This is a genomic window from Halomicrobium zhouii (assembly GCF_900114435.1).
GTDB classification, from domain to species: domain Archaea; phylum Halobacteriota; class Halobacteria; order Halobacteriales; family Haloarculaceae; genus Halomicrobium; species Halomicrobium zhouii.
The window spans coordinates 162,826-219,564 of sequence record NZ_FOZK01000003.1; the positions used below are offsets into that span (position 1 = coordinate 162,826).

The 56,739-nt window shown below is 63.9% G+C and carries 56 protein-coding genes (2 of these 56 cut by a window edge); 31 read left to right on the forward strand and 25 right to left on the reverse strand.

Annotated elements, in window-relative coordinates; translation table 11 throughout:
- Positions 1-710, reverse strand: the 5' portion of a protein-coding gene (locus BM337_RS14565; RefSeq protein WP_089817375.1) for a DNA topoisomerase VI subunit B. 1,714 nt of this gene lie to the left of the window's left edge; the window shows 710 of its 2,424 coding nt (coding positions 1-710); it begins with the start codon at positions 708-710; the stop codon falls past the left edge of the window.
- Between the two features lie 248 nt (positions 711-958).
- On the opposite strand from BM337_RS14565, the gene gyrB reads away from it, so the two are divergent.
- From gyrB to BM337_RS20710, 4 genes are all read left to right on the forward strand, one after another.
- Positions 959-2,887, forward strand: coding sequence for a DNA topoisomerase (ATP-hydrolyzing) subunit B (gene gyrB / locus BM337_RS14570; protein WP_089817376.1), 1,929 nt, complete (start codon positions 959-961; stop codon positions 2,885-2,887).
- The gene (gyrA, locus tag BM337_RS14575) at positions 2,884-5,409 is read left to right on the forward strand and encodes a DNA gyrase subunit A (protein ID WP_089817377.1); all 2,526 of its coding nucleotides are present in this window, start codon (positions 2,884-2,886) and stop codon (positions 5,407-5,409) included. The genes gyrB and gyrA overlap by 4 nt, the downstream gene beginning before the upstream one ends.
- A 135-nt stretch (positions 5,410-5,544) precedes the next feature.
- Positions 5,545-5,799, forward strand: coding sequence for a hypothetical protein (locus BM337_RS14580; protein WP_177227548.1), 255 nt, complete (start codon positions 5,545-5,547; stop codon positions 5,797-5,799).
- A 2-nt stretch (positions 5,800-5,801) separates the two neighbouring features.
- On the forward strand, positions 5,802-6,143 hold the full coding sequence (locus BM337_RS20710; RefSeq protein WP_143117727.1) for a hypothetical protein: 342 nt from the start codon (positions 5,802-5,804) through the stop codon (positions 6,141-6,143).
- Between the two features lie 26 nt (positions 6,144-6,169).
- Here BM337_RS20710 and rocF read toward each other — a convergent pair whose 3' ends face one another.
- Positions 6,170-7,081: an arginase gene (rocF, locus tag BM337_RS14585; protein ID WP_089817379.1), complete on the reverse strand. Its 912-nt coding sequence runs from the start codon at positions 7,079-7,081 to the stop codon at positions 6,170-6,172.
- Between the two features lie 84 nt (positions 7,082-7,165).
- The gene (locus BM337_RS14590; protein WP_089817380.1) at positions 7,166-8,083 is read right to left on the reverse strand and encodes an NAD-dependent epimerase/dehydratase family protein; all 918 of its coding nucleotides are present in this window, start codon (positions 8,081-8,083) and stop codon (positions 7,166-7,168) included.
- Between the two features lie 133 nt (positions 8,084-8,216).
- Here BM337_RS14590 and BM337_RS14595 point away from each other — a divergent pair, with 133 nt between their 5' ends.
- Complete coding sequence (locus BM337_RS14595) at positions 8,217-8,750, forward strand: HTH domain-containing protein (protein WP_089817381.1); 534 nt, start codon at positions 8,217-8,219, stop codon at positions 8,748-8,750.
- Between the two features lie 222 nt (positions 8,751-8,972).
- Positions 8,973-10,148: an NAD(P)/FAD-dependent oxidoreductase gene (locus BM337_RS14600; protein ID WP_089817382.1), complete on the forward strand. Its 1,176-nt coding sequence runs from the start codon at positions 8,973-8,975 to the stop codon at positions 10,146-10,148.
- 147 nt (positions 10,149-10,295) lie between these two features.
- On the opposite strand, the gene BM337_RS14605 is transcribed toward BM337_RS14600, so the two are convergent.
- The 5 genes from BM337_RS14605 to BM337_RS20715 form a co-directional block, all read right to left on the reverse strand.
- Positions 10,296-11,117, reverse strand: a complete 822-nt coding sequence (locus BM337_RS14605) for a nucleoside phosphorylase (protein ID WP_089818157.1) — start codon at positions 11,115-11,117, stop codon at positions 10,296-10,298.
- A gap of 38 nt (positions 11,118-11,155) precedes the next feature.
- Positions 11,156-11,545 carry a cytidine deaminase gene (cdd, locus tag BM337_RS14610; RefSeq protein WP_089817383.1) on the reverse strand — a complete coding sequence of 130 codons (390 nt, stop codon included), beginning with the start codon at positions 11,543-11,545 and terminating at the stop codon, positions 11,156-11,158.
- A 90-nt stretch (positions 11,546-11,635) separates the two neighbouring features.
- Complete coding sequence (locus BM337_RS14615) at positions 11,636-12,973, reverse strand: phosphopentomutase/phosphoglucosamine mutase (protein WP_089817384.1); 1,338 nt, start codon at positions 12,971-12,973, stop codon at positions 11,636-11,638.
- Positions 12,974-13,109: 136 nt separating this feature from the next.
- On the reverse strand, positions 13,110-13,835 hold the full coding sequence (gene psmB / locus BM337_RS14620; protein ID WP_089817385.1) for an archaeal proteasome endopeptidase complex subunit beta: 726 nt from the start codon (positions 13,833-13,835) through the stop codon (positions 13,110-13,112).
- Between the two features lie 90 nt (positions 13,836-13,925).
- A complete protein-coding gene (locus BM337_RS20715) occupies positions 13,926-14,129 on the reverse strand; it encodes a hypothetical protein (RefSeq protein WP_143117728.1) in 204 nt (67 codons plus the stop codon).
- 243 nt (positions 14,130-14,372) lie between these two features.
- Between BM337_RS20715 and BM337_RS14625 the strand changes: the two genes are divergently transcribed.
- The 3 genes from BM337_RS14625 (at position 14,373) to BM337_RS21225 (ending at position 15,590) form a co-directional block, all read left to right on the forward strand.
- Positions 14,373-14,744 (forward strand): DUF555 domain-containing protein, encoded by a 372-nt coding sequence (locus BM337_RS14625; protein ID WP_089817386.1) that lies wholly within the window; start codon positions 14,373-14,375, stop codon positions 14,742-14,744.
- A 91-nt stretch (positions 14,745-14,835) separates the two neighbouring features.
- Entirely contained in the window at positions 14,836-15,378 is a 543-nt protein-coding gene (locus tag BM337_RS14630; protein WP_089817387.1) for a CBS domain-containing protein, read from the forward strand.
- Positions 15,379-15,437: 59 nt separating this feature from the next.
- Complete coding sequence (locus tag BM337_RS21225; RefSeq protein ID WP_177227550.1) at positions 15,438-15,590, forward strand: hypothetical protein; 153 nt, start codon at positions 15,438-15,440, stop codon at positions 15,588-15,590.
- Between the two features lie 14 nt (positions 15,591-15,604).
- Here the strand turns inward: BM337_RS21225 and purM are convergent, their stop codons facing one another.
- The 4 genes from purM to BM337_RS14650 are packed head-to-tail and all read right to left on the reverse strand — an operon-like array spanning position 15,605 to position 20,061.
- Positions 15,605-16,600: a phosphoribosylformylglycinamidine cyclo-ligase gene (gene purM, locus BM337_RS14635; RefSeq protein WP_089817388.1), complete on the reverse strand. Its 996-nt coding sequence runs from the start codon at positions 16,598-16,600 to the stop codon at positions 15,605-15,607.
- Between the two features lie 42 nt (positions 16,601-16,642).
- Complete coding sequence (locus BM337_RS14640; RefSeq protein ID WP_089817389.1) at positions 16,643-17,848, reverse strand: GNAT family N-acetyltransferase; 1,206 nt, start codon at positions 17,846-17,848, stop codon at positions 16,643-16,645.
- 51 nt (positions 17,849-17,899) lie between these two features.
- Positions 17,900-18,517, reverse strand: a complete 618-nt coding sequence (locus tag BM337_RS14645; RefSeq protein ID WP_089817390.1) for a zinc metalloprotease — start codon at positions 18,515-18,517, stop codon at positions 17,900-17,902.
- Positions 18,514-20,061 carry a TraB/GumN family protein gene (locus tag BM337_RS14650; protein ID WP_089817391.1) on the reverse strand — a complete coding sequence of 516 codons (1,548 nt, stop codon included), beginning with the start codon at positions 20,059-20,061 and terminating at the stop codon, positions 18,514-18,516. Before BM337_RS14650 ends, BM337_RS14645 begins: the two co-directional genes overlap by 4 nt.
- 238 nt (positions 20,062-20,299) lie before the next feature.
- On the opposite strand from BM337_RS14650, the gene BM337_RS14655 reads away from it, so the two are divergent.
- The 5 genes from BM337_RS14655 (at position 20,300) to cutA (ending at position 22,283) form a co-directional block, all read left to right on the forward strand.
- Positions 20,300-20,575 (forward strand): PadR family transcriptional regulator, encoded by a 276-nt coding sequence (locus BM337_RS14655; protein WP_089817392.1) that lies wholly within the window; start codon positions 20,300-20,302, stop codon positions 20,573-20,575.
- Positions 20,576-20,663: 88 nt separating this feature from the next.
- Positions 20,664-21,107, forward strand: a complete 444-nt coding sequence (locus BM337_RS14660; RefSeq protein WP_089817393.1) for an acyl-CoA thioesterase — start codon at positions 20,664-20,666, stop codon at positions 21,105-21,107.
- Positions 21,108-21,188: 81 nt separating this feature from the next.
- Positions 21,189-21,647 (forward strand): DUF7992 family protein, encoded by a 459-nt coding sequence (locus tag BM337_RS14665; RefSeq protein ID WP_089817394.1) that lies wholly within the window; start codon positions 21,189-21,191, stop codon positions 21,645-21,647.
- Between the two features lie 51 nt (positions 21,648-21,698).
- Positions 21,699-21,878, forward strand: coding sequence for an HEWD family protein (locus BM337_RS14670; protein ID WP_089817395.1), 180 nt, complete (start codon positions 21,699-21,701; stop codon positions 21,876-21,878).
- Between the two features lie 96 nt (positions 21,879-21,974).
- A complete protein-coding gene (gene cutA / locus BM337_RS14675; RefSeq protein WP_089817396.1) occupies positions 21,975-22,283 on the forward strand; it encodes a divalent-cation tolerance protein CutA in 309 nt (102 codons plus the stop codon).
- A 50-nt stretch (positions 22,284-22,333) separates the two neighbouring features.
- Here cutA and BM337_RS14680 read toward each other — a convergent pair whose 3' ends face one another.
- Positions 22,334-25,438: an oligosaccharyl transferase, archaeosortase A system-associated gene (locus tag BM337_RS14680; protein ID WP_089817397.1), complete on the reverse strand. Its 3,105-nt coding sequence runs from the start codon at positions 25,436-25,438 to the stop codon at positions 22,334-22,336.
- A 177-nt stretch (positions 25,439-25,615) separates the two neighbouring features.
- Here BM337_RS14680 and aglG point away from each other — a divergent pair, with 177 nt between their 5' ends.
- Genes aglG through BM337_RS14705 form a run of 5 tightly spaced genes read left to right on the forward strand, consistent with a single transcriptional unit; the run spans position 25,616 to position 31,556 of the window.
- Positions 25,616-26,554, forward strand: coding sequence for a glucosyl-dolichyl phosphate glucuronosyltransferase (gene aglG / locus BM337_RS14685; RefSeq protein WP_089817398.1), 939 nt, complete (start codon positions 25,616-25,618; stop codon positions 26,552-26,554).
- Positions 26,555-26,612: 58 nt separating this feature from the next.
- Positions 26,613-27,809: a glycosyltransferase gene (locus BM337_RS14690; protein WP_089818159.1), complete on the forward strand. Its 1,197-nt coding sequence runs from the start codon at positions 26,613-26,615 to the stop codon at positions 27,807-27,809.
- A 3-nt stretch (positions 27,810-27,812) separates the two neighbouring features.
- A complete protein-coding gene (locus BM337_RS14695; protein WP_089817399.1) occupies positions 27,813-29,327 on the forward strand; it encodes an alkaline phosphatase family protein in 1,515 nt (504 codons plus the stop codon).
- A gap of 29 nt (positions 29,328-29,356) precedes the next feature.
- Positions 29,357-30,121 carry a polysaccharide deacetylase family protein gene (locus BM337_RS14700; RefSeq protein WP_218155574.1) on the forward strand — a complete coding sequence of 255 codons (765 nt, stop codon included), beginning with the start codon at positions 29,357-29,359 and terminating at the stop codon, positions 30,119-30,121.
- Positions 30,122-30,173: 52 nt separating this feature from the next.
- A complete protein-coding gene (locus BM337_RS14705; protein WP_089817401.1) occupies positions 30,174-31,556 on the forward strand; it encodes a sulfatase family protein in 1,383 nt (460 codons plus the stop codon).
- Positions 31,557-31,576: 20 nt separating this feature from the next.
- On the opposite strand, the gene BM337_RS14710 is transcribed toward BM337_RS14705, so the two are convergent.
- The gene (locus BM337_RS14710) at positions 31,577-33,028 is read right to left on the reverse strand and encodes a sulfatase (RefSeq protein ID WP_089817402.1); all 1,452 of its coding nucleotides are present in this window, start codon (positions 33,026-33,028) and stop codon (positions 31,577-31,579) included.
- Positions 33,029-33,165: 137 nt separating this feature from the next.
- Between BM337_RS14710 and BM337_RS14715 the strand changes: the two genes are divergently transcribed.
- Complete coding sequence (locus BM337_RS14715) at positions 33,166-34,524, forward strand: sulfatase (protein WP_089817403.1); 1,359 nt, start codon at positions 33,166-33,168, stop codon at positions 34,522-34,524.
- Between the two features lie 13 nt (positions 34,525-34,537).
- On the opposite strand, the gene BM337_RS14720 is transcribed toward BM337_RS14715, so the two are convergent.
- The 4 genes from BM337_RS14720 to BM337_RS14735 are packed head-to-tail and all read right to left on the reverse strand — an operon-like array spanning position 34,538 to position 38,999.
- Positions 34,538-35,398 (reverse strand): hypothetical protein, encoded by an 861-nt coding sequence (locus tag BM337_RS14720; protein WP_143117729.1) that lies wholly within the window; start codon positions 35,396-35,398, stop codon positions 34,538-34,540.
- Between the two features lie 58 nt (positions 35,399-35,456).
- Positions 35,457-36,992, reverse strand: coding sequence for an oligosaccharide flippase family protein (locus BM337_RS14725; RefSeq protein ID WP_089817405.1), 1,536 nt, complete (start codon positions 36,990-36,992; stop codon positions 35,457-35,459).
- Positions 36,993-36,995: 3 nt separating this feature from the next.
- Positions 36,996-38,105 (reverse strand): glycosyltransferase family 4 protein, encoded by a 1,110-nt coding sequence (locus BM337_RS14730; RefSeq protein ID WP_089817406.1) that lies wholly within the window; start codon positions 38,103-38,105, stop codon positions 36,996-36,998.
- Between the two features lie 48 nt (positions 38,106-38,153).
- Positions 38,154-38,999: a TrmB family transcriptional regulator gene (locus tag BM337_RS14735; RefSeq protein ID WP_089817407.1), complete on the reverse strand. Its 846-nt coding sequence runs from the start codon at positions 38,997-38,999 to the stop codon at positions 38,154-38,156.
- An 85-nt stretch (positions 39,000-39,084) separates the two neighbouring features.
- Between BM337_RS14735 and BM337_RS21230 the strand changes: the two genes are divergently transcribed.
- Both BM337_RS21230 and aglJ read left to right on the forward strand, forming a co-directional pair.
- On the forward strand, positions 39,085-39,249 hold the full coding sequence (locus BM337_RS21230) for a hypothetical protein (protein ID WP_177227553.1): 165 nt from the start codon (positions 39,085-39,087) through the stop codon (positions 39,247-39,249).
- Positions 39,250-39,371: 122 nt separating this feature from the next.
- The gene (gene aglJ / locus BM337_RS14740; protein ID WP_089817408.1) at positions 39,372-40,403 is read left to right on the forward strand and encodes an S-layer glycoprotein N-glycosyltransferase AglJ; all 1,032 of its coding nucleotides are present in this window, start codon (positions 39,372-39,374) and stop codon (positions 40,401-40,403) included.
- Here the strand turns inward: aglJ and BM337_RS14745 are convergent.
- Positions 40,400-40,729 carry a DUF5789 family protein gene (locus tag BM337_RS14745; protein WP_089817409.1) on the reverse strand — a complete coding sequence of 110 codons (330 nt, stop codon included), beginning with the start codon at positions 40,727-40,729 and terminating at the stop codon, positions 40,400-40,402. The two genes, aglJ and BM337_RS14745, sit on opposite strands and share 4 nt — an antisense overlap.
- 121 nt (positions 40,730-40,850) lie before the next feature.
- On the opposite strand from BM337_RS14745, the gene BM337_RS14750 reads away from it, so the two are divergent.
- The gene (locus BM337_RS14750) at positions 40,851-42,470 is read left to right on the forward strand and encodes a rhomboid family intramembrane serine protease (RefSeq protein ID WP_245778680.1); all 1,620 of its coding nucleotides are present in this window, start codon (positions 40,851-40,853) and stop codon (positions 42,468-42,470) included.
- Positions 42,471-42,476: 6 nt separating this feature from the next.
- Here the strand turns inward: BM337_RS14750 and BM337_RS14755 are convergent, their stop codons facing one another.
- From BM337_RS14755 to BM337_RS21770, 3 genes are all read right to left on the reverse strand, one after another.
- On the reverse strand, positions 42,477-43,112 hold the full coding sequence (locus BM337_RS14755) for an METTL5 family protein (protein WP_089817411.1): 636 nt from the start codon (positions 43,110-43,112) through the stop codon (positions 42,477-42,479).
- Between the two features lie 79 nt (positions 43,113-43,191).
- Positions 43,192-44,238, reverse strand: a complete 1,047-nt coding sequence (gene dph2 / locus BM337_RS14760; RefSeq protein ID WP_089817412.1) for a diphthamide biosynthesis enzyme Dph2 — start codon at positions 44,236-44,238, stop codon at positions 43,192-43,194.
- Between the two features lie 65 nt (positions 44,239-44,303).
- The gene (locus BM337_RS21770) at positions 44,304-44,438 is read right to left on the reverse strand and encodes a hypothetical protein (protein WP_281244906.1); all 135 of its coding nucleotides are present in this window, start codon (positions 44,436-44,438) and stop codon (positions 44,304-44,306) included.
- Between the two features lie 106 nt (positions 44,439-44,544).
- On the opposite strand from BM337_RS21770, the gene BM337_RS14765 reads away from it, so the two are divergent.
- From BM337_RS14765 to BM337_RS14800, 8 genes are all read left to right on the forward strand, one after another.
- Positions 44,545-44,943: a YlbF/YmcA family competence regulator gene (locus BM337_RS14765; protein ID WP_089817413.1), complete on the forward strand. Its 399-nt coding sequence runs from the start codon at positions 44,545-44,547 to the stop codon at positions 44,941-44,943.
- 91 nt (positions 44,944-45,034) lie between these two features.
- Positions 45,035-45,865: an MBL fold metallo-hydrolase gene (locus tag BM337_RS14770; protein ID WP_089817414.1), complete on the forward strand. Its 831-nt coding sequence runs from the start codon at positions 45,035-45,037 to the stop codon at positions 45,863-45,865.
- 78 nt (positions 45,866-45,943) lie between these two features.
- A complete protein-coding gene (locus BM337_RS14775) occupies positions 45,944-47,134 on the forward strand; it encodes a hypothetical protein (RefSeq protein WP_089817415.1) in 1,191 nt (396 codons plus the stop codon).
- Between the two features lie 42 nt (positions 47,135-47,176).
- Positions 47,177-48,073, forward strand: coding sequence for a phosphoribosyltransferase HisG-related protein (locus tag BM337_RS14780; protein ID WP_089817416.1), 897 nt, complete (start codon positions 47,177-47,179; stop codon positions 48,071-48,073).
- A 98-nt stretch (positions 48,074-48,171) separates the two neighbouring features.
- Positions 48,172-49,293, forward strand: coding sequence for a thiamine ABC transporter substrate-binding protein (locus BM337_RS14785; protein WP_089817417.1), 1,122 nt, complete (start codon positions 48,172-48,174; stop codon positions 49,291-49,293).
- Between the two features lie 2 nt (positions 49,294-49,295).
- On the forward strand, positions 49,296-51,143 hold the full coding sequence (locus BM337_RS14790) for an ABC transporter permease (protein WP_177227598.1): 1,848 nt from the start codon (positions 49,296-49,298) through the stop codon (positions 51,141-51,143).
- Positions 51,131-52,195, forward strand: coding sequence for an ABC transporter ATP-binding protein (locus BM337_RS14795; protein ID WP_089817418.1), 1,065 nt, complete (start codon positions 51,131-51,133; stop codon positions 52,193-52,195). The genes BM337_RS14790 and BM337_RS14795 overlap by 13 nt, the downstream gene beginning before the upstream one ends.
- Positions 52,196-52,235: 40 nt before the next feature.
- On the forward strand, positions 52,236-53,243 hold the full coding sequence (locus tag BM337_RS14800) for an AIR synthase family protein (protein ID WP_089817419.1): 1,008 nt from the start codon (positions 52,236-52,238) through the stop codon (positions 53,241-53,243).
- 132 nt (positions 53,244-53,375) lie between these two features.
- Here BM337_RS14800 and BM337_RS14805 read toward each other — a convergent pair whose 3' ends face one another.
- The 3 genes from BM337_RS14805 to BM337_RS14820 all read right to left on the reverse strand — a co-directional run.
- Positions 53,376-54,413, reverse strand: coding sequence for a tyrosine-type recombinase/integrase (locus BM337_RS14805; protein ID WP_089817420.1), 1,038 nt, complete (start codon positions 54,411-54,413; stop codon positions 53,376-53,378).
- On the reverse strand, positions 54,410-54,826 hold the full coding sequence (locus tag BM337_RS14810) for a DUF5805 domain-containing protein (protein ID WP_089817421.1): 417 nt from the start codon (positions 54,824-54,826) through the stop codon (positions 54,410-54,412). Before BM337_RS14810 ends, BM337_RS14805 begins: the two co-directional genes overlap by 4 nt.
- Before the next feature lie 1,838 nt (positions 54,827-56,664).
- A protein-coding gene (locus BM337_RS14820; RefSeq protein WP_089817423.1) for a PDC sensor domain-containing protein crosses the window boundary here: on the reverse strand, positions 56,665-56,739 show its 3' portion. It continues 1,809 nt past the right edge of the window; 75 of the gene's 1,884 nt are visible here — the last part of the coding sequence; its start codon lies beyond the right edge, outside the window — the gene reads right to left on this strand; the stop codon is at positions 56,665-56,667.

Sequence of the window (56,739 nt, forward strand, 5' to 3'; positions counted from 1 at the left end):
TCGGTCTCGGCGGGGAGCTGGTCGGTCGCCCGCTCGTACTTGAAGTGGTCGTTGGGCTCGCGGAGTTCGATGCGGGCGTGGGGGTTGACGACGGCGGTGTGCTTGATGTAATCGTGGAGCTGCTGGCGGGCCCGCATGTTGGCCTCCATCTCCATCTCGATGCGGGTCCCGTGTGGTCGCTCCCACGTCGTCGTCTCCTCGACGTCGATCTCCGGTTCGTTCTGGTCCGTGTCGATGATGAGCTCGAAGTACTCCGCCTCGTCACCACCCTGCGTCCGGCTGGTGATCTCGGCGGGTTTCCCGCTGGTGAGCTGGGAGTACAGCACCGCGGCGGAGATACCGATACCCTGCTGGCCGCGGTTCTGCTCGCGCTTGTGGAACCGGGAGCCGTAGAGCAGTTTCCCGAAGATTTTGGGAATCTGCTCTTTGGTGATCCCCGGTCCGTTGTCCTCGACTATCAGGCGGTAGTAGTCGCCCTGCTCCTGGATTTCGACGTAGATGTCCGGCGGAATGCCGGCCTCCTCGCAGGCGTCGAGCGCGTTGTCCACGGCCTCCTTGACGGCAGTGACGAGTCCCCGGGCTCCCGAGTCGAACCCGAGCATGTGCTTGTTCTTCTCGAAGAACTCGGCGATGGAGATGGCGCGCTGGCTCTCTGCCAGTTCCTCCGCGATCCCCTCCTCTTCCCCGAGTTCCGACTGTAGCGAGGTCATTCGTGGCCGCCTCTACCAGTTGCGGGATTAAAAGGTGTTCGGCACCGCGGTGAAAGTGATCCTCGCGCGTTTAGTCCCGGGTTCGAGCGGGTCAAACCCGCTTCGACGGGGGTGAACCCTTCCAGCTGTCGACAGTTGCGGGCGGGAAAAGAAGCAAGGCCTTCCGCCTTCCAGCGGTATCCAACTCACACGCGCGTGCGCGGGCGGGGGATTTATCACCCCCGGCCATCTACGGGTACCTACATTCTATGTCACAGGACAGGGAGTACGGTGCGAGCCAGATTCAGGTCCTGGAGGGGTTGCAGGCCGTCCAGAAACGGCCGGCGATGTACATCGGTTCGACCGACTCCAGGGGTTTGCACCATCTCGTCTACGAAGTAGTCGACAACTCGATCGACGAGGCGCTGGCGGGCTATTGCGACACCATCGAAGTCACGATCCACGACGACGACTCGGTGTCCGTCTCGGACGACGGCCGCGGGATTCCCGTGGACACCCACTCGGAGTACGACCGGCCCGCGCTCGAGGTCATCATGACCGTCCTCCACGCCGGTGGGAAGTTCGACAACAAATCCTACCAGGTCTCCGGGGGACTGCACGGGGTGGGCGTCTCCGTCGTCAACGCGCTCTCCGAGGAACTCGAGGTCGAGGTCAAGCGAGACGGCGCTCTCTGGCGCCAGTCGTTCGACCACGGCGAACCCGTCGGTAATCTCGAACGCGTCCGTGACCTCGAACCCGACGAGGACAACGGCACGTCGATGCGGTTCTGGCCGGACGACGAGATATTCGAGACGACCGAGTACGCGTACTCGACGCTCGAATCACGTCTCCGCGAACTGGCCTTCCTCAACTCCGGCGTCGAGATAACACTCCGCGACGAGCGCGAGGAGGACAAGTCGGACACATTCCGCTACGAGGGCGGTATCCGGGAGTTCGTCGAGTACCTCAACGAGACCAAGGAGCCGCTCCACCGCGACGTCATCTACTTCGAGGACGACGAGGAGATCGAGGACGGCGTGGTCCAGGTCGAGATCGCACTGCAGGGGACCAGGGACCTGCAGGGCTCGATCCACGCCTTCGCGAACAACATCAACACTCGCGAGGGCGGGACCCACATGACGGGGTTCAAGACGGCGCTCACACGCGTCGTCAACGACTACGCGACGGACAACGGCCTCCTCGACGACCTCGAAGAGAACCTCACGGGAGAGGACATCCGCGAGGGGCTGACCGCGGTCATCTCCGTCAAACACCCCGACCCGCAGTTCGAGGGGCAAACCAAGACCAAGCTCGGCAACAGCGAGGTCCGCGGCGTCGTGGAGTCCGCGATGCACTCGGGGCTCGCGACGTTCTTCGAGGAGAACCCCGACACGGCACAGGCCATCGTGATGAAGGCCGTCGAGGCCGCCAAGGCCCGCAAGGCCGCCAAGAAGGCCGAGGAGCTCACCCGACGGAAGTCCGCGCTCGACTCCACGGCGCTGCCCGGGAAACTCGCCGACTGCCAGTCCAAGGACCCCGGCGACGCCGAACTGTTCATCGTCGAGGGCGACTCCGCGGGCGGCAGCGCGAAGCAGGGCCGGAATCCCGACATCCAGGCCATCCTTCCCCTGGGCGGGAAGATCATGAACGTCGAGAAACACCGTCTCGACCGCATCCTCGAACACGACGAGATCCGTCACATGATCACCGCCATCGGGACGGGCATCGGTGACGAGTTCGACATCGACGACGCCCGCTACGAGAAGATCATCATGATGACGGACGCCGACGTCGACGGGGCCCACATCCGGACGCTCCTGTTGACGTTCTTCTACCGGCACATGCGGCCGCTGCTCGAAGCCGGCTACGTCTACGCCGCCCAGCCACCACTGTACCGCATCCGGTACAAGGGCGAGACGTACGACGCGATGACCGAGGCCGAGCGCGAACAGATCGTCGAGGAGAAAGCGAACGGCAATCCCGAGCAGGTCCAGCGGTTCAAGGGCCTCGGGGAGATGAATCCCCAGCAGCTCTGGGACACGACGATGAACCCCGAGACGCGCATCCTCAAGCAGATCACCATCGAGGACGCGGCGGCCGCCGACAAGATGTTCAACGTCCTCATGGGTGACGCCGTCCAGCCGCGTAAGCAGTTCATCAAGGAACACTCCCCCGAAGCGGAATGGGTGGACATATGAGCTCTGAGGCACCGGACGACATCCCTGACGTGGCCCAGCGCGTCAAGAACGTCCGCATCGAGGACGAGATGGAGCAGAGCTACATCGACTACGCGATGTCCGTCATCGCGGGTCGCGCCCTGCCGGACGTCCGTGACGGTCTCAAGCCTGTCCACCGGCGCATCCTCTACGCGATGCACGAGATGGGCGTCACGTCGAACACGTCCCACCGCAAGTCCTCGTCCATCGTGGGCGAGACCATGGGTGACTACCACCCCCACGGTGACGGTCCCATCTACGACACGCTCGTCCGGATGGCCCAGCCGTTCTCGATGCGCTACCCCCTCGTCGACGGCCAGGGGAACTTTGGCTCGATGGACGGGGACCCCGCCGCGGCGATGCGGTACACGGAGGCCCGGATGGCCCCCATCGCCGAGGAGATGCTGGAGGACATCGAGAAGGACACCGTCGACTTCTCCGCGAACTACGACGACCGGCTGACTGAGCCGGACGTCCTCCCCGCCGCCGTCCCGAACCTCCTCCTCAACGGGTCCTCGGGTATCGCCGTCGGGATGTCGACGAACATCCCGCCGCACAACCTCGGCGAGATAATCGACGCGACGACTCACCTCATCGAGAACCCCGACGCCGCCGTCGAGGACCTGATGCAACACGTCAAGGGACCCGATTTCCCGACTGGCGCGAACATCGTCGGCAAGGACAGCATCTACTCGGCCTACTCCACCGGTCGCGGTCGACTCCGCGTCCGTGCCGAATACGAGGTCGACCGCGAGGAGAACCGCATCGTCATCACGGAGATTCCGTTCCAGGAGAACAAGTCCCGGATGGTCGAGCGGATTGCCGACGACGTCAACGAGGGCACCCTCGAGGGCATCTCCGACCTCCGCGACGAGTCCGACCGGAACGGCGTCCGCGTCGTCATCGAACTCAAGCGCGGCGCGAACGTCGACGTCGTGGAGAATCGCCTGCTGGAGAGCCACCTCGAGTCCACCTTCGGCGTCATCAACCTCGCGCTGGTCGACGGCCAGCCGAAGGTGCTGACGCTCAAGGAGACACTCCAGCACTACGTCGAGCACCGCCGCGAGGTCGTCCGCCGGCGCTCCGAGTACGACCTGGCCGAGGCCGAGGACCGCGCGCACATCCTCGAAGGTCGCCTCAGAGCACTGGACATCGTCGACGACGTCGTCGCGGTCATCAGGAATAGCGAGGACCGCAACGAGGCGAAGGAGGCGCTGCGAGGCGAAATCGACCCGGACGAACTGGACGGTGACCACGAGGTCGATCCGAACGTCACCCTCGGTTTCTCCCAGGCCCAGGCCGACCACATCGTCCGGATGCAACTCGGCTCGCTCACCTCGATGGAGTCCCAGGAGATCGAGGAGGAGTACGAGGGCGTCCAGGCCGAGATCGAACGTCTGGAGACGATTCTGGGCTCCGCGGAGGAACTCGACGCCGTCATCAAAGACGAACTCCAGGCGATCAAGGAGGAGTACGACGACGACCGCCGGACCTCGATCCTCGAAGCGGAGGGCGAGGTCACCCACGAGGACCTCATCCCCGAGGAGGACAACATCGTCGTCATCACCGAGGACGACTACATCAAGCGGATGCCCGTCGAGAACTTCGACCCCCAGGGCCGGGGCGGCAAGGGCATCATCGGCGCCGACCCCAAGGAGGGTGATCGGGTTTCCAAGGTCTTCAGAGCGAACAGCCACGACTACCTGCTCTGTTTCACCAACCAGGGCCAGGTCTACCGGCTGAAGACCTACGAGATTCCGGAGATGTCCCGGACTGCCCGGGGCAAGTCCGCCATCAACCTCATCGACCTGGACGAGGGCGAGGAGATAACCGCCGTCGTCGACACCGACGAGTTCGAGGACGAGGAGTCCATCACGATGGTGACCCGCGACGGCTACGTCAAGCGCACCGCGGCGGCGGAGTTCGAGAACATCCTCTCGACCGGTATCATCGCCGCGAAACTCGAAGACGACGACGCCCTCGTCGACGTCGAGGTCACGGACGGGACGAAGGACCTCGTCATCGCCACGGAGGACGGCATGACCATCCGGTTCGACGAGGACGAGGTCCGGAAGATGGGCCGGAACGCCCGCGGCGTCCGCGGTATCGACCTCCAGGACGACGACAAGGTCGCCGCGATGGTCGCCACCGACGACGCCGACGACCGCGCACTGTTCACCGTCACCCGCAACGGGTACGGCAAGCGCACGCTGCTGGGCGAGTACCGCGCCCAGTCCCGCTACGGCATGGGACTGATCGACATCAAGACCAACGAGCGAAACGGCCCGGTCGCCTCGGCGAAGGCGGTCACCGAGGACGACCAGCTCGTCATCATGTCCGAGCGAGGCCAGATCATGCGTATCCGCGCCGGCGAGGTCTCACAGGTCGGCCGGAACACGATGGGCGTGACCATCATGGAGTTGGAGGGTGACGACCAGGTCGCCAGCGTCACTGTGGTGCCGGCGGACGCCGGTGCGGACCAGGACGACGCAGACGAGGAGTAATCCGGAGATACTTTTTTGCGGGCAGGGGCTGAAACCTGGGATTAGACTATGGGAAGCGTCCACTACGCGCCCGCTCGGAGTCCGTTCGCCGCGTACGGCGTTCTGGTTGCTCGGGTCGGCTTCGCGATCGTGTTGATGGCATTTCTGTCGTGGACGCTCCCGCCGACTGCGCGACACAGTTGCCCGGCGTACGTCACGTGCGACTTCTCCGGCACGTACTGGGGCGTCGACATGATAGACAGTGCTCTCGTCGGCGCCGTTCCGGCGTTCTTCGTCTCCCGGATCACGTCCCCCATCGTGTTCGTCCCGGTGATCGTGGCCGGCGTCGTCGCGCTCGCGCTCGAATATCGCAGGGGTCGGTTCGATTCCGTACTGGAGCGAGGGGGCTGACGATGTCCCGTAAACGATACGAACATCGCGTGGACCGCCGCCCGGTAGCGCAGCCACCGCTCGCCGCGTATCGGAGCCTGCTCGTCCGTATCGCCGGCGCGGTGCTGGTCGGTGGCCTCTTGACCTGGCTCGTCCCGAAATCCCCGTGGTTTTACCGACTACCGATGGACCCTCCTGTGTCGAGTGAGGAGGTCTGGGGCGTCGAGGTGGTTCAGCCCATCTTCGTTTTCCTCTTCGACTTCTTCGTCTCCCGGGTGACGTCGCCCTTCGTCCTCGGTCCGGTCGTCGTCGCCGGCGTACTCGCGCTGGCGTTCGAGTATCGCCGGCGCCGGTCGGCGAGATAGTCTAGACACCGTGTTCCGGGCGACACTCAGAGAATTCGCTTGCCGAACGCGCTCGCGACGAGTTCACACCCCAGTTCGGCGGTCTGGTTGTGCTGGTCGAGGATGGGGTTCACCTCGACGAGTTCGAACGACCGCAACTGGTCGCCGACGTCCGCCACGTACTCCATCGCGACGTGGGCCTCCCGGTAGGAGACGCCGCCGCGGACCGGCGTGCCGACGCCGGGGGCCTCCGTCGGATCGAGCCAGTCCATATCGAGGCTGACGTGGACGCCGTCGGTGCCCTCCGTCGCGACGGAGAGCGCGTCGTCGACGACGTCGGTGACGCCCCGGTCGTCGACGTCGCTCATCGTGTAGGCGGTGACGTCGGACTCCCGGATCAGTCGCTTCTCCTCGTCGTCGAGGTCACGGAGTCCAACGAGGGCGACGTTCGCCGGGTCGATCTCGGGCGTCACGGCCCAGGGCTCGTCTTCGAAGGGGCCGATGCCGAGGATCGCGGCCAGGGACATCCCGTGGACGTTGCCACTCGGCGTCGTCTGGGGCGTGTTGAAGTCGCCGTGGGCGTCGAACCAGAGGATACCGAGGTCGTCGGCGTCGGCCGCGCCCGCAACCGACCCGATGGCGATGGAGTGGTCGCCGCCGAGGACGAGCGGCAGCTGACCGTCGGAGACGGCATCGCTCACCGCGTCAGCGACCCGGTCGGTGACGGTCTCGGTTTCAGCGAGATACTTGGCCTGGCCGTCCGTCGGCTGGGCGGCGTCGGGGTCCCGTTCCTCCGGTCGCGGTACCGCGACGTCGCCGTCGTCGATGCAGGTCAGCCCGGTCGCCTCCAGCTGGTCGGCCAGCCCGGCGTACCGGATGGCCGACGGCCCCATGTCGACGCCGCGCCGGTCGGCTCCGAGGTCCATCGGCACCCCGACGATACGGACGGTTCTCGTCATCGACAGGAGGTCAGTCGCGCACGGGCTAAAAAGCGCCGCTGGCGTAGCGGGAGCTGCTCCGGTAACTGCCGCGGTTCGGAGTCGCTACTTGTACTGTGCGCAGACCCGCCGGATGCCCTCTTCGAAGGACATCTGGGGCTCCCAGCCGGTTGCCTCGCGCATCTTCTCGGCGTCTGCGCAGGTGTCGTGGACGTAGACGTCGTCGGGGATCGGATTCTCGACGTACTCCGGTTCGACGTCGGTGCCGAGTTCGGCGTTGATCATCTCCACGACTTCGTTGAAGTCGTAGGCGTCGCCGGTGCCGAGGTTGTAGATGCCGTCGAGTTCGTGCTCGGCGGCCTGTTCCAGCCCGCGGACGATGTCGTCGACGTGGGTGAAGTCGCGGGTCTGGTTCCCGTCGCCGTAGAGGACGGGGGCCTCGCCGCTGGCGACGTCGTCAGCGAACTGGGCGATGACGTTCGCGTACTCGCCCTTGTGTTCCTCCGCACCGCCGTAGCCCTGGTAGACCGAGAAGAAGCGCATGCCTGCCAGCGAGAGGTCGTAGTGGTTGTGGAAGTACTCGGCGTACGTCTCGCGGGCCATCTTGGACGCCTCGTACCCGGTGTTGACCGTCACGTCCATCGACTCGGGGGAAGGGTCCGTTCGACTGCCGTAGATGGAGGAGGTCGAGGCGTAGACGACGGTGTCACAGCCGTCCTGGCGGGCCTGGTGGACGGTGTTGACGAACCCCTCGACGTTCACCCGGGCGCCCTTCGTCGGGTTCTCCTCGTGCATGGCGTACGAGGACAGCGCCGCGAGGTGGAACACCACGTCGACGTCCGTCGGCAGGTCGTCGTCCGTAACGCTCGCGTCGACGAACTCGACGGCGTCGTCGAGGTTCTCCGGGGTGCCCAGATACTGGTCGTCGAGTGCGATCACGTCGTTGTCAGCAGCCAGGTGGTTCGCGAGATTCGATCCGATGAAACCGGCGCCGCCGGTGACGAGCACGCGTTGGCCGTTCATGTACCAATCACCTCCACCGACTGACAAAGGAGTATCGCTTTGGCCGATTCGAGGGCCAGCGCGCCATCCTGTCGAGGAGGCCCCCGCCCGGTCCACCGTCGGGTTTAAGGAACGGTGTACCGAACCTTCCGTTATGTCATCGATCGAATTGACGCCCAGTCAAAAGAACATTCTCCAGGAGCTCGTAAACCTCTACAAGGAGAGCGAGAGCGCGGTCAAGGGGGAGGACATCGCCGACAAGGTCGACCGGAATCCCGGGACGATCCGCAACCAGATGCAGAGCCTGAAGGCCCTCCAGCTCGTCGAGGGCGTCCCCGGCCCGAAGGGTGGCTACAAGCCGACCGCCAACGCCTACGACGCGCTACAGATTCAGGACATGGACGACGCGGCCCACGTCCCCCTCCAGCACAACGGCGAGACCCAGCCCGACGCCACCGTCGAGGAGATTGACCTGACGAGCGTCCACCACCCCGAGCAGTGCCGCGCAGAGATCCAGCTCCAGGGGTCCATCGCGGACTACCACGAGGGCGACACCATCACCGTCGGTCCCACGCCGCTCTCGAAACTCCAGATCATCGGGACGCTCGCCGGCAAGGACGACACGAGCAACAAACTCGTGCTCACCATCGACGACATGCGTGCCCCGGCCGGCGAGCCAGAGCACTAGCTGGACCGTTCTTCTCTTCGTCTCTCCGTTCGATTCGTTCTTCTCCGACCTCTCAGTCATCGCCGCCCCCTCGACTGTCTCCGGCCGCTCTCGTCTCGATGGGTTTCGCGAGTTCCGACGACGAACGCCGGGCGGGCATTCGTTATGAATAATCGAGATAAACGGCGGCACGCACGGCTCTTTCAAAGCATTTGTATCCTTTCAATTCCCAGCTAGCGGTGTATGACTGAGAAGGTCGTCGTCCTCGGCGCAGGGTATGCCGGCGCGGGCGCTATCAAGAGCCTCGAGGCACAACTGGACGGGGAAGCCGACGTCACCTGGATCTCTGACACCGACTACCATCTAGTTCTCCACGAATCGCACCGCTGTATCCGTGATCCGTCCGTCGAGGAACACGTGACCGTCCCCGTGGAGGCGATCAAGTCCCCCGGGACGACGTTCCGGCAGGGTGAGGTCGTCGACGTCGACGCCGACGATCGCGTGGTCGAACTGGCCGACGACTCCACCGTCGAGTTCGACTACCTCCTCGTCGCCATCGGCTCCCGGACGGCCTTCTTCGGTATCGAGGGGCTCGAAGAGTACGCCCACACGCTCAAGAGCCTCGACGACGCCCTCGGCATCCACGACGCCGTCGCCGACGCGGCCCGCGACGCGACCCAGGGCGACCCTGCCCAGGTCGTCGTCGGTGGCGCCGGCCTCTCCGGAATCCAGACGGCCGGCGAGATCGCCAGGTACCGCGACGAACACCGCGCCCCGATAGAAATTCACCTCGTCGAGGGTCTGGACGAGGTCATGCCCAACGGCGACCCGGAGCTCCAGGGCGCCATCCGCAAGCGCCTCCTCGAGCGCGACGTCGAGATCATGTGCGGCGAGTTCATCGGCGAAGTCGACGAGGACACCGTCTACGTCGGCGACGAGGAGGAACTCGCCTACGACGAACTGATCTGGACCGGCGGCATCACCGGCCGCGAGGCCGCTCGCGAACTCGAGGTCGACAAGGACGAGCGCTCCCACCGCATCAACGCCGAGCAGGACTTCCAGACGACGAACGAGCGCATCTTCGCCATCGGCGACTGCGCGCTCGTCGACCAGCCGGGCGACGACCCCGCGCCGCCGACGGCACAGGCCGCCTGGCAGGCCGCCGAGGTCGCCGGCGAGAACCTCGCCCGCGCCATTCGCGGCCGCCCGCTCCGGACCTGGACCCACGAGGACATGGGGACGGTCGTCTCCGTCGGCGACACCGCCGTCGCTCACGACGTCTCCTTCATGGGCGTCGGCGCGCCCATCGGCACCTTCGGCGGCTTCATGGCCGAATCGCTGAAGAAGGCTATCGCTGCCAAGTGGATCAACTCCATCACCGGCCCGCGCCGCGCCGTGAAGGCGTGGCCGGAGATGTAGAACCACCTTTTTCTTCGTCGCCTTTCCTCGCGTGCTCTTCGAGCACGTTGCGGGAAGGCTCCTCGAAAAACGTGGGCGAAAAAGGCGGGACGCGGCTCCGCCGCGTCCCGTGAAACCGCGCTCCCTCTGGTCGCGCGGTATGCTCTCCTACCGCTCGATGGACAGTCCCGCGTGCCACCGACTGGCGTCTGCGTCTTCGACGGCACCGTCCATCTCGGCCAGGTACTTCACCGCCAGGCTCGCGGTCTTCGCGGCCTTCCTCTCGCCCTCGGTCCGGAACTCTCCGGTCACTCGATTGGCGTAGACGGTGCAAACCGCGCCGGCGCGGAGGCCGTAGATGGAGGCCAGCGTCAATATCGCGGCGGCCTCCATCTCGAAGTTGAGCACGCCGGCCTGGCGGAGTTCGTCGATCTTCTCGTCGCTGTCGCGGGCTTCGAAGCCGTCGAAGCCGGGCCGGGACTGGCCGGCGTAGAAGCTGTCCGTACTGCAGGTGACGCCGAGGTGGTAGTCGTAGCCGAGCTCTTCCGCCGCGGCGACGAGGGCCGACACCACCCGGTAATCCGCCGTCGCGGGGTAGTCCTCGCGGACGTACTCCTTGCTGGTCCCCTCCTGGCGAACCGCCCCGGTGGAGATGACCAGGTCGCCGACGCTGGCTTCCTCACGGATGGCACCGCAGGAGCCGACGCGGATGAGGGACTCGGCGTCGACGCGAGCCAGTTCCTCGACGGCGATACCGGCCGACGGGGAGCCGATTCCGGTCGAGGTGACCGAGATGGGCGTCCCGTCGTAGGTGCCGGTCGCGGTGCGGTACTCCCGGTGCTCGGCGACGACGTCGTGGTCGTCCCAGGACTCGACTACCTTCTCGACTCGCTCGGGATTCCCAGGGAGGAGCACGCTGTCGGCGACGTCGCCGGGCCCCACTTCCAGGTGGTACTGCTCGCCATCGTCGTTCGGGTCTTCGCTGTCCATCGGTTCGGCGCTCTCGTCCGCGTCGTCGTCGGACATCGTTACTCCAGGTCCTCCCGGCTGATGGTGGCGGGCAACAGGTCGCCGAGGCGGTACTCGGTGACCTCGCCGTCGCCCTCGTCGCAGACGACCTGGAACTCCTCGTCGCAGAACTCCGTGAGCGTCTGGCGACACATCCCGCAGGGCGTCTGGCCGTCGCGAGCAGCCGTGCTGACGGCGATGCGAGTGAACTCCTGGTGACCGGCACGGACTGCGCTGCCGATGGCGACCTCTTCGGCGTGGAGGCTGTTGCTGTAGTTGGCGTTCTCGACGTTACAGCCCGTGAAGACGGTGCCGTCGGCCGTCTGGACTGCGGCGCCGACGTAGTACTCGGAGTAAGGGGCGTAGGACGACTCGGTCGCCTCCCGGGCGGCCTCGACCAGTGAATCCATGGACTGTGGGTCGACGGGGACGCCCAAATAGCCACCGACGCGCGAGGATTCGGCGGCGACGACTGGTTACGATTCGGCCTCGACGACGGTCTAGAACTCGGCTTCGACGGCGTCCTCGACGTCGGCGACGACGGCCGACACCAGCTCGTCGACGTCGTCGCTCTCGGCGTAGACGCGGACGTACGCCTCCGTGCCGGAGGGTCGAACGAGCGTCCACGAACCGTCGGGTAGCTCCAGGCGAACGCCGTAGTCGGTGTCGACCGTCGCGTCGGGGTATTGGTCCGGGAGCGACGACTGGAGGGTACTCATCACCGGTTCTTTCGCGTCGTCCGGACAGTCGACGCTCACCTTGCGATAGGGACGCTCGGTGATGGGGTCGCGGAGGTCGGCCAGCCCACGGTCGGCGACGAGCTGTGTGAGTACCGCCGCGCTCGCGACGCCGTCTATCCAGGGTCCGAAGTCCGTGTGGATGTGTTTCCACGGCTCGGCGGCGAACACGACCGTCCCCGACGAACGAGCGATTCCCTCGTGTAGCGCACCGAGGCGGACCCGCTCGACGTTGCCACCGGCTTCGCGGACGCGCTCGTCGATCCGCGCCGAGGCGTTGGGCGTGGTGACGACGACCGGGTCCTCCTCGCTCGACTCACGGACGTAGTGTTCGGCCAGGATAGCGACGACGGTGTCTTCGTGAACGACCGACCCGTCCGCGGCGACGACGACGATGCGGTCCGCATCGCCGTCGTGTCCGATGCCGAGGTCGGCGTCGGTGCCGGCCACGAACTCGCGGAGGGCCTCGAGACTCGCCGGCGTCGGCTTGCTCTCCCGTGCCGGGAAGGTCCCGTCGACGTTGGCTTCCAGCGCCCGGACGTCCGCGCCGAGTCGCCGGAGCACCTGTGGCGTGGCGAGGCCGGCCATCCCGTTCCCGCAGTCGACGGCTACGGTGAGGCCGGTCGACGTCGCACCGTGGGTTTCGGCGTACGTGGCGACGGCCTCGCGGTAGTTCGAGAGCGGCGAAATCGACCGGGGTGAGGTCCACTCGTCCCACGAAGCGGTGTCTGCCCCACTGGCGACCCGGTCCTCGATCCGTCGTTCGGCGTCGCTGTCGTACTCCGTGCCGTCGACGAACAGTTTGATCCCGTTGTCGTGGGCCGGGTTGTGACTCGCAGTGATCATCACGCCACGTCGACCGCGTGAGGCGAACGCGAGCGTCGGCGTCGGAACCTGTCCCACCCGGAGGACGGTACCACCCGCGCTCTCGACGCCGGCCTCGACAGCCGCCGCGAGTGCGGGACTGGTCTCCCGGCCGTCGTACCCCACGACGCACACGTCGCCGTCGGCCCCGACGGCCTGGCCGACGGTGAGGGCCAGTTCGGGCGTCACCTTCTCGTCGACGGCGCCGCGGATCCCCGCCGTCCCGAACAGTGTCATACGCGATTCGTCGGCAGGGGACTACTTGTGGATGGCGGTCACGGCCGTGCGAGCCCACCGCTCAGGGGGGTTCGAGATATCGACGAGAACGGACGACGGGAGGTCGATCCAGACGAACGGCGGGAGGCTGATCCGGTTACAGGAGTTCGTCGAACTCGTAGCTCTGGATGTCGACGCCATCCTCGGTGACGTCGGCGAGGTAGACGCCGTTGCCGGAGCCGGTGTCGCGCTCGGCGGCGGCGCTGATGGCCGCGGCCGCGACTTCCTTCGCTTCCTCGTTGCTCATGTCATCTTCGTAGAGGCTCTCGAGCGTCCCGTACGCGACGGTGAGGCCGGATCCGGTGACGGTGTAGTCGTCTTCCATGACGCCACCGGCGGGGTCGATGCTGTAGACGTGGTGGCCCTCGTCGTCGACGCCGCCGAGAATCGGATTGATGGCGAAGAACGGACCGCCGCGGGCGAAGTTCCCGGCCAGCGTCGCGAGGGCGCCGATGCTCATGTTCTCACCGCGCCGGGCCTCGTAGAGGTCGACTTCGGCACGGAGCGTCCGGATGAACGACTGGGCGCCGCCGACGCTCCCCACGAGCGTCAGGGCCGCAGTCGGGTGGATCTGTTCGACCTTCTGGACGTTCTTGTTCGAGACGAAGCGACCGCCGAGCGAGGCCCGCTGGTCCGTCGCGACGACGACGCCGTCGGTGGTGGTGATCCCGATGGTCGTCGTCCCCGTCTTGTTGACGGACTCCTCGTCGCGGTCGCTCGCGTCGGGGAGTGAGCCCAGTTCGGGCTCGTATGGGTCCTGCTGGAACCGGTCTCGGTTCAGGGGGTCGTCGGCGAAGTTGGCCCCAGGCTCTGGGTCACGCATTGGACTCTCCTATCACTCCAGTGCTGATAAAAGCATTCGTTCGGGTAGCTGTGGCCGCCATGGGTGACTGCGGGTCGGCTGTGTCGGCACCTAGTTCGGCGTCGCGTGGTCGTATGCCTCTTCGAGTCGGTTGAGGACTCTGTGCAGTGGTAGCGGGACGCCCACCTTCCGGGCGACCAGTGCGACCGGCAACAGGAAGATGCCGAGTAGCACGCTGAGTTGGTACAGTGCGAACACGCCGAGTTGGTACAGTCGGGATTCCATCGCCTTCGCTACCTTCTGGGGGAGTTCCACTACATAAGTGTTTGCAATGGGTCCCCAGAGCTGAATCGGCTGTGAAACGCGGTTAGCGGTCGTTAAACGCGACGTCTACGGTTTGAATGAACTCGTACTGGATCAGATTCCCGGCGCTGGCTCCGAGGCGGTAATACCGGAGTGGGAGTCGCCCGCCATTTCCATAACTTATGGCGAAGGAGACGATGACGTGCGCGGACCTGGATCAAAACAATAGAGTAGACGGACCGTGCACGTAGTGATATGAACTACCTGGTCGCGATGGAAGCAGCCTGGTTGGTCCGTGACGTCGAAGACATCGACGACGCGATCGGTGTCGCCGTGAGCGAAGCGGGCAAGCGGCTCAACCAGTCAGACATGGAGTACGTCGAAGTCGAGGTCGGCGCGACCGGCTGCCCCGCCTGCGGGGAGCCGTTCGATTCCGCCTTCATCGCCGCCGACACGGCGCTCGTCGGACTGGTCCTGGAGATCAAGATCTTCAACGCCGAGTCGACGGAACACGCCCAGCGCATCGCCAAGAGCGAGATCGGCGGGTCGCTGCGGGACGTCCCGCTCAAGGTCGTCGAGACCATCGAGTTCGAGGGCGACGAGGCCGAGGTCGAATCCGACTCCTGAGGCCGACGTGCAGACAGACGCTCGCCTCGGGCGAGCCGTCTGGGCTGCCAGTGCCGATGGCTTTTTGTATTACCTGTAGTTATTACTCTGTATGGATTTGCCGACGCCCGAGGACCTGCGGGAGCGACGGACCGAACTGGAGCTTACGCAGAGCGAACTCGCCGAGCGCGCCGACGTCTCCCAGCCGCTGATAGCACGCATCGAGGGCGGAGACGTCGATCCGCGACTCTCGACGCTCCGTCGCATCGTCAACGCGCTCGAAGAGGCAGAGGGCGGCATTCTGCGCGCTTCTGACCTCATGCACGCCCCGGTCGTCAGCGTCGCTCCCGACGATTCCGTCCACGAGACGAAAGAGCTCATGGACGAGCGCGGGTACTCACAGGTCCCGGTGGTCAGGGACGGGATGCCCCAGGGGCTCATCGGCAACAACGACATCCGCCAGCGGACGGGTGACAACGTCGGCGACCTCCCTGTCGCGGACGTCATGCACGAGTCCATCGCGCTCGTCGAGCCCACCGCGACCATCGACGAAATCGACGCCTACCTCAATCACAACGCCGCAGTGCTGGTCGTCGAGAGCGGTGAGACCGTCGGCATCATCACCGAAGCCGACATCGCTGCCCGTGTTAGTTAGCGATTAACGCGGTAAACGGTGGCCCCTGTATTTATTCGACCGGGTCGTCGACCGATTCGATGACCCCTGAATTGCAGGAACGTGAAGATCCGATCGAACGTCAGCTGCAGGCGGCGCTTCGGGCTTCCGACGACGACGAGGCGCGATACCACCTCCGGGAAGCACTGCAGCTTCGCATTGCGGAAAAGAGTGACGCGACCACTGGCGAGTGACGAGCCCCCGGGCGTCAGTGCAGCTCTAGTCCCCGAACACTGACGGTCCCGTTCCCGTCGGTGACCCGACCGATTCTCCTGCCGTCGTCTGTCGCCTCGACGACCGCATCGGCTGCCGCCTCCGGGAGCGCCGCGACGAATCCGGTCCCCATGTTGAACGTCCGGTGCATCTCTTCGTCACTGACGTCGCCTTCCGACTGAACGAACTCGAAGACGGGCTGGACGTCGAACGGGTCGTCGATTTCGTACCGGAACTCGCCCATCCGCATCAGGTTCGTCCAGCCGCCGCCCGTGACGTGGGCCGCGGCGTTCGCGTCGTGTTCACGGAGCGGGTCCAGGACTTCTGCGTAGATGCGCGTCGGCGTCAGGAGTGCCTCGGCGATTGTCTGGCTCTCGTCGTGGGGGAAGGGGTCGCCGTACTCGTGATTCCGTGTCGCCGCCTCCCTGGCGAGGGTGAGCCCGTTCGAGTGAACGCCCGAGGACGGCCAGCCGACGAGGACGTCGCCCACCTCAGCCTCGCCGGGGAAGACGGCGTCCTTGGGTGCGAGTCCCGCACACGTACCCGCGATGTCGAGCCCCTTGATCACGTCCGGCATGACGGCCGTCTCGCCGCCGACCAGCGCGACGCCCGCACGTTTCGCGCCCTCCCGGAGTCCGGCTCCTATCTGCTCGGCCTCGTCGTCGTCTGGCTCCTCCACGGCGAGGTAGTCGACGAAGGCGACCGGTTCGACGCCGGCTGCGATCAGGTCGTTGACGTTCATCGCCATGCAGTCGATGCCGATGGTCGAGTAGTCGTCGACGGCTTCGGCGACGAGGAGTTTCGTGCCCACGCCGTCCGTCGCGAGCGCGAGGTACTGTTCGCCGATGTCGACGAGGCCGGCGTAGTCGCCCTCGAACTCGCCCGCGGCGCCGATCAGTGCGGCCGTCGCCGCCTCGCTGGCGTCGATGTCGACGCCAGTCTCGGCGTACGTGAGCCCCTCTGCAGCGTCGTCCGCGTCCTCTTCGGTCATGTCCGTGAGGGTGCGCGGCGCGGGCAAAAGGGCTCCGTTTCGTCAGAAGTACTCCGAGAGTTCGACGGGCCGTTGCGGGAAGGCCCGGTCGAGTGTGCCCTCGAGGTCGTCGTCGTGAATTACCAGATCACCGGCCCGCCGTGCGCGCTCGACAGTTCCGTAGCCGACGACTAACTGGGAGAGGGTGCCGACGGACACCGACACGTCCACCGATTCGTACCCGTCTTCGGACCGCTCGCAAGACGCCTCGCCGTCCTCGATGGCGACGTGGAAGGTGGCGTCGTTCCAGTCGACCAGCCCGTCTTCGACGTCGAGGACGAACTCGGTGGCGACGTCGTCGGGATACGGGATGGCTTCGAGCGCAGTCGGCACGTCGGCGGCGCGGACCATCGCCCCGTGGTCCAGTTCGCAGGTGACGGCCTCTGGCGCGGCGACCCGGTCCAGTAGCTCGCCGGGCGCGTGGCTGGGGTCGCCGGGCAGTTCGACGGTCTCGACCTGCGAATCGTGCGTGAAGAGGAGCCAGCAGACGTGGCGGAACGCCCGGTCGTCGACCGCGGCGACGTCGTGAACGGTGAGCGTCCGGTCGTCTTCGCCACCAGCGACGGTGTACACGACGTAACTCTCGACGGTACCGTCGCGTTCCCACGCGTAGACGTGGCGTCTGGCCCCGGACTGTTCGAACACGCGGTGGCGCCACCAGTGCTCGGTCCGGCGGAGCGTCAACGACGTCTCCTCGCCGTCGGCCTGGTTCACCCGACGGAGGCGTTCCCAGTCGTCCGGGGACGGGCGGAAGAACCGCCCCGCCTCGTTCGCGGCGATCGGTTCCAGGGCGGCAGGGGGAAACCGGTACGTCGCGTGTTTGCCGGCACTGGCCCAGCCAGTACTGGCGTAGAAGTCGTGGTCGAACGGCCACAGGACGACGAGCGGGATATCCCGGTCGGCGAACTCGCGGAGGGACTGCCGAAGCAACGTCGCCGCCCGTCCGTCCCGTCTGTACTCGGGCGGCGTCGCGACAGCCCTGAGTCCGCCGAGCGATAGCCACTCGCCTCGGCACCGCGCCTCGAACTCGAGCAGCCGACAGATGGCGGTCAGTTCGTCGTCTTCGAACAGCGCCCGGGGCTCACCGAACTGCTTGGACGGGTCTGTTACCCGGTCGGTCTCCTCGGGCTGGTCCTCGGGGGAGAACGCGTAGTGTGCGACGTTTTCGAACGCCTGGAGACGGGATTCCGGGACGGGACGGTACTCCATACCACGTGTGGGGAGAGCGCGATCAAAAAGCTTCTCGCTCGTCGACGGCGCTCAGAAGACAGATAGCACGACGAGCGCGGCGAGGGCGAAACTCGGGAGCGCCACCAGGGCGTAGGCTCCCTTGCTCCAGTCCAGCACCGTCTTGCCGTCGAGCGGGCCGAACGGGATCATGTTGAACCCCGCCAGGAGGAAGTTGATCAACAGTCCGAACCAGGCGATCTCGGTGAGTATCCCCGGCGGCGCGACGAGCCACGCGCCGACGAACACGGCGCCGAAGCCGAGGTTCGTCACCGGGCCGGCGACGGCGATGAGGCCGTGTTCTCTGGGCGTAATCTGCCCACGGTGGTGGACCGCGCCGGGCGCGGCGAAGAGAAAGCCCATGAACGCGCCGACGACGGCGACGAACAGCATGCTGTAATCGGCCCGGAACTCGGCGACCTGGCCGAACTGGACGGCGACGACCTTGTGGGCGAGTTCGTGGAAGAGGAAGCCGACGCCGACGGTGACCATCGAGACGGCGAACGTCGAGCCGAGTTCCCCGGCGACGCTGGCCACGTTGCCCCGGAGCGCGCTCTGGATCCCGGCCCGTTCGAGTAACACGGTGAAGGCGACGCCGAGCGTGACCCACGCGATCCCGAGATCCCGGAGTTCGCGCGCGCTGAAGTTCATCCACTCACCGCGGACCAGATGACGTCGGCGCCGGTCCGGGCGCCCTCGACGAGCAGTCCGCCCATCGCCTCGACGCCCCCGATGGGCGCCGACAGCCACGGGAGGATGGCCGGGAAGACGATCAGACTCGCGATCATGCTCCCGACGTTCGTCAGCGCGACGACCATGATGAGCCGAAAGAGAGGCACCTCGCGCATCTGGGCGACCAGTTCCAGGATGGGCAACTCCTGGTCGTCGAGAATCTCGTTGAGCGTCGCGATGTCGGCGACGCTGACGTCCTGGTACCTGAGTTCGACGTAGCCGGCGAACCAGCCAGGTGCCAGTAGTGGATTGACGCTCGTCATCCAGGCGATGCCGCCGCCGACGGCGGCGCTCGTCCAGCGGGCGCCCGCGACGAGCGCCAGCCCGCCCGCGCACACGGCGTTCACCACGAACCACGCGGCGAACAATTCGAGCAGCCACTGCTGGCTCGCGCCGCCGAGCGCGAGCAGGACGAAGAAGGCCAGGAACGCGAGCGTGATGGCGTAGCCGACGACCTTGTAGATCGAGAATCGACCGCTCTCCTCCTGTCCGACGAGCGAGTCCATCGGCGGCAGCGAGGCCGGGTCGGCGAGGTATCGTTCGATGCCCTCCTGGTGGCCCGCGCCGACGACGGCGACGACGTCGTAGCCCGCTTCACGAAGCGCGACGAGTCGGTGAGCGATGTAGGCGTCGCGCTCGTCGATGAGCGCCTCGGCGCCGCCCGGCGAGAACCGGCGGAACTCCTCCATCATCGCGGTGACGACGTCGCCGTCGGTCAGGTCCGACATGTCGAACTCCTCCAGATCCTCGTCGCCGCCCAGCGACGTCAGCAGGACGGCGATGGGGATCCCCACGACCAGGCCGATCCCGAGCGCGACGATCAGGAAGTCCGCGGCGGCGATCGCGAACCCCCCCAGTAAGGGGATCGCCGGAAGCGTTCCACCCGCCCACGCGCCGGCGGGGAGGAGAACGGGACCGACGATGGATTCGGCGGCGACACCGACCACCAGCCCGATCGCCATCCCGAGCCCGGACCCGACGACTCGCGGGTCGTCGAATTCGGCGAGTAGACTCCCCACGAGGACGAGTTTCTCCTTGAGCGTCAGTCGTGCCCAGAACCGTTGCACGGTGGTCTGGATCTCCCTGTCGACGAGGGCGACGCCGAGGCCGAGTCGTTCGGCGGTCTCGACGCCGGCAAGCATGTCCGCCCCGGGGGAGATGTCGAAGCGGTCGCCGAGTCGCGTCTGGACGTACGAGAGCATCCAGTAGGCGAGAAACTGGAAGACGGTGTTTCCCCGCAGCATGTCGCTGGCGTCCAGGTCCTCCGGCGCCTCGCCTTTCATCTGCTTGTACCGACCCTCGTCGAGTTCGACGGCGACGACGTCGGGCCGGCGGGATTCGATCGTCTCTTCGACTTCGTCGACGCTGTCCTGGGAGACGTGGGCCGTGCCCACGACCGTGACGCTACCCTCTTCCCCACCCTGGGGCGGCAGGTCCCGGCCGGACTCGGCGGGTTCGGTCATCACCCTCGCTACTCATTCACCCCTGTTATCGTTGTCGGGACGGGGAGCGCCGGGACGACGAGGGGGCGGTGTGCGTGCTCGCGGACTGTATGTCAGTAATAACAATCCGAAAACACGTATTTCACCGGCCGGAGCGAACGCGTTCGGTGCCACACTGGACGATAACGTTGGGGTTATCTGGTTTCTATCGTCTCAGATAACGTGATATATACGGAGATCTTATACCTAGCTGGTTACCATGTACGATCTAACTGGATTCCAGCGTGATCTGTTGTACGTCATCGCGGGCCTCGAAGAACCCCACGGACTCGCTATCAAGGAAGAACTCGAAGACTACTACGAGAGCGAGGTCAATCACGGTCGTCTCTACCCCAACCTGGACACACTCGTCGAGAAGGGGATGGTCGAGAAGGGCCAGCGCGATCGCCGGACGAACTTCTACACGCTCACCAGCCGTGGTCGGCGTGAGCTGTCGGCACGACAGGACTGGGAAGCCCAGTACGTCACCGCCTGATCGCTGTTTCGCCCGGCGCCGGCAGGCGATTCTGTCTTCCTCTTTCGCGGTCGATACACTCTTTCGTTCCCGTCGGAAACTCGTGGCCATGCCCGACCTGATGGACACGTACATCGAGAACCGCTGGCTGGTCCAGCCGAACCACGCGAACAACCTCCAGACGACTCACGGTGGCAACGTCCTCAAGTGGATGGACGAACTCGGTGCGCTCTCGGCGATGCGTTTCTCCGGCGAGAACTGCGTCACCGCCCGGATGGACCAGGTGAACTTCAAGCGGCCGATCCCGGTCGGTGACGTGGCACTGATCCGGGCGTACGTCTTCGAGGCCGGGCGGACGAGTGTCCAGGTTCGCCTGGAGGCGTTTCGAGAGGATCCGCGAACGGGCGACCGCGTCCCGACGACCGAATCCTACTCCGTCTACGTCGCCGTCGACGACGACGGCGAACCGACGTCCGTCCCCGAGTTGACCGTCGACTCCGAGCGGGGTTGCGAACTCCACGAGCAGGCGGTCGCCGAGAACGCCGAGCGCTGAGTAGTCACTGCCGACCCGATTCGTCGTTCTCGAACCGTGCTAACGGGTACCCTTTTCCCGACACCGACCATCTCTCCGGACATGACTCTCGACGTTGACGCGCCGGAGCCCCCAGCGCTCGACCCCGCCCAGGACGCGGCGGACTACGACGACGCCGACCCTGGCGGGAGCGAGTACCGACGCGAGGAACTCGAATCGTTTCTCGAAGACGGCGCGTGGGAACAGGCGTTCGAGAAGTGGGCCGACGACACGGACCTGTCGGAGACGGCGTTCGACGTCGTGGTCGACCTGGAACTGATCGGCGAGTTCGACTTCTTCTGGGACGCCTTCGCCACCCGCGTCGGCTATCACGCCCCCGGCCTCCCGGAGAACTGGCGCGAGCGAGAGATCCACCCGGACCTCGACTCCTGGGACACGGTTTCGGGCATCAACGCCGCCATGGCGGAACTCGGCGGCGTCGTGAGCGAGGTGCTCGAAGAGGAGTACGTCGACTGGGAGAGCGAGTACGACGGTCCCGACGACCTCCCGCAGTTCGAGTGAGCAGACTCCGGACCGGCACGCTGATTAGCCCCTGGAAAGATCCGTGTAGGTATGAACGAAGTGGTCCCACCGACCGAGCGGACCTGCGAACGATGCGGGCGACGGGACGTCTGGGACGAGGACGTCTCCACCTGGCGTATCGATTCCGAGGACGGCGAGAAGCTCATCGGTGACCCGTACTGTCTCCACGAGTGGGACATCAACGGGAACTACAACCCGCTCGCCGAGTGACTCCATCGCGGCACTCTCGAGACGATCGTCGCTGAAACTGCGGTACTATCTGGATTACCTCGACCTCTTTTCTGCGGGGCCATCTATACTCCGCCTATGCCGACAGCCCTGGTCGCGGTTCCGCTCTCGGAGAGCGAACCGCTCGCACGAGCGCTCGTCGAGAAGCGTCTGGCCGCGAGCGTCAACAGCGTCAACTGCACGTCGACGTACCGCTGGGACGGTGCGGTACAGTTCGCAGACGAGGCGATACTCGTGGTCAAGACGACTGCCGACCGCTACGACGACGTCGTCGAACTGGTGGAACGGCGCCACCCCTACGAGGTGGTCCCGATCGAACGGTTCGACGAATCGGACGCCACTCCCGACTTCGTCGAGTGGCGTCGAGAGAGCGTCGCCGAGAAGTAGTTAGCGGCGTCGGCCGGTGGCGAGGGTAGCCACCGCCTCGTGTAACAGAACTAGTCCCTGGGGACGGCGACCAGCGATCCGGTCGTGTTGCCGTCCGTGCCGCTCTCGGTCGTCTCGTCACCGGTCGTGTCGGTGGTCGAATCGCCGTCGGAGCCGTCCGTCTCGTTCCCGGCCGTCACGTTCTCCGAGCCGTCGGACTCGTTGCCCTGCTCGTTGGGGTTGAACAGTTCTGACCGTTCCATGTCGACAGTCGACACCGAGTCGTCCTTCCCGATGACCTGGCCCTCGGTGACGTCGGTCGTTCCGCTCCAGGAGTAGACGGTTCCGTTGTCGGCCTGCGTCGCCGTCTGGAACTGGTAGCTGGAGTTCGCCCGGACGCTCACGTTGGTGTGTCCCTCGTCGGGACCCCACTCGTCGTAGCCGGTCGTGGAGTAGGGAACGGTCATCGTGAATTCGCCGTTCTCGTCGGTCTCGGCGACCTGGTGGTAGGTGAACGTCTCGTCGGACCCGGGCATCTGCATCTCGACCTGTCCGCGGACGGTCGTGTCCGCGGGGCCGGTCCCCTCGATGGTCGCGCCGGGGACGCGCTCGAAGACCTTCGTCCAGCGCGGCTCGGTCGGCTGGAGGAAGTCAGCAGCGCCCTGGCTGAGGCAGGCGTACGAGCCGTCTCCCTGGGGAAGTGCCACGTCGCTATTGCAGTCCGCCCGGTTCTGGACCTCTGTCACGGCGCCCTGGTTGCCGAACAGTGCCAGTGCGGTCGACAGCAACCCGCGGTTGTAGTTGTTGCTCGTGGTCGCGGACCGTTCGCTGGCACCGACGAGGCGGTAGTGTTCCATCGCTTCGACCCGCTGGCTCGGCTTGCCGCCGATGCCACCGATCTGGGCCGTGCTGTCGTTCGCGACGTAGGCCCGCGCGTCTGCCATCGAATCGAACTGGCGGATGGTGGACGAGTTCGGTTCCTGCGGCGGAACGGCGTTGACGGTCGCGCCGTTCTGTACCTGTGTGGGACTCCAGTCGATGACGTACGGTTCGGGCTCCACGGCGCTCCCGTGGTGCTGGTAGAGCCGAACGGCCGTCGTGTTGTAGAACTCCTGAGACTGCAGGCGGAAGTACGCGCCGTTCTGGAGGTTGTAGTAGATCCGTTGCGTGTAATCGCTCAGGGTGACGTCGCCCTCGTCGTAGAACTGTGTGGGTGCGAAGAACTTCCCGCGGTAGTTGGAGTACGTGTCGACCATCTTGTAGTCGATAACGACGTAGCGGGTCTTCGCGTCGTCCTCGTCCATCTCGTCGAGAACGTCGTTGGCCTGCGTCTCGTTCGGCGCGACCAGGAAGTTAGCCGCGGTGGTCGCTCCCTGCTGGAACGGGTTGGCGTTCGGAATCCGCTCACCGATGGTCGTGATCCAGTGCCCGTAGTCCCACCAGGAGAGGACGCCGTACTCGCCCCGCGCGTAATCGTAGTCGTCCGTTTTCGAGTAGGTGCCGTAGTAGTCCAGATTACTGTCGCTCCCGTTGAATGCGCCCTCCTCGGGCGTGTTCTCTTCCATCCAGCCGAGACCTTCACTCCACGCCCGGATGTCGCCGTCGGGGTGGTTGAAACCCTGGTCGGGCGACCCTGCGGCGACCGCCGTCGGCGCGATGGGGACGAGGATAACGAGGAGAATGGCGACGATAGTCAGGGCCTGGTACGCCTCGATGTTCGTCACGTCGCCGTCCAGTTCGAGGTCGATCCAGCCGACGACGATGCTCACCGCGTACCCCGTCAACACCGCGACCGGGAACACGAGGTAGTACTGGAAACGGGCCTGGGTGAACGTCGTCGCGGTCATGAGGGCGAGCCAGACGACCACGAGCAATTGTTCGGCCGGAATGTGGTCGTCCCAGACGTGGCGGGCAAGAACGACGAGACCGCCAAGGAAACCCAGGAACAGGGCGAACCCGTAGGCGTCGAACAGTTGCTGGATACCGTAGCCGAGGCCCTGTCGTTCCCAGTTGACCAGTGGCTGCACCTCACCGACGGTGCCACCGGCCTCGCTCGTCGTGAAGCCGAGCCCGAAGATCCGCAGGAGTTGATTGACGAAGTAATCGAAGACGCCTGGGAGGACGAGCCACGTAAGGAGGACGAGGCCGCCGACGATGCCGCCGACGCTCACCGGGTAGAGCGTCCTGTCGAGGTCGCGGTCTTCCCACTCGCGAGCCAGCCACGCCATGAATACGCAACCGCCAGCCACGGCGAACGCGAGGAGTGGATGCAGGATCGAGTGATCGGTCGCTGTCAGCGTGGCGGTCTGCGTCGACGGGAGTATCGTGACGCCCGTGACGGCCAGCATCACCGCACCGGCGAATGCGGTGTGTTCCGGACTCTCGCCGCGGAGCACTTCGAGGCACATCTGGACGAGCAGGAAGACGCCCACGATCCCGATGAGGAGGACACCGAAGGGCCAGACCCAGAGGTAGAGCGTGATCGCGAACCCGGCGAGTGCGCTCCAGAGGAGCGTGGGCCGGAGCGTGTCGAAGTCACGTTCGACGACTTGCTCGTAGATCGGTTTCTCGCGGTGGGCGGCCGTGATGGCGACCATCACAGCCAGGATGCCGAGCGTCTGGAACAGCGCCTCGGCGACGTGGTGGTCGGCGAATCCGACTCGACTCCGGTTGAAGAAGGAACCGACGGAGAAGGCGAGGACGGTGACGGCGGTGATGCCACCGAGCCGACCGCCGAGACGCCGACCGATGACGTACGTCGGGATGCCGGCCGCCGCCGCGAAGAACGCCGGGGCGACGAGGACGGTCATGGCGACCGTCTGGTCGCTCGGAGAACCGAGCCCCACGACGAGTGCGGCGGTGGCGATTATCTGGTCGAACAGCGTCCCGAACTGACCCGACGCGTTGCCGTACGGGAAGTAGGTCCACGGGTCGAACGGCATCGTCGCCGGCCAGTTCCGCACCGTGTAGGAGACCGAGCGATAGTGATACCAGGCGTCGTTCCCGTGAAACAGTACCTCACCGTCGACGACGAAGTTAGAGACGCTCCGAAGCCGATTCCACAGCATGAACGCGAGCAACAGTGCGACGACCGGGATGTGGTAGTTGGCTGTAACCCAGTCGGCGGCTGACTCGAGTTCGGGGTTCTCTTCGAGGCGGCCCCGCCATTGACTCATTGGACGGAAGGAGTCACATCGTCTCCATAAGCCTTGTCATATAACCGGGATCCGACGTCGAACGCTTATATGCGAACGGCCCACCACACCGACCGAATTTCCGGGCCAGGGGTGCGAACGCGGCCGGCGGATCGGCGGATGAAAACGCCTTTCTCGCATCGCTGTCACCGGAGTGATATGCGCGTCTCGGTCGTCCTCTGTACGCACACGCTCGATCGATACAGCGACTTCTCGGAAGCGGCCCGGAGTGTGCTCGACCAGACGTACGACGACGTGGAACTGGTCCTCGTCTCCGACGGCGACGAAGCCGTCTACGACCGGTTCCAGAAAGATTTCGGTGACCGGGACGACGTCGTTCTCCACTGCAACGAGGAGAACGTCGGCCTGCTGCAGAGCCGGAACAACGGTGCCAAGGTCGCCACGGGCGACGTCGTCGCGTTCGTGGACGACGACGCCGTCGCCGACGAACGATGGGTCGAGGAACTTGTAGACGTCTACGAGGCCCGGGACGTCCGAGCGGTCGGCGGACGTATGACACCCGCCTGGATTGCCGGGAAGCCAGCGTTCCTGCCCGAGGAGTTCTACTGGCTCGTCGGCGTGACACAGCGCGGGTTCGGGCCCGCCGACGGCGACGAGGACACGCCGGGCGAGGTGCGCAACACCTTCGGGTCGAACATCTCCTTCGACCGCGAGACGTTCCTGGATCTCGGCGGGTTCGAGGACGACATCGGGGGGCGCAAGGGCGACGCCAACTTGCAAGGCGGCGAGACCGAACTCGCGGCCCGGCTCGACGCCCAGTACGGTTATCGCGTCTACTACAATCCAGACGCGAAGGTCGCCCACAAGGTGTTCGACTACCGCACCGACCCTGTCTGGCTTCTGGACAGGGCGTTCTGGCAGGGCTACTCCAAGCGAGGGATGGAGGTGTTCGTCCCCGGGTCGACGGGTGAGGAGTCGGAATTTCTCGGTCAGCTACTCACCGAGTTCGTTCCGTCGCGTATCAGCGACCTCGTTTCAGGACCATCGCTCGAGAAGGCCCTCCAGCTCGTCATGCTCTTCGTTTTCACGGGCGCCGTCGGGCTCGGGTACCTCTACGGCGTGGTGAAGTGGCAGTGACCGCCCGGCCACCCCAGATGTCGATACCCTTATGCCGCTCTCGTGGTTCGAATCGGCCATGATTGGCGCGTCGGCGGACGGGTCTGAATCGGCCGCTTTCGACGACGCGATCTCGGATCTTGACGTCGCTCTCGCCCACTGGCACGTCAACGCCTGGGGTGGTGCCGAGTACCTCGTGACGAAACTCGCGGAGGTTCTCGACGTCGACCGGATTTACACGACTGGGACGCCATCTCCCGACGACCCGAACCCGTACGGCGACGTCGAGTTCTACGACGTGACCCAGGACCTCTCACCGGCGCCCCTGCGTCGATTCCAGACCCGGTTCGGCCGCGTGTTCGAGTACGCACTCTGGGAGGACGTCGACTGGCGCGAGTACGGCTATCCCGACGTCCTCGTCACATCGGGGGCGACGACGCGGGCTGTCATCACGCCGGACGACACCCTGCACGTCAACTACTGTCACTCGCCGCCGCGGTGGTTCTACGACCTCTATCACGACCGGAAAGGCTCTCTTTCGGGGATGCTCGCCCGGCCAATCGTCCGGTATCTCCGCATGCGCGACATGACTGTCGACCCACGCGTCGACCGCTACTTCGTCAACAGTCCCATCATCGCCCGACGATTGAAGAAGTTCTTCAAACGCGACGGGGAGGTTCTCTATCCGCCGCTCGACCTCGATACGTATCACAATGACGGCGACGAGGGATTCTATCTCCACCTCGGCCGGCTCGACGAGGAGAAAGGCATCGAGGCGGTCGTGGAGGCGTTCGCCGCCGGGACGGACCGGAAACTCGTCCTCTGTGGCGGCGAGGGTGACGCCGACGACGACGTCCGTGCCCTGATAGACCGCGCCGCGAACATCGACTATCGTGGGTTCGTCTCCCAGGAGGAGAAGCATCGTCTCCTGGCCACCTGTCGCGCCGTCGTCTTCAACGGTCGCAACGAGGATTTCGGCATCGTCCCCATCGAGGCGAACGCGAGCGGTAAGCCGGTGCTGGCCCGAAACGAGGGCTTTCCCGGCCTCTTCGTCGAGGACGGCGAGAACGGGCTTCTCCACGACGGGACTCCGCGTGGGATCGTGGATGCAGTCGACAGGCTCGAACGGGACGGCGTCTCCGGAGATCGCCGGTCGATGGTCGAAAACTTCTCAATCGAAGCGTTCGAGAATCAGCTCACTGAGACGCTGGTCGAGCGATACGAGTCGTTCGAGACGGCGATCGAGACCAGCGACGACTTACGACGAACTCGTTGATACATGACCGACACTATCGTACTCGGCCTCGACGGCGCCAACTGGGCTCTACTGGAGCCCTGGATCGAAGACGGACGGCTTCCGAACATCGCTTCGCTCCGCGAATCGGGTGTCTGGACCGACATGGAGAGCTGTCTCCCCCCGGTAACGTGCCCCAATTGGCGCTGCTACTCTACCGGAAAGAACCCCGGCAAACTGAGCGTTTTCTGGTGGGAGAAGATCGATACCGATGCACGGACGCTCACGACGCCGAACTCGCGTTCTTTCAAGAGCGCGAACTACTGGGACTATCTCAACGACGAAGGGCTGACTGCGGGTATCGTGAACCTCCCGATGTCGTACCCGCCGTTCGACGTCGACGAGTACATGGTGGCCGGCGGCCCCGGAAGCGAACAGGAATCCTATACGTACCCACCGGAGTTGGCCGACCAACTCGACGGTGACGGCTACCGCTTGCACCCCGATACCCCCGTCGCGTCGAAGGAGGACCGGGCGGCGGCCGACGCGATGGTCGACCTCATTGACCAGCGCCTGGCGACGTTCAGGCAACTGCTCGACGACGGCGACGTCGACGTCGCGCACCTGACCGTCTTTTACGTCAACGTCCTCCAGCATTTCTTCTGGCGTGGCGAACCGACCCGCAGCGCCTGGGAGGTCATCGACGAGCACATCGGTGCGATCCGCGAAGACTACCCAGACGCGACGCTGATGCTGATGTCGGATCATGGCTGTAAAGACGTCGACACCGTCTTTTACATCAACAGCTGGCTCGAAGAAGAGGGGTATCTGGTGACGGAGACCGATGCGGCGGACGCCCTCACCGGCGTGGGAATCAACAAGAAGGAGATTTCCAAGCTGGCTCACAAACTCGGTGTGCACGATCTCGTTACGAGCCTGGCTCCGGAGTGGCTGACGTCGTCTATCCCCGAAGACGAGGAGGGGTTCAAACGCGAACAGAAACTCGAGAAGGTCGACTGGGACCGCTCACGTGCCATCGCCAGCGGCCAGGGACTCGTCTACCTCATCGACGACGACCCGGCGACGCGAGACGAACTCGTGGCCGACCTCGAATCACTGACCAACCCGAGCGGCGCCCCCATAGCGAGGGAAGTCTTCACCAGCGAAGAGGCTTACAGCGGCGACTACGTCAGTGATGCACCTGACATCGTCTTCGATCAGCGGCCCGGGGTGCACACCAGCGGCGCGATCGGGTCCAATCCAGTCTTCGATGACGTCGGTCACTGGGAAGCGGAGAACATCAGGACTGGTCTTTACCTGGCCGACGGCCCCGACGTCGACGCGGATTCGCTGCCGGAGACCATCTCGATAACCGACGTCGCCCCCACAGTGCTCACCAGCGTCGACTGCGCTGTCCCCAGTGACGTCGATGGGGAGCCCCTCGATCTGTTCAGCGATGCGGCGGTTCGGGAACGGGAACCCATTCCGTTCGACGGCCTCGAGTCCTCGTCGGGTGAAGAGGTGCAGGAACGTCTCGAAGACCTCGGCTACCTCGAATGACTGTCTGCATCACGGGCGACGTCCACCACATGTCCATGGAGACCCGCGACCAGGCGTACATGGACGGAACCGAGGTCGAAGCAGCCGTGGAATACGCTCGAATCGCGGGTAAATACGATGTGCCAGTCACGCTGTTTCTCACCGGTAAGAGCGTCATAGAGGAACCTGAAAAGGTCCGTACACTCGTCGCCATGGACAACGTCGAACTCGGCGGTCACGACTACTGGGCGTTCACAACGCCCGTTCACGCAGCCTGGCGGGCGCTAGGTAAGGTCACGAGGAATCGGATAGGCTCGTGGAACGGACCACGCCCCTTCCAGGCTCACGAGATTCGGAAGACTGTGGCGGCGTTCGGCGATCTCGGTGTCACCGTTCGGTCCTGGCGCGATCACGCCTACCGTCACGACCGCCACACTGCGGACCTCCTCTCACAGTACGACATCACCCACTTCTCCGACACCGTCGAACCTGACGGGACAGTCCACAAGGAAAACGGGCTTACGGTCGTCCCCGTTAACACGCCACCTGATCACGAGCATGTTTATCATTCGTTCCGGACGCGCGACTTCGTTGCTAACGACGACTTCGAGGGGCCATTCGGGGCTGAGTCTCGGGACGTGGAGGACTGGGCCGAATGGGTCCTTGACCACGTTGCCGACCACCGATGTGCGGGCAAGACCGCGACCGTGCTCGCCCACCCGGCCTGTATGCAGCTCGCGGATGGGTTCACGGCATTCGAAGACCTGTGTGCTGCCATCGATGGCGGTCGTTTTCTCTCGGCCGTCGAGGGCTGACCGCTGAAGTGACTCGAAATGTTTTATCATCCATGCGAATGAGCAAGCTCCAATGAAGACGTTACTGCTGACCGTCGACGCACTTCGGGCCGACCACCTCGGTCAGTACGGCTACGAGCGAGATACCATGCCGGTGCTTGACGATCTCGTTGAGGACGGAACTCGTTTCACGTCGGCATTCGCAAACGGGACGTACACTCGCATCTCGGTTCCTTCGTTCCAGACATCGCAATATCTCGCGTACGAGAACTTAGAGGCGATGCCAAAGATCGCACCGATCCTGGAAGATGGCGGCATCGAGACCGCGGTGATTGGGACTCAGACTGGCATCGGACTCGTACATGGGGGATTCGGGTATGGGGAAACCATTGATCTCGGTCGTGACGATAACTTCGTCGAGGCTAACGCCGACAGACCGCTTGGGGAGTTAGTCGCCTACCGGGTGAACAAGGTCGCCACCCGAATCAGTCAAGGGCTCCAGCACCGGGGAGCCGACCGTCTCTACGACCTCCTGAAAAAACCGTATCGGAAATTCTATCCGGAGACGCCCTTCGAGCACAGCGGCTATACCAGTGCCAAGCGCGTCACCGACCGGGTAATCGACTGGTTCGAGGATACCGAGCGCGAGGACAGTTTCCTGTGGGTCCATTACATGGAAGCCCACCGTCCCTATGGCGTCCACGATGAAGACCCAGCTTACCTCGAAGGCACAGTTGATCGGGAACGTCTCTACGATCTGATGAAGACTGCGGGCACGGATCCCGACCAGGTCTCTGAATCCGACCGGCAACTCATGATAGACCTCTACGACTCGGACGTTCGTTACTGCTCGCGCCACATCTCTCGGCTCTTTGATTACCTTCGCGAGAAGGGCCACTGGGACGAGACGAACATCGTCTTTTCAAGTGATCACGGTGAGGAGCTCTACGAACACGGGAAGTTCTTTCATCGAAACTACCCGTACGATGAGCTCCTCCACGTGCCGCTGATTATAAAACGAGCTGAAGACTCTGAGGGCGGGGACGTGGTCGCCGGTCAGCGCCAACTGCTCGACCTCGCACCGACAATCTGTGCGTTCCACGGCCTCGATCCGGATGATTTCAGGTTCCTCGGGACCCCCTTGTTCGAGGGCGACTCACGAGAAGTAATTGCGCTCGGCCAACCAAACGATCAGGATGCAGCCGTAGCGGTCCGGTATGACGGCTGGAAGTACATCGACACCGGTGACGACGAGTTGCTTTTCGAACTCTCAACTGACCCAGACGAGACCGAAAACGTCGTCGCCGACAACCCGGATGTGGCGGCCCGCCTCTCGCGCTGTATCCCTGACTCCATTTTCGAACGCGACGTGGAAGACCCCCGGGTACCGGAGGACGAAGTCGACCGCGAGCATCTGGAGGCTCTGGGGTACATGGAACTGCGCGAGGAAGACTGATTATCGATGGACTCGGGATCTCACTTAATGTAGCCGAGCGCTTCGAGTTGCTCGCCGAGGTCGTCGGGTTCGACCGCATCTTCGATACTGTAGTGCTCGTAGGCGTCCAGCGCGTAGTGGTCGCCGACACGGCCTAGCATGTCTTCGAGGACTGACGGCTCAGCAGCCGCGCGGTTCTTCCGCTCGTACTGATCGTCGGGGATATAGAATAGTTCGTCGGCGTCGTTTTCCTGAACCGAGGTGACGAGCTTCCACTCGTCGGTCCGACAGGCCGTGATCCGGTTGCTAAGGTCAATATCACGCCAGCCACCGGAGGCGATCTGGCTGAAGACTGTCCGATCGTCCGGCATCGGTCTTTCACCCCGAAGTATCGGGTCGAGCGAAACCCCGTGGAAGGTGTCCGGAATCGCTGATTCTTCACAGGTGGCGTCCAGCAACGTTGGCGCGATGTCGATGGTCGAAGTTACGCCTTCGGGGAACGAGATGTCCTCATTACCTCGCCTGACGATCAGTGGGACGCGGACGAGCTCATCGTAGGGTCGGCCGCCGTGGGCCAGTTCACCGTGTTCACCGAACGCTTCTCCGTGATCGCCGACGAGCATCGCAACTGAGTCTTGCCAGTATCCCCGTTCCCGCAGGCCGTCGATTAAGCGACCGATCTGGTCGTCCACCACCCGCACGGACGCGTCGTAGAGATCGGAAACGACCGAAACCTCTTGCTCTGTCACCTGGTCCTCTTTCGTGTTGACCTTATCGTTGATTCGCCACAATTCGCCGTCCGAAACCTGTTCGTCGAGGAACTGATCGCGGTAGGATTTTGGAGGAACGTACGGCGAGTGCGGTTCCATAAAGTGGATCCACAGGAACAGCGGCTTTTCATCCGAGAGGGCGTCCAGGTACTGGAAGGTTCGGTCGACAGCCGCACTGGCCGAGTCGTGCGGTGCGGTGCGCGATCCGATCTGCCGGTAGAGCGACTCGACCAGACGATATGCCAAACTGTCCTGGTCGAGTGTCTCATAGACTTTTTCTTTCGCTCTCTCCAGGTAATCGTCCGTTCGCGAGGGGCCAGTCCCGTCGTCCTCGTCCCAGAGGCACATTTCCGGGTCGGAAACGACGGTCTGCTCACTATCGTAGTACAGGTCCCACCCCCGATCCCACCCGAACTGAGAGTGCAGTTGCGTATTCGTGTTGATGCCAAGGGTCCGAAAACCACGATCTCGAAAAACCTCTGCAATCATGTGGCGGTCTCCCGTCAACTGAGCGTACCCGCCGTACATCAGCGGGTACGACGAACAGAGGATCCCCGGGAAACTCGTCCGGGTGTTCGGTCCAGTCGTGATGGCCTGGTCACAGAACGCGCCCTCTTCTGCAAGGGCGTCCATGGTGGGAGAGACCGGGCGGTCGTATCCAGCGACCGAGAGGCAGTCGTATCGCAAACAATCGACGGTTATCAGGATAGCATTCCGTGGCATCGGGAGTCGATACGCTTCATCAACTCTCAAAAGGATAGTAAAATTTTGGATTTCCCAGGGAAGTCTGGAACGAACGACGAACCGCCACAAATTCGAAGGCAAATACTAATGTACGCTGTATCGGAATATCGACGCAAATGCCCGTATCTAACGTTGTCCTCGTTACCATTGACAGTCTTCGGTACGATAGATCTCTCAGATCTGACCGGGACGTTGATCCGGCACCAACTCTCTCAGAACTCGCCGAGAAGGGATTCTCTTTCGAGAACGCGTTCGCGAATGGGCCAAACACGCCCTCCAGTTTTCCAACCCTGCTGACAGGCACCTACCCCGCGATGTATGGAGGCTACCGCTATCTCGACGAACGCCGCCCGTTTCTCTCGGAAACGCTTCAGAACGCGGGGATGCGGACAGTCGGCTACCACTCGAACCCCCATTTGGGCCCCGAGAAAAATTTCAATCACGGATTCGATACGTTCAACGACGGCTCTGAGGATGACGACGATGCGCGCACTATCAAGAACGTTGTCGACGAGCACGTTCCCTCTGATTCCTGGCTTTACAGTATTCTCCGGCGGGTCTGGCACTACCTGACGTTGACTACCGACACCTCTGCCTATGCGCCCGCGACCGAAATCACCAACCAGGCCATCGACTGGCTGGAGACTAACTGGGACGGCAAAAGCCCCTACTTCATGTGGCTCCACTACATGGACGTCCACTACCCGTTTACGCCGCCGGACCGCTTCTTCGAGGACATCGGTGCCGACCCACTTTCGACCCGACGGACGGCAGACCTCAACGGCCGGATGCAGGAGAATCCCGAGTCTCTCACTGCGGAGGACGATGCGGACCTGCTCACCCTTTACGACGCCGAGATTCGGTACATGGATCACAACCTGAACCGTCTCCTCGAAGCGCTCGAAGCACAAGACGCCCGGGAGGACACGGCCATCGTCGTCACCGCGGACCACGGGGAGGCGTTCGGCGAACACGGTCGCTACGGCCACCATCCCTACAACTACGACGAACTCGTCCACGTCCCACTGGTGTTCGACGTACCCGGCCGGGAAGGACGACGAATCGATCAGCAGGTTTCCCTTATCGACGTACCACCGACGCTCTACGACCTACTAGGTGTCGAGACTCCCGCCGCTGTTCAGGGGCACAGTCTGAAACCACTCATGGACGGGGACGAGCGTGAAGAGGGCGTGGTCATCTGCACCGCATCCGGCGGGGAGATGTTGGCGACTCGAACGCCGGAGTGGAAGCTCCTGTGGGACCGAGAGCAGGATACGGTCGAACTGTACCACCTCGTCGATGATCCTGGGGAGACCGTCGACGTAAGCGGGGAGAATCACGAGGTCGTAGAACGGTTCCGGAACCTACTCGAAGACCACATTGCTGAGGCACGCGCTACCGACACCGACCTTCCGGACGTGGAGGAGAGCGACGAGGTAAAACAGCGTCTCGAAGACCTGGGATACGTCGACTGAACTTTCCAGCGAGTCAGAGATAACCGAGGTCCTCTAATCGATTCTGGATCTGTTCGCCGCTGGCTTCGTTCGTTTCGCCGGTGCGAATCTCGCGGCGTTCATCCTCGACGACCGCCCACGGGACCTCGACAAGTCCAGGAAGCCGGAGTCTCGGTTTGTGTCCGTCGAGTCCGAGTTTGTCGGCGAGGCCAGAGGCGTGGATCTGTCCGTGGTCCGCCGTTACGACTGTCTTTCCCGGAACGGACTCGATGATGTCTTCGGCGAATGGGAGAACGTATTCCAAATTCTCCCTGTACCCTCGCCAGTACTCAGCTTCGTCACGCACTGTATCACTGACTTCACTTCCAACGAATGGGCCATGGGGCTGCATAAAGTGTACGATGAGACGCTTGTCCGGAAAGCGGTCGTGTGCCTCGATGGCCGCGTCACGGACGACGTCAGGAAGGACGACGCCGGCGGTCTCGTCGAACTGATCCTCCCAGAGTTCGTAAATGTGGTAGAAGGCGTCACCGGCTTCGAGCGAGGTGTGTGGGTTTGCGGAGACGTAGACGGTATCTCCGAACTCTTCTCCCTGGAAATTTCGTCGTGTAAACTCGCTCGAGTGACTTCCCAGACTGATGCGAGTCTCGTAGCCGTCGAATTCCGAGAGATCCACGACTTCCTGAAAGATGTCTGCCCGGCAGGCATCGAGAACGATCATGGTATCCCAGTCTTCGTCCATGACTCTGACGGCGTTTTCGTATCCAGGATATCCGGGATAGAGCCTCGTCGCAGTCCCGAAAAGATACGGGACGAGAACTCGATTACGCCACCAGTTGAACGACGAGAAGTTCTTTCGGATCTCTGAAAGGGCACGTCGGGGACCGACAGTCATTGAGCGTCAGTCGTAATGAATGCGGTATATCAGTATTGATTCCGAATGCATCGAAAGCTTATCGTCGAGCAAGGTGACGGACCAACCGATCGAATGGCCCGAGGTTCAGGTTGTAGCGTTCTTCCGCCGACCGAATGACCATTACTTCCGTCTTCGAAAGACCGAATACGAACAGGACACCGAGAACGAGACTGACAGTGAACGACCCGGTTGCCCCGATCAACCAGGGTATGGTGGTCGGAATTTCGGGTGCAATGATAGTCGCGAATATCGTCAGGGACGGAATAGCCACGGCCACCGGTCGAATGACCTGCCAAGATATCGGCGTGGTACCAAGATGATAGTATACCTCAACTGCGGCAAGTCCATCTCGCACGAGGAACGAAATCACCGTTGCAACGGCCGCGCCAGTGATACCGAATTCGGGGATGAGAAGGATATTCAGACCGAGATTGACGGCTGCTGCCACGACGCTGTTGAACGAGATGGTCTTGGATAGCCCGAGAGACTCGAGTATGGGACTGTGAATACTCAGTACGTTCTTCGCAGCGAATCCTGCTGCCAGGATCAACAGCACTGGACCACCGCTTGCGTACTTTGATTCATAGATGATACTAATAAATTCGGTCGAAAACACACCGAGCGGAACGAGTGTACAGACACTCGCGATGACTAACCACCTGGCCACTGAACTGAACATATCCATTACGTCGTCGACGTTCCCGTCGCTCTCGAGTTTGCTAGCGATAGGCGATCCGAGATAATTAAACGCCGTCGAATACATACCCATGAAACTCACAGCGGCGTACGCGACACCGTAGATCCCCGTCGCCGTGTCTCCGAGGAAATAAAGGATGAGAAATATATCGATACTTCGGTACACGAAACCGGTAACTCCAGAGATAGTAAACGGAAGTGAATACCGAGTGACTCGGGTGAAGAGCTCACTATCGAAGGACGAACTGGTCCGTGGTAGTGTTCTATGCAAGAGAAGAAGTGCGATGGCCCCACTCACGATGTATGGGGCTGCGTACGCACTCGCCAGGCCTACCTGTCCGAGCCCGTACACGACTGCGCCAATAACTAGTACGAATCTCGTCACCGGGTGAATTATATTCTTGACGTATACCCGATAGAGCGACCGTTCTTGACCACGGATTCCCCCCACAGAGACGTTGAGTAACGCGGCGAAGGGGATCGCTGCGCCGAATGTTCGAATGCTGACTGTTACCTCTGGATTACCGAATATCTCGCTAGCAATGAACGAAGCGTTCAGAGTTACGACTGTACCTAACAGGACTGAGGTGACGAAAGTGATGACGATCGTAGTCGAAGCTAGCATCCGCTTTTCTTCGTCTCCGATCCGGGGGAGATACCGGGTGAGCCCCGACGCTAGCCCCAGGCCCGCGAGGATACTACCGATGTCCAGTAGTGCTGTTCCAGCTGTCAGTCCGCCGAATTCGCTTACGGAGAGATATCTGGCGGCGATTACCTGTGCGACGAACGCGATGAGGAGTTCGAGAAAGAGGCCAACGTACACGATACTGGCCCCTTTGACGATATCGCGGATAGCCTGATTCTTGTCTTCGCTCATTGGTTAGCCGACAACCTGATCGAGATATCGTTCGTACCGGTCGTATGTGGCTTCCCACGACAATTCGCCTTGGACGACATCTCTCCCATTCACTCCCAGTCTCTCTCGCTCGGAGGTATCGGTGGCCAATCGCTCAATCGCGATCGCGAGATCCGACGGCCGTTTCGGCTCACAGAGCAGCCCGGTCTCACCGTCTTCGACGACTTCCGGGATGCCGCCGACGCGCGTCGCGATGACGGGAGTCGCCGTCGCCTGAGCTTCGAGGACCACCCTCGGGAGCCCCTCCGTGTGCGACGGGAGAACGAAGACGTCCATCTCGTGGTACAGCGCGGGTATCTGCTCGTAGGGGATCGATCCGAGGAACGTGGCCGCGTCACCGAACGAGCGTTCCAGCCGCGAGCGTTGGGGGCCGTCTCCCGCGACGATCACCTCGCAGTCCGCCTCCGTCGACCTGAAAGCGGTCGCGAGGTCGTCGAGGCCCTTGTACGGTTGGAGCCCGCCGACGTAGCCGAGGAGAAAGTCGCCGTCGAGCGATTCGATCCGCTTGTGATAGTCGTCATCCAGCGGTTTGGGTATGTCGTTCGGATGGAACCGCTCGGTGTCGACGGCGTTGCTCACGTCGAAGATACGGTCCCGGTGGACACCGCGGTCCAGGAGCTGGTCCCGGATGTACTCGCAAACGACGAAGTACGCGTCGTGAGGTGCACGGAGTCTTGCTGCCATCGATGCAACGTTTAGCCGGTCGGCAGCGCCTGCGACAGGACGGTCTAGCGAAGAACCGACGTGCACTACGTGCGGAACGCCGGCCGCACGCGACGCTATCAGTCCGGGAAGGTAGGTCTTTCGCGTCTTCGAGACGATGACGTCGACGTCATGGCGCCGTGCCACGTGAGTGGCGTGGACCGCCGTTCGAGTGGGACCCTCAACAAACCGGCTCAGGGGATCAACTGACCTCTGGAAGTTCCGTTCTGGATTTTCGTTCCAGTCCAGGAGGAGGACATCGTGTCTGCGCTCACGGAGCCCTTGTACGACGTTACGGACGTGAATCGCTCCTCCCCTCACGAGCGCGTCGGAGAACGATATCCGTTCCTCCGTGAGAAAGAGGATGCGCATGGTTCTGGTAGCCGAGGGCAGGGATAAATATCTCGTGATTCGGCCCCTTCAGCCCGAGCCGGATAGACTCTCGTACTCCCAGACCAGGTCGAAGTACCGCTTCAGCCCGGCGACGAAGGCGCCGTTGTCCGTAATCGCGGCCTGGCGCATGTGGTTGGGGACCTCGTCTTCTTGCACCAGCAGAATCGCCGTCCCGGAGTCGTACGCCATGCTCGGGTCGGCAACGGTGCCGCGCCAGGGGAGTCGTTCCTCGCTGAACCGAACGCCGACGTCGGGATACGACTCCGTGATCTCCTCGACGATCCCTGCCTGGACGGCCCTGTTCTCCTCGCTCAGCCGTTCTGGGTCGACAAGGAGGACGGAGACGTCTATTCCCCTGTCGAGGGCCGCCTCGAAGGCGGGGCGGACCGAGTCGAAGTACTCGAAGCTCTTCGACATGACGAGCAGTTCCCTCTCGGCGTCGTCGTAGATTCGGCGCGTCTCCCGCTCGCTGGGTTCGCCGACGTCGACGACGTGGAACAGCTCCGACGTCGGGGTGACGGACTCGGTTGCGCGCTCGAACAGCGGTTCGTACTCGGAGAGGAACGCCTCGCGGCGAGAATCGAGTTCGGCCTCGAACTGTTCGTACTCCTGGCGCTGGTTCTCGACGGCCCTGTCCAGAATCTCCGCCGGCGCTTTTGACTGGTACTGCTTCGGTCGCCCGGGAATGACCTTGATGAATCCACGGTCAGAGAGGGCGTCCAGCACGCCGTAGATGCGTGCTTTGGGGATGCCGGTCGCCTCGGCGAGATTGGGTGCCGACGTCTGCCCGAGGGATATCAGCTGCTCGAGCGCGGTCTCCTCGTACTCTGTCAGCCCCAGCAGGTCGAAGACGTCGTCTGCCCGGCCGGTCATACCCTATACTTTTATCGGCCCGTACAAAAGGGGGCCGAAACGTATATGCACCCGACGCCAGTAGTTACTCGCAAGATTAGTAACTATGGACGAACAGCAGATCGCGGAGACGGAGGCGGTGGCGGACGAGGTGGAATCAGAGACGGACGACGCTTCACGGGCCGAAGACGAGCATCTCGCTGGCGTCGAGGACGGATGTGGCTGTACCGAAGTGTGGGAGCACCTGAGCGAGAACCGCGTGGACGAGTAGCCGAAGGACGAGTAGCCGAAATTTCACTCGAATTGGGCGGCCGGACGTCCGGGGATCGACGGAGAGTCGGTGCCTCACTTCCGATCCGCAGCTTTTTGCTGGCGGCGTGACGAATACTGCCAATGGCGGATAGCGACGACGTCTGCGTCCTCGTGCCCACGTACAACGAGGCCGAGACGATCGGTGCAGTCGTGACAGGGTTCGTCGACCAGGGGTACGAACACGTCCTCGTCGTCGACGGCGGGTCCGCGGACGACACGCAGGCAGTCGCGCGAGAGGCGGGCGCACGCGTCGTCGAACAGTCCGGGACAGGGAAGGGCCAGGCGGTCCGAGAGGCGCTCCAGCGCCACGTCGACCGTCCGTACGTCCTGATGCTCGACGGCGACTCGACGTATCGGCCCGAGGAGGCCGAACGACTTCTCGACCCGTTGCTGTCGGGGGAGGCCGAACACGTCATCGGCAACCGGTTTGCGAACATGCAGTCCGGGGCGATGACTCGACTCAACCAGATCGGCAATCGCGTCATCAACCGGTCGTTCTCGCTGATTCACGGCCGGGACCTCGTCGACATCCTCTCGGGCTACCGCGCGTTCACGCTCGAATCGGCGAACCGGCTCCACCTCCGGGCCGACGGGTTCGGCATCGAGACGGAGATGTCCGTCGAGTGCGTCAAACACAACGTCAGGACGGCGGTGGTCCCCATCACCTACGAGCCCCGGCCGGAGGACTCCGAGACGAATCTGCGCCCGTTTCGCGACGGCGCGAACATCATTCTTACGCTCTACCAGATGGCCAAGACGAACAATCCGCTGTTCTACTTCGGCAGCGTGGGGACGCTGAGTACGCTCACGGGGTTCGGTCTGGCGGCCTACGTCGCCTACGAGTGGTTCGTCAGGAGCATCTCCCACGAGGTCATCGCGTTCCTCGCGGGGTCGGCAGTACTGCTCGGTGTCCAGTTGTTGATGTTCGCCGTCCTCTCGGACATGATCGTCGCCGTCAATCGCGAACAGACCCACCAGATCCAGCAGATCGCCCGCAAAATCGGCGAGAAAGACGAAGACGCGGGTACAGTGGGTGAGGACGCGGCCGGTCAGTCGGCGGACGTCGAGGAGTCGACGGTCGACGAGAGCGGCGTCGACCCGGCGGAGTCCTAGAACGGGATCAGCGACCGTAACTGAGCGAGCAAGCTGTTGCCGGTTGCCTCGCGTCTGGATTCGAACACGGGGTGTAGCGCGTTCAGCAGGTCCTGCTCGTGCTCGAACTCGCGTCGGTCGATCTCCTCGAGCGCGTCGGCGAGCGTCATCGCGTGTCCGGACGCGTCGTAGGGCACTTCGACGTGGCCCAGTTCGTCCCGGAGCGACTGTGCATCGGCCGGGTACGTCACGTCCGCGTCACTCAGTCTGGCGTCCAGGGCCGCGATCCCGAACTCGATGACCTCGGGTCCGTCGTCGTCGTCGTTCGCCGGCGGGCGGACTCCCATTAGTGAGTAAGACGGCCCTGGGGGTCGAAAAACCTGCGCTCCTGGCTCGAATGGCTAGGTACCGGGCGCCACTGATAAGCCACCGCGGTCCGTTCCGCTGCATATGTCGGCAGGTGTGTTGGTGACGCTGGAGCCGTACCGCTGGCTCGTGGTGGTCGCGTCGGTGCTCGTCTCGCTTCTGGTTCTCGCGCTCGTCTCCGGGAACGAAAGCCGAACCAGCGGCGTGCGCTCTCGCCTCTTGCACGGCGTCCCCTGGGGAACGGCCCTCACCGTCGGGTTCGTCGCGTCGGTGTACCTCTTCGTCCAGGGCGGGCTCGCGCATCCGAAACAGCCGCTCGTCATCCCGTTCCGTTCGTGGTCGTACTACTACCCGCTCGGGATGGTGACGGCCGCGTTCAGTCACGGTAGCTGGTCCCACCTTGTCGGGAATCTCGTAGGTACCGTGGCCTACGCTTCCATCGCGGAGTACGCCTGGGGACACTACCCGCGCAAGCGCGGGGCCCAGACGTTCTCCGGCTGGCGGACGAACCCGTACGCCCGCATCCTCGCCGTCCCGGTGGTCTCCATCGTCGTCGGCCTGTTCACGGCCCTGTTCGCCCTCGGTCCCGTCGTCGGGTTCTCCGGCGTCGTCTTCGCCTACGCCGGCTTCGCAATCGTCCAGCGACCGGTGCTCGCGACGCTGGCGATCCTTGGTTCCCAGGTCCTGAGCCTCACTTTCTCCGCGGTGACGAACCCCCAGTCGGTCGCGTCACCGACGCCACGCGTCGTCACACCCTGGTGGGCCGACATCGCCATCCAGGGTCACGCCATCGGAATCCTCGCCGGTATCTTGCTCGCCATCGCGCTGGCCCGCTCGCGCGACGACTGGCCCGAACCCCGGCGAGTCTGGTTCGCGCTCGTCGCCTTCGCCACGTTCCAGGGCCTGTGGGCGATGTACCTTCCCGCGGACGGCGGCCGGTACGTCCTCTTTCGGTGGGCCGGCGTCTCGGTCGTGTTCCTCCTCGCGACGGTCGTGGTGATCGCAGCGACGAGGCGCGAGGACGTCGCCGTTCCGTCACTCGGGAGCGTACACAAGACGTACGCCCTCGCCTTCGTCGTCGTCCTCCTGGCCTCGCTCTCCGGGTCGGCGGTGTTCTACAACGTCGCTCCCATCGACCAGCAGCCTGGTCCCGACCGGACAGTCGAGGTACGCGACTACTCGGTCGGGTACGCCGAGGACATCCCGGAGGGGTACATCAATGCCGTCTCGGTCCCGGTCATCGACTACTCGCCCCAGGTCAACACGAGCGGCGTCATCGTCACGAGCCCCGATCGGTACATCTGGCGGACGGCGGTCGGACCGGCACGGCTCGAGAATCGCGGTCGCGTCTCTGTCCTCGTGGGCGGACTGAGCTGGCGTGAACGCGTCGTCGTCAACCGGACGGGCTGGACGCTAGCTGGCAACGAAGAGGTTTACAACGTGTACCTCCGTCCCGAGGGCGAGGACCGGACGCTCGGCTTCTCGTCTGCGCCCGCAACCGCTGACCCCACGATAGCCGGACGGAACATCTCGATCCGACCAACCGACGAGCAGTTCGAGTTCGTCGTTTCGCGGCGAGGTGAGACGGTGGGCACCGCGGCCGTCCCGGCGAACGGGACGTCGGTCACCGCGGGCGGACTTACGTTCCGACGCGACGAGAGCCGGATCTTCGCCATCGAGAACGAGACGCGCGTCCAGATCGCGCGGCGGAACGGGGACTGACTGAAGCTATTCGTCCGACGACCACTCGATGCGGTACACTTCGGCGTCGATCGTCCGTTTCTCCTCGTCGTGGAAGTCGAACTGTCGCCGTAGCTCGAACTCCGTCCGGTAGGAGTCGGTGACGTCGCCGCCCTCGTCGGCCGCGAACGACTCGACGAACTCCTGGCTCCCGGCATTGTGGATAGAGTAGGAGACGCCGGCGACGTCTGCTGCGGTCGCCAGAAACGCCCGGTCAGCGTGTTCGTTCCCCGACTGGGCGCCGAACGGCGGGTTCATGACGACCGTCGTCTCCGCGGGGTCCGGTCGGAGCGGGAGGTCAGTCGCGTCGGCGCGGACCCAGGAGACGGAGGTGGTCGAGGCGACCTTGCGTTCGTTGGCCCGGGCCGTCCCGAGCGGCGCCGGGTCGATGTCGACGCCGACGACGCGCTCCGGGCCGCGTAGGGCGGCACCCAGCGCGAGCATGCCCGTCCCACAGCCCAGGTCGAGGACCGTCTTCCCTTCGACGTCCCCCCGCAGGTCGGCGAGGTGGACGAGGTGAGCCGCCAGCTCGGGCGGCGTCCGGTACTGTTCGAGGGGGGCTCGCGGGTCCTCGAATCCCGCCACGACGCCGAGTTGCTGGGCCAGAGCCCGTTTTGTCGCCATCACTCACAATACATTATGCGCATTCAAAAAGTTTTGTAGATGCGTAGAAGTAATCGGACCGCTGGTCGGGCAGTTCGACTTACCAGGTGTCGTGGAAGGTGTCGAACTCCAGCTGGTCCAGGTCCTCCTCGCCGATGGCGATGCGGTATTCCTGGGGAGTGAGCATGGGCTGCTTGAACTGCGGACCGTCGTCGGTGGTGATACGCGGACAGCCGGTGTTGACGTACGCGTCCATCCCGAAGTTGGTGAGCCGGTCCGGCGTCACCTCGTCCATCGTGATGAGGTAGGCGTTGTCGTTGTTCTCGACGATCTCCTGGGCCTCGTCCCAGCGACCCTGGCCGATCTTCGTACAGAAGATAACGCCCCAGCGCTCGGCGTCCATCGCCTTGTGGACGGAGGCGTAGCGCTGCTTCATGAACTTCTCCGTGTCGGCGACGGTGACGACGTTGTTGACGGGGTCGGCGATGACGACGTTCTTCTCGGGGTGCTCCATCGCGAGACCGAGCGGGTGGAACTTGCCGCCGCCGACGTAGAGCATCTGGTCGGCGTCGACGTCGGCGCTGGCGTAGTTACAGCCCAGCACCTGGCCCTCGTGCGTGAGGCGGTCGTCACCCTTGCGCGTGTGGACGTCGTAGCCGCGCTCCTCCAGCCACGTCTTCATCTCGTCGAACTTGTTCATGTGCTGGGCCGTCGTGACGAGGCCCACGTCGGGGTCCGCTTCGGGCGCCGCGAGTTCCTCCTCGCGGGCCTGCTCCATGATGGGGAAGACGTCGACGTTGGAGAACAGCGGGACGTAGATTATCTTCTCCGACTCCTTCATCGGCGAGTGGCCGAAGTGGACGAAGACGTCCGTCCGGCGCATCATGTAGGTGTCGAGGTCGCAGGCGCCGTAACAGGGCTGTCCGGAGATCATCACCTGGACGTTCTCGGGCAGCAGCTCCCGCAAGTCGTCGGCGACCGCCGGGCCGCGGCGCTTGAGTCCTTCAGGGAACTGGAGGCCCACGGTCTCGGCGTCGCGCTCGTTGACGGCGTCGACGATGCGGTCGAGTTCGTAGTCCCACTCCCGGTCGTGTTTCAGGGAGAGACCCGTATTCCGCAGGTCTCCGTCGGTACGCTCCTGGCTCATTACCCCGGCGTAACCACTGGGCGCGTATAACAGCCGCGTTTTAGCAGTGAGGTGTCGCGAACGAATCAGGGTTCGTCGAGTAGCTCTTCGAACTGGGAGTCACGGCGGCCCATCATCGCCGAGACGACCCGGTCCTGGAAGGCGAGGAAGCCAAACACGAGTACGGCCAGGCCGCCGCCGAACAGCATGGAGGTTTCCATACGCGGAGTTCACGCTCGCTGCCTATAAGCCTTCCCGGGGGGTCCCGGACCCCGCTCTCGGGCGTCTCCGGCAGGTCTATAGGCGACGAGTCCCCAACGTCGAACAATGAGCGTCGAGACCGAGACCCGCGACGATACCGGTGCGAGCCGCGCCGACCAGCTGGCCACCGAATTCGGCGAGGCCATCACCGAGATGCCCATCTACGAGCGATTCGCAGAGGCCAAGCGGGCCGTCGAGAACGACGAGGAGGCCCAGGAACGCATCCAGAAGTTCGAGGCCATCCGCGAGGACTTCATGCTAGCCCGGCAGACCGGTCAGGCCGACGAGGAGGGCCTTCGCGAACTCCAGGCCGCCCAGGAGGAACTCCACGACCTCGACGTAATGAGCGAGTACCTGGCCGCCCAGAGCGAACTCGAACTCCGCCTTCAGGAACTCAACGAAGTCGTCTCCGACGAACTCGTCGTCGACTTCGGGGAGAAGGCTGGTGGGTGTTGTGAGGACTAGGGAGTTCTGAGCGCAGCGAAGAACTGCGTCCGTGGCCGAAGAAAAAGGTGGCTTCGAAACGCCTTAGCCACAGCCACACAATCGCCCATCCATGACAGTCGATAGCGACTGGGGCGACTGGTTGCCGCGCGCCGTAGAGGACGCCGAGCCGGACGGACTGGCCATCTGGTACCTCGGCTGTAACGGGTTCATCGTGAAGTCCAGCGGCGGGACGACGGTGTACATCGACCCGTATCTCGGTATCGGGGACCCGCCTCGGACGCTCCGGATGATTCCGGTGCCGTTCAACCCCGAGGACGTCTCGGAGGCCGACGCGGTGCTGGCGACGCACGAACACATCGACCACGTCCACGGACCGTCGCAGGGACCGATCCTCGAACAGACTGGCGCGGACTACTACGCGACGGACTCGGGGATGGCCGTCGTCGACGAGGAGGGCTGGACCGACGAGTGGGACGTCACAGACGACCAGTTCACCGAGATTGTCGAGGGCGACACGCTGGAGATCGGCGACCTCACCGTCCACGTCGAGCCGGCGAACGACCCGGACGCGGAACACCCGATCTCGTACGTCTTCGAACACGGCGAGACGACGTTCTTCCACGGCGGCGACGCTCGTCCGGGCGAGTTCGAGGAGATCGGGGAGAACTACGACATCGACCTGGGCGTGCTCGCGTTCGGCGCTATCGGCAACATCGACGACAAGGAGACGGGCGAACCGGTCCGGACCCAGTGGTACAGTGACGAGAACATGATCATCGAGGCGGCCAACGAGCTCCAGCTCGACACGCTGCTCCCCAGTCACTGGGACATGTGGAAGGGAATGACAACAGAGCCGACAGTTCTTCACAACCACATGAATAGCTTCTCACACCCTGAGTCCCTCGAAATCGTCGAGATTGGCGACCGAGTGGACTGGTGAATGTATATTTCCTAACCGAACGGGAAAGAATAATGATAGTAAGTATCTTTAAGACCACGGCAAAAAGGTAATATCAACATGAGCGATTCCCAGGCGTACGAGGCAGTTCAAATCGCCTCGGATGGGGTGACCGTCACGAAGCGTTTCGAGGCGGACGAGTTCCCCGTCCCCGCGATCGCGTTCAACTTCGAATCGAGACGGAGCGAGCCGGTGACGGTTCGACTCTCAGACGTTGTCCCCGACGACGTGGCGGTCGAGGACCTGGGATTCCACCCCGAGTACGGCAGCGAGTACTGGACGATCGACGACGACGAGATCTCCTTCGAACGGGAGATCGAACCCGACGCCGAGTACACGACGGTGTACGGCATCCGAGCAACCGGCACGGACAACGTCGAACAGTTCCTCACCGAACCCCAGTTCGACGAGGTCGACCCGCCGCTCGAGGACGACGAGGGCGCCATCGTCGGCGACGGGTCCGACGCCGTCAAGGACGTCATCTCCGGCGACGCCGACAGCGTGCCCGGCCTCGACGACGTCGACGACGACGACATCGAGACGCTCGATCTGAAGGACCCCAACAACGAGGGGACGTCCCAGTCAGGTGGCTCCGGTGACGACGAATCCGACAGCGCGGCCGACGCTGGCTCCGGAGATAGTGACGCCGACGCGACGGAGGTAGAACTCTCCGGCGACAGTCTCGTGGCGGCACTGGCCAACGAACTGCGGAACCAGAACGTGACGAAGGACGACGTCCAGCTCCTCCGCAAGGCCTTCGACCTCGCGAGCGACAACGACGGCAGCGTCAAGGCGCGGGTCCAGAAGCTCCAGCAGGACGTCACCGACGTCATCGCCTACACCGACGCGCTCGAACAGTTCCTCGACGAGAACGGGACGGGCGACGAGATCGTCGACGAGTTCCGCGAGGAAGTCTCGGAGTTCCGCGAACAGGTCGAGTCCTTCGACAGCGAACTCGACGAGGTCCAGAGCACGGCACAGGCGAACGAGGAACAGATCTCGACGCTCTCCTCGGACGTCGACGCCGTCGAAGGGACGGTCGACGACGTCGAAGGCACAGTCGACGACGTCGAGGGGACCGTCGACGACCTCGAAACCCGGATGGAGGAACTCACCGAGGAACTCGACGACGTCCGCGACGAGATGGGCGACGGCGACGTCGACGAGAAGATCGAGGAGATCCACGCCGAGATCGAGGAGCTCAAGGAGTGGCGCGAACAGCTCTCCTCGGTCATCGGCGGCGGCAACTAGGAACCGGACCCGTTTTATCGGCGCCCGTCTACGTTGTTTGCAATGACGACGATCAGAGTGGCCGTCCCCCGGAAAGGGCGACCTCTCGAAGCCGTTCTCGAGACGGTGGCCTCACAGGCCGACGCCACCGACGTAGCAGACCGGATCATCTCGACGTTGCGCTACGAGAAGGCGATCACGAAAGGTGACGCGGCCGCCGAGGACACCGTCTACGATCGCCTGGCCGACTACAGCGACCTCTCCGACCCGACCGAACCCGAGTACACCCTGTTCCGTGACGACCGCGACGGGATGCCACGCCGCGTGGTCTTCGACAGTCTGACCGTCCCGTTCGGCGACCTCGACGTCCAGCTCGTCGGTCGCGAGGAGCCGTTCCGGGCGCTGCGCAAACACGAGTTCGCGCTCGGGTTCGACAGTGCCGACCTCGTCCTCGAAGAGGTCGTCGAGCTCCGGGAGGACCCGCTTGCGGACATCGCCGACATCAACGACCGGATCGACCCCGTCGACACGGACGTTCGCGTCGTGACCGGGATGGGGGATACGGTGTACCACACGTTGCTCGCGACGCCGACTGTCGTCGATTCACTCTCGCCGTCGCTCACGCGCGAGTTCGTCACCGAATACGAGGGTCCGCTGTGTATCTCACCGCGGTACGAGCGTCTCGTCGAGGCGATACTCGGCACGGATGCCATCGAGGGTGTCGAGTTCACGTACCCCGACGACGAACGCGAAGAAGAGGCCGCTATCGCCGACGCGGGGCTGGGCGTCTACGTCACCGTCACCGGGTCCACGGCTCGCGACCACGGCCTGGACGTCGGTGCGCAGCTGTTCCCCAGCGAGACCGTCTTGCTGGAGAATCAGTCGGAACTCGACGACGACGTAGAGCGCGTTCGCGACCTGTTCCAGGCGGAGAATCAGAGTCCGATTCCGGCCAGGTGACGGGAATTTCGCTCCTGCATCGGTCGATTTCCGGAACGACTGTCACGGGCCCGAGAATAGGAACGCATTTACCCACCACTCGGTAAGAACACCCAGTAATGGAACGACGACGATTTCTTCGGAACGCGGGAGCAGGTATCGTCGGCGTCTCGGCGTTCGCCGGCTGTAGTAGCCCCGGCGGAGACGACGAGCGTCCCAGCAGGACGGAGTCGGGAACTGGCACGACGACTGGGGAGCCGACGACGACGTCGCTCGGCGGGACGCTCCGCGTGGCGACGTACTCCTCGTTCACTGGCGAGGGGACCGCCGGGAACTGGCTCAAGTCCGCCTTCGAATCGGAGTATCCCGACGCGACCGTCGAGTTCACGACGCCCGAGAACGGCCTGAACCAGTACGTCCAGCGGGCCAACGAGGGCGCGCCGATCGACGCGGACCTGTTCGTGGGACTCAACACCGGCGAACTCGCCCGCGCCGACGAGCAACTGGACGAGTCGCTGTTCCAGTCGCTCGGTGAGGACGTTGCCGGCGCCGACCGTATCAAAGACGGACTCCAGATCGATCCCGAGGGACGGGCGCTCCCCTACGACACCGGCTACATCAGCCTGGTGTACGACGAGAACGAAGTCGAGCAACCCGAGACCTTCGATGCCCTGCTCGAACCGGAGTACGAGGGCGACCTCATCGTCCAGAACGCCCAGCAGTCCGACCCTGGACGGGCGTTTCTCCTGTGGACCATCCTGGCGAAGGGGGTCGACGGCTACCTCGACTACTGGCAAGGGCTCCAGGACAACGGCGTCACGATCATGTCCGACTGGGAACCGTCCTACGAGGCCTACTCGAACGGTGAGGCGCCGATGATCGTCTCGTACTCGACCGATCAGGTGTACGCGAAGGACCAGGACGTCGACATGGCCCGACACCAGGTCGGCTTCCTCGAAGACCAGGGGTACGCCAACCCCGAGGCGATGGCGATGTTCTCCAGCGCGTCGAACGGCGACCTCGGTCGGAAGTTCGTCGAGTTCGCCCTCTCGGAGGAAGCCCAGAGAGAGATCGCGGACCGCAACGTCCAGTTCCCCGCCGTCGAGGGCGTGGAGATGGGCGAGGAGTTCACCGAGTACGCCTACGAGCCGCCGGAACCGGTCACCTTTACCTACGAAGAACTCGCAGGCAACGTCAGTACGTGGATCGAGGACTGGGCGCGACAGGTCGCGAGCAAGTAACGATGCGCGAACGGGCCGAGCGGTTCGCAGTGCCCCTCGGTCTCACGGCCACCGTCGCCGTCCTCGTCGTCGTCTTCTACTACCCGGTCGGGAGCGTCCTCGCCGACGCCGTCTTCGGTGACGGCCAGCCGACGCTCGCCCCCATCCTCGACGTTCTCGAAGATCCGTTTTACACCGGCGCCGGCCACCACCTCTTCACAGACCCGCTCGGGATTCCTGCGGGAATCCTCCAGTGGATTCTCGCAATCGAGTTTTACTGGTCGGCCGTCGACGTCGGCATCGTCGAACTCTATCGGCCTATCGTCGACCTCCCGCCGACGTCCATCGGCCTGTTCGGGTTCACCGCCTACCAGGCCGCGCTCTCGACCGTCGCCAGCGTGGCGCTCGGACTGCCCGGTGCGTATCTGCTCTCTCGCTACGAGTTCCCCGGCCGCCGCACCATCAGGTCCCTGACCATCCTGCCGTTCGTCCTCCCGGGGATAATGGTCGCCGTCGGTTTCCTGGCGATGTTCGGCCGAAACGGCCTCTTCAACGACCTCCTGGCCGTCGTCGGTCTGGGTCCGGTCGAGGCCCTGTTCACGCTGGAGATCGTGATCGTCGCCCACGCCTTCTACAACGCCCCGCTCGTCACCAGGCTCGTGACGACCGCCTGGGAGTCGGTGGACCGCCGGCAGGTCGAGACGGCACGGTCGATGGGGGCTACCCCGTTTCGAGCCTTCCGGGACGTCGTCGTCCCCCAGTTGCTTCCCTCACTGTTGACGGCCTCGCTGCTCACGTTCGTCTTCACGTTCATGACGTTCCCCATCGTCCTGGCGCTGGGCGGGCTCCAGCTGGCGACCGTCGAGGTGTGGCTCTATGCCCGCGTCCAGAACCTCGAACTGACGGAGGCCGCCGCGCTCGGGACTATCGAGACCGTCATCTCGCTCGGGCTGACCTACCTCTATCTTCGCTACGAGGCGCGCCAGGTCGCGACGCGAAGCGCCGGAACGCCGCTGGCGCGCCGACCGTTACTCGACGGAGTGCGCTCGCTCCGGGACCCGCGTCGACTCGCGCTCGCGGGCTACGGCGTCGTCGTCCTCGTCGTCTTCGTCGGCCCGCTCCTGAGCATGGTCGTCGAGAGCGTTACCGGCCCGGGCGGCCAGTTTACCCTGGAGTACTACCGGTTCCTCCTGGCCCAGCAGACCTCCGCGGCCATCGGAACGACGAGACCGCTTCCGGCCATCGTCAACTCGCTCCTCTTCGGCGTCGGCACGCTGGCACTCGCCCTGCCGATGGGCATCGTCGTCGCGGTCGTGGCCAATCGCAACGTCAGTGGGAGTCGCGCCGCCGAGGCCGTCCTCTCGGCCCCGCTCGCCGTCAGCGGCATCGTCGTCGGTCTCGGCCTCCTCCAGACGCTCGTCTTCGGGACGGTCCTGTTCGATTACCGGATCACGGTACTCGGACCGATTGCCATCGTCTTCGCGCACGCCGTCGCTGCCTACCCGTTCGTCACCCGCAACGTCGCGCCGGCGCTCGGCGGCCTCGATCCGCGACTGGTCGACGCGGCGCGGTCGCTGGGTGCCTCCCGGTTTCGCTCGCTCGTCGATATCGAACTCCCCCTGGTCGCCTCGGGCGTCGTCGCCGGCGCCGCATTCGCGTTCGCCATCAGCGTCGGCGAGTTCGATTCGACGGTCTTACTGGCCGAGGGAGTCGACAGTTACACCATGCCAGTCGCACTCGAGCGCTACATCGGCAACCGGTCGCTCGGACCGAGCCTCGGCGCCGCGACGGCGATGGGGACGGTGCTGCTCGCCGTGACCGCCGGCAGTTTCGTCGTGATCGACAGGGTGGGGGGACGGTGGCAACCGTGACCGACGCCGGCGTCGAACTCGACGGGGTGAGTGTCGACTTCGGTGACGTCAGCGCGCTGAACGACGTCTCCATCACCGTCGAACACGGGGAGTTCTTCACGCTCGTCGGCCCCTCGGGGTGTGGCAAGACGACCACGCTGCGCGCGATTGCCGGGTTCGAAACCCCCACGGAGGGAACCGTCGCCATCGACGGCGAAGACGTGACTGGTCGGCCCCCAGAGGACCGTAACGTCGGCGTCGTCTTCCAGAACTACGCACTCTTTCCCCACATGAACGTCCGGGAAAACGTCGCCTACGGGCTCCGGTTCCGGGACGCGCCTGGCGGAGTCTCTCGGCAAGCACGTGTAGAGGAGTTGCTCGAACTGGTAGACATGAACGGACTCGGGGAGCGCGATCCGACCGAGCTATCCGGCGGTCAGCAACAGCGCATCGCCCTGGCGCGTGCGCTCGCTCCGGGTCCGGAGGTCCTGCTCCTCGACGAACCGCTCTCTGCGCTCGACGTCCGCCTCCGAGAACGCCTCCGCGTAACACTCCGGGAGATCCAGCAGTCCCTCGACATCACGACGGTGTACGTCACCCACGACCAGGAGGAGGCGCTGGCGATCAGCGACCGGGTCGCCGTCGTCGCCGACGGAAAGCTCGAACAGGTCGGGACCCCAGAGGCGATCTATCGATCCCCCGCGTCCCGCTTCGTCGCCGAGTTCGTCGGCGACAACAACGTCTTCGAGGCCACCGTGGACGACTCGGACCCGCCTCGCGTCTCAATCGACGAACAGACCGTCCCACTCGCGGCAGCGTCCACGGTCGCCCCTGGAGAACGAGTGACACTGTCAGTCCGGCCCGAGGATCTCTCCTTCGACGAGCGAGACGTCGCGATCACGGCCACCGTCGAACAGGTGGAATTCCTCGGTGACGCGTACCGCGTTCACTGTGCGTGGGGTGAGACGCCGATTCTCGTGAAGACGGCGCACGACGAGATCCCGCGAGGGACCACTACGCTCTGGTTCGACGTGCCGGACGTGCACGTCGTCGGCCGGTCCGTCACCGAGTGAATTCTCCGGGCTACTTGTGGGTCGCGGGCAATCGATCGGTATGCCCGACCTCGGCAAGATAGACAGGGAGTTCTTCGACTCGGTCATCTATCCCAATCTCGGCGCGGAACGCGACGACGTCGTCGTCGGTCCCAAACACGGCGTCGACTTCGGCGTCCTCGACGTAGACGGCACTGCTGTCGTGACCGCCACCGATCCCATTTCGATCCTCCCGCAACTCGGATTCGAACGCGCAGGGCGGTTCGCCCTCGACGTCGTCCTCGCCGACGTCGCGGTATCCGGCGTCCCACCATCGCACCTCTCGATGAGCCTGACGCTCCCGCCGGAGATGACCGACGAGGAGCTCGCCGAGATGTGGGTCGGCATCTCCGACCACGCACGCGAACTCGGCGTGAGTATCGTCTCCGGTCACACCGCACGCTACGCCGGCGTCGACTACTCCTGGGTCGGCGGTGCGACCGTGCTGGGTGTCGGCGATTCCGAAGACGTCGTCCGCCCGGACGGAGCGACTGCCGGAGATTCCATCGTCGTAACGACTGGTCCTGGCGCTGAAGTTGCAGCCCTCTTCACCGTCCTCTTTCCCGAACGACTCGACCTCGCCGAGTCGACGCTCGAAACGGCCAGGGGCCGTCTCGAAGAGTTCGGTGTCGTTCGCGACACGATGACGGCCGTCGACACCGGTACGGTCACGGCGATGCACGACGCGACCGAAGGCGGCCTTATCGGCGCGCTCACCGAGATGGCCCGGGGCGCTGACGTTCGTTTCGACGTCGACGCGGAAGCAGTACCGGAAGCGCCGGGCGTCGTTCCGGTAACTGACGCGATCGACGTCGACCCGTGGGAGGTGACGAGCACGGGCACGCTCGTCATAACCGTCCAGGCCGAAGACGCGGAATCAGTCGTGAACGCACTCCAGCGACGCGGAACGCGGGCGGCCGTCGTCGGAGCAGTCTCCAGCGGCGACGGGGTCTTCGTCGACGGTGCCCAGCGGCACGCGCCGGCATCCGATCCGGCCTGGAATGCCCTGGATCGTCTGAGCGAACAGTAACGAAGTCGAATCCTTCGACCCGAATGCTGCCGCTGAGACCCGTCTATCGTCGCATTTGGGACATCGCGTCGCAAAACGGTCAACACCTGGTTCTGTATAGCCCTATACAGTTTATATGATCGGCTCGAACCGTCACACCCCCAGTTCGTAGACGTTCGCGAGGTACTCAGACCGGACGCGATCGCCCCATTCGTGGGTGTACGTATCGATGACGTCCTGGGCGACGTCGCCGCGGAGGTACTTCACGATCCCTCTGTCGCCGGTGCGGTCCCGGAGGTGTGTCGTGAAGAAGTGCCGGAAGTAGTGGGGCGTGACGTTCTCCGCTGCCCCGCCGCCGTCGCGATACCAGCCGTGCTCCCGGGCGTGCGTCTCCACCATGTGGTGAACCATGTCCGGCGTAAGCCGCTTCCCCCAGCCGCTTCGCGTGCTCGTAAACAGCGGTTCCGCCGACGAGCGGGCATCGGGGCGTATCGCCAGCCACCGGAGTAACGTCCGCCGGAGCTCGTCGTCGACGGGAATCGTGGTATCCCGTTTTCGCTTGTTCGAAGCCGTTCGTTCTTCGCCGTTCACGACGACGTTCCGCGATGGTTCCGAGGAGACGAACAGCGAGTCCGGACGGGATTCGATCTGCACGCGGACACTGGCACCGACCTCCGGACCCGAATCGAGGTGGAGGTCCCTGAGGTCCAGGTTGCACAGTTCCCCGACACGCATCCCGGTCTTGAGGAACGTGACGACGATCGCCCGCTCCAGCGGGTGCCGGACGTCCCCCACGAACGCTCGCATTTCCGGCACGCTGATCTCTCGGCGTGCCGGGTCGGTGTTGATGGACTCGTCCATCTCCTCCATGACGAGCGTCATGGGATTGGCGTCGAAGGCGCCGACCTCCGTCATGTAGGCGTAGAACCGGTGGAGATAGGAGGCGTACGTGGCGACGGTGGACTCGCTCTTGTCGCCCCTGAGGTCGTGGACGAACGCCATGCAGTCGCGATGGCTCGCTTCTGCCAGCGGGACGGGGCGGGCGCCGTCGCCGAGGAACGCCTCGAAGTCCCGGAGGACGCGCTCGTAATACGAACGAGTGCGCTCGGTCTTTCCGTGATAGGTGACGTCGTCGAGGAAGTACTCGACTGGATCGTCGTCCACCTCGACGGTGTCGTTTCGAGTACTCATACGAGCGTGTACCCCCCGTTTCGACCGCTGTACTGAACCTCGCCGTCGGCCTGCAGTTCCTGGAGCGCGTCTTCGAGACGTTCCTCGACGTCGTCGGTCAACGCAGCGACCAATTCGTCCCAGTCGTAGAACTCGTCCGATTCGAGGATATCGACGACCCGGTCTTCCACGCCCGACCCCCGGGGTTCGGGCGTCGAAGATGGGGTTGCAGCGGGTTCGTCAGCAGACTCGATCGCCGCGACGTCGGTATCCACCGAAATGTCGCTCCTTCCGGCCTGTACCATCGATCGGACGAACTCGCTCAGACTCATGTTCAGCGCCTCGGCCTCGCTGGCCCACTCCGCTTTCTGATATTCCGGCACGTAGGTCTGAACGTGTGCCCGACCCGTGTCGACGTCGCCGTCGCTTGCCATGTACAGTGGCTTGGCCCCCAGTTACATCAATCTAACTCAAGCACCCAGATAAAGACCCTTATTTGTGGTAGGGCTTTCCACAACGGCGGAATATTGTTCTTATATCTGTGTTGCTGAAGTCAGATTTTGGCAGGCTAGTTCAGATGCACAGATAAATAGCGGCGGCCGGATTCGCGTACTGCTCGCGATTACAACCATCGGGAGATCGGGTATCTGGGAATCGCGGGATTCGGTATCGATCCGACAGTCGGGCTTCCAGTGTGTCCGGAGTCTAGAGCACAGGTCGTTCCTGGCCGAGTCCGACCGCGCTTCAGTCCGGTGTTGGACAATCTGTTGCACAATCGATGTCGTCACGAGCGCGGACCCATCTCTGGGCGGAATGGCCCGGGAGGACATGGACCAACCACAGACTATCTTTCGGTGCCCGACGCTGCAGGGGATCGCCTCACTGGCTCCTCATTGGTGAACTGACGACTGGCGGGGACGTCCCGTCGCTTGGAACGTCTCGATTGCAACGTCGAGCTCCGACGGCGGCCCAGACTCGATCCCTGGTAGCCTGGCTTTTCAATCCCGTCCGGCTATAAGCCGGTCGCTACCGATGGGGCCCTCCCGAGTAGTTACGTCGGTGTGCGACGACTGTGGAGCCACGAGACGCATGGTGTGGGGGGCGCAGTCCGTCCGGAACGTAGATGTAGCGGCGGCCAGCTGGCCGCGCAGTTACCGGGCCCCGTTGAGTCGGGGTCGGGTCTGAGATTACAGTGAGCCATGTAGGCTACACAGGTGGGCCAGACGCAGGAGACAGGTCCGCGTAATCTGAAGCTGATCTGGGGGCGGTCACGTCGGCGCGACTGTTCCGTCACCCAGCCCGCCATCGCTTTCGGCTAGGCGGGGTCACGAAGACGATAGCGATGGCGAGGGCTCCGACCCCCGTCGGGTTCGAACTACCGCCGTCGAGGCCTCACAGCGGTCTGGCTCCAAAACCGGTGGTCTGGCACCCGACGCCTGGACAGCGGTCAGCCCGAACTCGCTATTCTCGTATGCGCCACGCCGGTGTTCGACGGCGATGGGACCGGGCGCGAAACGGCGGCCCCGCCACTTTCTAAACGATAAAACTCGTTGTTGATTGTGAATTTTGCCGGCAGATATCGAACTCGTAAACCATATAGCGCTATACCCAACCGGTGTGTCTCGTATCGGACATCGTAGCAAATATCGTACTATATCGGGGGCCCAGCGGCCCGGCTGCCGACAGTGTCGTTTGAAGTAGGACAAAATTTCTACTGCCCGGCGAGATCCTCGATAACCCAGAAGAACAGACGACGTTCCTCGGCGGTGTCCGTCGGCGCGTTCGCTGGACGAAATACGCCGACGCGATTTACCTGGCGAGCATTCGCCACCGAGTGTTCCGAGGAAAGCACTGAACCGATCGCCCGCGAGTACTGCTCGCCGTCGAAGACGGAACCGGGGTACCGTCGGACGCTCACGGTTCGTCGGCGCCCAGCGAACAAACGTGTGGGGCCCGTACTCGCTCTGTCCGGCGCGTCGGAACGACTGCTTCGATTCTCTCGGGTACAGCTGGACCAGGCAGCGTTCGTCATTCATCGAGTACGCCACCGAACCAACGGACGCCGAAGCGCCGAACGGCTCCGTCACGTCGCGGTTGCCTGGGCGATCTCGCGTGGATTTCCTGGCCGGGCTTGGTCCTCCTGGACCGTGCAGAACGGGACCGACGGCCGCCGCCGTGAGACCGTAGTGGAAGGCTGCGAAAAGACGCTGCACTGGCCGATAGACGAAGCGAGACGCCGCGAGTCGTCGCGAGAAAGAAACGCGCCGGTCGATCAGTCGTCGCCGTCGTCCCGCGTCGCCTGGGACGGACCGCCGGAGAAGACGAACTCGTGTTCGGCTTCGGTCTC

Coding starts and splice junctions, on each gene's coding strand:
- gyrA (WP_089817377.1), top strand. CDS start 2,884: ATGAGCTCTGAGGCACCGGACGACATCCCTGACGTGGCCCAGCGCGTC.
- BM337_RS21225 (WP_177227550.1), top strand. CDS start 15,438: ATGACCCCTGAATTGCAGGAACGTGAAGATCCGATCGAACGTCAGCTG.
- BM337_RS14695 (WP_089817399.1), top strand. CDS start 27,813: ATGACCGACACTATCGTACTCGGCCTCGACGGCGCCAACTGGGCTCTA.
- BM337_RS14730 (WP_089817406.1), bottom strand. CDS start 38,105: ATGCGCATCCTCTTTCTCACGGAGGAACGGATATCGTTCTCCGACGCG.
- BM337_RS14630 (WP_089817387.1), top strand. CDS start 14,836: ATGGATTTGCCGACGCCCGAGGACCTGCGGGAGCGACGGACCGAACTG.
- BM337_RS21230 (WP_177227553.1), top strand. CDS start 39,085: ATGGACGAACAGCAGATCGCGGAGACGGAGGCGGTGGCGGACGAGGTG.
- BM337_RS14665 (WP_089817394.1), top strand. CDS start 21,189: ATGACTCTCGACGTTGACGCGCCGGAGCCCCCAGCGCTCGACCCCGCC.
- BM337_RS14755 (WP_089817411.1), bottom strand. CDS start 43,112: ATGGCGACAAAACGGGCTCTGGCCCAGCAACTCGGCGTCGTGGCGGGA.
- BM337_RS14715 (WP_089817403.1), top strand. CDS start 33,166: ATGCCCGTATCTAACGTTGTCCTCGTTACCATTGACAGTCTTCGGTAC.
- BM337_RS14780 (WP_089817416.1), top strand. CDS start 47,177: ATGACGACGATCAGAGTGGCCGTCCCCCGGAAAGGGCGACCTCTCGAA.
- purM (WP_089817388.1), bottom strand. CDS start 16,600: ATGACCGAAGAGGACGCGGACGACGCTGCAGAGGGGCTCACGTACGCC.
- BM337_RS14725 (WP_089817405.1), bottom strand. CDS start 36,992: ATGAGCGAAGACAAGAATCAGGCTATCCGCGATATCGTCAAAGGGGCC.
- BM337_RS14595 (WP_089817381.1), top strand. CDS start 8,217: ATGTCATCGATCGAATTGACGCCCAGTCAAAAGAACATTCTCCAGGAG.
- BM337_RS14650 (WP_089817391.1), bottom strand. CDS start 20,061: ATGACCGAACCCGCCGAGTCCGGCCGGGACCTGCCGCCCCAGGGTGGG.
- BM337_RS14710 (WP_089817402.1), bottom strand. CDS start 33,028: ATGCCACGGAATGCTATCCTGATAACCGTCGATTGTTTGCGATACGAC.
- BM337_RS20710 (WP_143117727.1), top strand. CDS start 5,802: ATGTCCCGTAAACGATACGAACATCGCGTGGACCGCCGCCCGGTAGCG.
- BM337_RS14645 (WP_089817390.1), bottom strand. CDS start 18,517: ATGAACTTCAGCGCGCGCGAACTCCGGGATCTCGGGATCGCGTGGGTC.
- BM337_RS14690 (WP_089818159.1), top strand. CDS start 26,613: ATGATTGGCGCGTCGGCGGACGGGTCTGAATCGGCCGCTTTCGACGAC.
- BM337_RS14640 (WP_089817389.1), bottom strand. CDS start 17,848: ATGGAGTACCGTCCCGTCCCGGAATCCCGTCTCCAGGCGTTCGAAAAC.
- gyrB (WP_089817376.1), top strand. CDS start 959: ATGTCACAGGACAGGGAGTACGGTGCGAGCCAGATTCAGGTCCTGGAG.
- rocF (WP_089817379.1), bottom strand. CDS start 7,081: ATGACGAGAACCGTCCGTATCGTCGGGGTGCCGATGGACCTCGGAGCC.
- BM337_RS14580 (WP_177227548.1), top strand. CDS start 5,545: ATGGCATTTCTGTCGTGGACGCTCCCGCCGACTGCGCGACACAGTTGC.
- aglG (WP_089817398.1), top strand. CDS start 25,616: ATGCGCGTCTCGGTCGTCCTCTGTACGCACACGCTCGATCGATACAGC.
- psmB (WP_089817385.1), bottom strand. CDS start 13,835: ATGCGTGACCCAGAGCCTGGGGCCAACTTCGCCGACGACCCCCTGAAC.
- BM337_RS14615 (WP_089817384.1), bottom strand. CDS start 12,973: ATGACACTGTTCGGGACGGCGGGGATCCGCGGCGCCGTCGACGAGAAG.
- BM337_RS14765 (WP_089817413.1), top strand. CDS start 44,545: ATGAGCGTCGAGACCGAGACCCGCGACGATACCGGTGCGAGCCGCGCC.
- BM337_RS14655 (WP_089817392.1), top strand. CDS start 20,300: ATGTACGATCTAACTGGATTCCAGCGTGATCTGTTGTACGTCATCGCG.
- BM337_RS14805 (WP_089817420.1), bottom strand. CDS start 54,413: ATGAGTACTCGAAACGACACCGTCGAGGTGGACGACGATCCAGTCGAG.
- BM337_RS14770 (WP_089817414.1), top strand. CDS start 45,035: ATGACAGTCGATAGCGACTGGGGCGACTGGTTGCCGCGCGCCGTAGAG.
- BM337_RS14800 (WP_089817419.1), top strand. CDS start 52,236: ATGCCCGACCTCGGCAAGATAGACAGGGAGTTCTTCGACTCGGTCATC.
- BM337_RS14670 (WP_089817395.1), top strand. CDS start 21,699: ATGAACGAAGTGGTCCCACCGACCGAGCGGACCTGCGAACGATGCGGG.
- cdd (WP_089817383.1), bottom strand. CDS start 11,545: ATGGATTCACTGGTCGAGGCCGCCCGGGAGGCGACCGAGTCGTCCTAC.
- BM337_RS14605 (WP_089818157.1), bottom strand. CDS start 11,117: ATGGACAGCGAAGACCCGAACGACGATGGCGAGCAGTACCACCTGGAA.
- BM337_RS14790 (WP_177227598.1), top strand. CDS start 49,296: ATGCGCGAACGGGCCGAGCGGTTCGCAGTGCCCCTCGGTCTCACGGCC.
- BM337_RS14735 (WP_089817407.1), bottom strand. CDS start 38,999: ATGACCGGCCGGGCAGACGACGTCTTCGACCTGCTGGGGCTGACAGAG.
- aglJ (WP_089817408.1), top strand. CDS start 39,372: ATGGCGGATAGCGACGACGTCTGCGTCCTCGTGCCCACGTACAACGAG.
- BM337_RS21770 (WP_281244906.1), bottom strand. CDS start 44,438: ATGGAAACCTCCATGCTGTTCGGCGGCGGCCTGGCCGTACTCGTGTTT.
- BM337_RS14745 (WP_089817409.1), bottom strand. CDS start 40,729: ATGGGAGTCCGCCCGCCGGCGAACGACGACGACGACGGACCCGAGGTC.
- BM337_RS14600 (WP_089817382.1), top strand. CDS start 8,973: ATGACTGAGAAGGTCGTCGTCCTCGGCGCAGGGTATGCCGGCGCGGGC.
- BM337_RS14775 (WP_089817415.1), top strand. CDS start 45,944: ATGAGCGATTCCCAGGCGTACGAGGCAGTTCAAATCGCCTCGGATGGG.
- BM337_RS14810 (WP_089817421.1), bottom strand. CDS start 54,826: ATGGCAAGCGACGGCGACGTCGACACGGGTCGGGCACACGTTCAGACC.
- BM337_RS14590 (WP_089817380.1), bottom strand. CDS start 8,083: ATGAACGGCCAACGCGTGCTCGTCACCGGCGGCGCCGGTTTCATCGGA.
- BM337_RS14700 (WP_218155574.1), top strand. CDS start 29,357: ATGTCCATGGAGACCCGCGACCAGGCGTACATGGACGGAACCGAGGTC.
- BM337_RS14680 (WP_089817397.1), bottom strand. CDS start 25,438: ATGAGTCAATGGCGGGGCCGCCTCGAAGAGAACCCCGAACTCGAGTCA.
- dph2 (WP_089817412.1), bottom strand. CDS start 44,238: ATGAGCCAGGAGCGTACCGACGGAGACCTGCGGAATACGGGTCTCTCC.
- cutA (WP_089817396.1), top strand. CDS start 21,975: ATGCCGACAGCCCTGGTCGCGGTTCCGCTCTCGGAGAGCGAACCGCTC.
- BM337_RS14720 (WP_143117729.1), bottom strand. CDS start 35,398: ATGACTGTCGGTCCCCGACGTGCCCTTTCAGAGATCCGAAAGAACTTC.
- BM337_RS14785 (WP_089817417.1), top strand. CDS start 48,172: ATGGAACGACGACGATTTCTTCGGAACGCGGGAGCAGGTATCGTCGGC.
- BM337_RS14705 (WP_089817401.1), top strand. CDS start 30,174: ATGAAGACGTTACTGCTGACCGTCGACGCACTTCGGGCCGACCACCTC.
- BM337_RS14660 (WP_089817393.1), top strand. CDS start 20,664: ATGCCCGACCTGATGGACACGTACATCGAGAACCGCTGGCTGGTCCAG.
- BM337_RS14625 (WP_089817386.1), top strand. CDS start 14,373: ATGAACTACCTGGTCGCGATGGAAGCAGCCTGGTTGGTCCGTGACGTC.